At 37.2% G+C, this 57,671-nt stretch carries 54 protein-coding genes and 1 pseudogene (1 of these 55 running past the window's edge); 42 read left to right on the forward strand and 13 right to left on the reverse strand.

Annotated features, from left to right (window positions below; translation table 11 throughout):
- Positions 1 to 380: 380 nt before the first annotated feature.
- Positions 381 to 692: pseudogene (locus AC5KOD_RS10630) on the forward strand (recombinase family protein); the annotation flags it as partial.
- A 56-nt stretch (positions 693 to 748) separates the two neighbouring features.
- On the opposite strand, the gene AC5KOD_RS10635 reads toward AC5KOD_RS10630, so the two are convergent.
- Both AC5KOD_RS10635 and AC5KOD_RS10640 read right to left on the reverse strand, forming a co-directional pair.
- Positions 749 to 1,312, reverse strand: a complete 564-nt coding sequence (locus tag AC5KOD_RS10635) for a YdeI/OmpD-associated family protein (RefSeq protein ID WP_496914536.1) — start codon at positions 1,310 to 1,312, stop codon at positions 749 to 751.
- A gap of 230 nt (positions 1,313 to 1,542) precedes the next feature.
- Positions 1,543 to 1,794: a DUF3781 domain-containing protein gene (locus AC5KOD_RS10640; RefSeq protein WP_496914537.1), complete on the reverse strand. Its 252-nt coding sequence runs from the start codon at positions 1,792 to 1,794 to the stop codon at positions 1,543 to 1,545.
- Positions 1,795 to 1,892: 98 nt separating this feature from the next.
- Between AC5KOD_RS10640 and AC5KOD_RS10645 the strand changes: the two genes are divergently transcribed.
- Both AC5KOD_RS10645 and AC5KOD_RS10650 read left to right on the forward strand, forming a co-directional pair.
- Entirely contained in the window at positions 1,893 to 2,558 is a 666-nt protein-coding gene (locus AC5KOD_RS10645) for a recombinase family protein (RefSeq protein ID WP_496914538.1), read from the forward strand.
- A gap of 253 nt (positions 2,559 to 2,811) precedes the next feature.
- On the forward strand, positions 2,812 to 4,491 hold the full coding sequence (locus AC5KOD_RS10650) for an LPXTG cell wall anchor domain-containing protein (protein WP_496914539.1): 1,680 nt from the start codon (positions 2,812 to 2,814) through the stop codon (positions 4,489 to 4,491).
- Between the two features lie 138 nt (positions 4,492 to 4,629).
- Here the strand turns inward: AC5KOD_RS10650 and AC5KOD_RS10655 are convergent, their stop codons facing one another.
- Both AC5KOD_RS10655 and AC5KOD_RS10660 read right to left on the reverse strand, forming a co-directional pair.
- Complete coding sequence (locus AC5KOD_RS10655; protein ID WP_496914540.1) at positions 4,630 to 4,884, reverse strand: hypothetical protein; 255 nt, start codon at positions 4,882 to 4,884, stop codon at positions 4,630 to 4,632.
- A 147-nt stretch (positions 4,885 to 5,031) separates the two neighbouring features.
- Positions 5,032 to 6,294, reverse strand: coding sequence for an Abi-alpha family protein (locus AC5KOD_RS10660; protein ID WP_496914541.1), 1,263 nt, complete (start codon positions 6,292 to 6,294; stop codon positions 5,032 to 5,034).
- 92 nt (positions 6,295 to 6,386) lie between these two features.
- Between AC5KOD_RS10660 and AC5KOD_RS10665 the strand changes: the two genes are divergently transcribed.
- The 6 genes from AC5KOD_RS10665 to AC5KOD_RS10690 all read left to right on the forward strand — a co-directional run bounded on the left by AC5KOD_RS10665 (position 6,387) and on the right by AC5KOD_RS10690 (position 12,565).
- Positions 6,387 to 6,686, forward strand: coding sequence for a hypothetical protein (locus tag AC5KOD_RS10665; protein ID WP_496914542.1), 300 nt, complete (start codon positions 6,387 to 6,389; stop codon positions 6,684 to 6,686).
- Between the two features lie 13 nt (positions 6,687 to 6,699).
- Positions 6,700 to 6,936 (forward strand): hypothetical protein, encoded by a 237-nt coding sequence (locus AC5KOD_RS10670; protein ID WP_496914543.1) that lies wholly within the window; start codon positions 6,700 to 6,702, stop codon positions 6,934 to 6,936.
- Between the two features lie 70 nt (positions 6,937 to 7,006).
- The gene (locus tag AC5KOD_RS10675; protein ID WP_496914544.1) at positions 7,007 to 7,177 is read left to right on the forward strand and encodes a hypothetical protein; all 171 of its coding nucleotides are present in this window, start codon (positions 7,007 to 7,009) and stop codon (positions 7,175 to 7,177) included.
- 365 nt (positions 7,178 to 7,542) lie between these two features.
- Positions 7,543 to 9,726 (forward strand): type IV secretory system conjugative DNA transfer family protein, encoded by a 2,184-nt coding sequence (locus tag AC5KOD_RS10680; RefSeq protein WP_496914545.1) that lies wholly within the window; start codon positions 7,543 to 7,545, stop codon positions 9,724 to 9,726.
- A gap of 135 nt (positions 9,727 to 9,861) precedes the next feature.
- Complete coding sequence (locus AC5KOD_RS10685; protein ID WP_496914546.1) at positions 9,862 to 10,674, forward strand: replication-relaxation family protein; 813 nt, start codon at positions 9,862 to 9,864, stop codon at positions 10,672 to 10,674.
- 241 nt (positions 10,675 to 10,915) lie between these two features.
- Complete coding sequence (locus AC5KOD_RS10690) at positions 10,916 to 12,565, forward strand: DUF4368 domain-containing protein (protein ID WP_496914547.1); 1,650 nt, start codon at positions 10,916 to 10,918, stop codon at positions 12,563 to 12,565.
- A 122-nt stretch (positions 12,566 to 12,687) separates the two neighbouring features.
- Here AC5KOD_RS10690 and AC5KOD_RS10695 read toward each other — a convergent pair whose 3' ends face one another.
- A complete protein-coding gene (locus AC5KOD_RS10695; RefSeq protein ID WP_496914548.1) occupies positions 12,688 to 13,323 on the reverse strand; it encodes a CPBP family intramembrane glutamic endopeptidase in 636 nt (211 codons plus the stop codon).
- A gap of 202 nt (positions 13,324 to 13,525) precedes the next feature.
- Here AC5KOD_RS10695 and groES point away from each other — a divergent pair, with 202 nt between their 5' ends.
- The 10 genes from groES to AC5KOD_RS10745 all read left to right on the forward strand — a co-directional run bounded on the left by groES (position 13,526) and on the right by AC5KOD_RS10745 (position 20,740).
- Positions 13,526 to 13,810 carry a co-chaperone GroES gene (gene groES / locus AC5KOD_RS10700; protein WP_496914549.1) on the forward strand — a complete coding sequence of 95 codons (285 nt, stop codon included), beginning with the start codon at positions 13,526 to 13,528 and terminating at the stop codon, positions 13,808 to 13,810.
- Positions 13,811 to 13,863: 53 nt separating this feature from the next.
- Positions 13,864 to 15,495, forward strand: coding sequence for a chaperonin GroEL (gene groL / locus AC5KOD_RS10705; RefSeq protein ID WP_496914550.1), 1,632 nt, complete (start codon positions 13,864 to 13,866; stop codon positions 15,493 to 15,495).
- 127 nt (positions 15,496 to 15,622) lie between these two features.
- Complete coding sequence (locus AC5KOD_RS10710; protein ID WP_496914551.1) at positions 15,623 to 16,372, forward strand: CPBP family intramembrane glutamic endopeptidase; 750 nt, start codon at positions 15,623 to 15,625, stop codon at positions 16,370 to 16,372.
- Between the two features lie 198 nt (positions 16,373 to 16,570).
- Positions 16,571 to 17,386 (forward strand): helix-turn-helix domain-containing protein, encoded by an 816-nt coding sequence (locus AC5KOD_RS10715; protein WP_496914552.1) that lies wholly within the window; start codon positions 16,571 to 16,573, stop codon positions 17,384 to 17,386.
- A gap of 31 nt (positions 17,387 to 17,417) precedes the next feature.
- The gene (locus AC5KOD_RS10720) at positions 17,418 to 17,801 is read left to right on the forward strand and encodes a VOC family protein (protein ID WP_496914589.1); all 384 of its coding nucleotides are present in this window, start codon (positions 17,418 to 17,420) and stop codon (positions 17,799 to 17,801) included.
- Complete coding sequence (locus AC5KOD_RS10725) at positions 17,801 to 18,166, forward strand: MmcQ/YjbR family DNA-binding protein (RefSeq protein ID WP_496914553.1); 366 nt, start codon at positions 17,801 to 17,803, stop codon at positions 18,164 to 18,166. The genes AC5KOD_RS10720 and AC5KOD_RS10725 overlap by 1 nt, the downstream gene beginning before the upstream one ends.
- Before the next feature lie 55 nt (positions 18,167 to 18,221).
- Positions 18,222 to 18,581 carry a helix-turn-helix transcriptional regulator gene (locus AC5KOD_RS10730; protein ID WP_496914554.1) on the forward strand — a complete coding sequence of 120 codons (360 nt, stop codon included), beginning with the start codon at positions 18,222 to 18,224 and terminating at the stop codon, positions 18,579 to 18,581.
- Positions 18,582 to 18,590: 9 nt separating this feature from the next.
- Positions 18,591 to 19,139 carry a helix-turn-helix transcriptional regulator gene (locus AC5KOD_RS10735; protein ID WP_496914555.1) on the forward strand — a complete coding sequence of 183 codons (549 nt, stop codon included), beginning with the start codon at positions 18,591 to 18,593 and terminating at the stop codon, positions 19,137 to 19,139.
- Positions 19,140 to 19,202: 63 nt separating this feature from the next.
- Positions 19,203 to 19,601, forward strand: a complete 399-nt coding sequence (locus tag AC5KOD_RS10740) for a hypothetical protein (protein ID WP_496914556.1) — start codon at positions 19,203 to 19,205, stop codon at positions 19,599 to 19,601.
- A gap of 299 nt (positions 19,602 to 19,900) precedes the next feature.
- Positions 19,901 to 20,740, forward strand: coding sequence for a helix-turn-helix domain-containing protein (locus tag AC5KOD_RS10745; protein ID WP_496914557.1), 840 nt, complete (start codon positions 19,901 to 19,903; stop codon positions 20,738 to 20,740).
- A 165-nt stretch (positions 20,741 to 20,905) separates the two neighbouring features.
- Here AC5KOD_RS10745 and AC5KOD_RS10750 read toward each other — a convergent pair whose 3' ends face one another.
- Together AC5KOD_RS10750 and AC5KOD_RS10755 are read right to left on the reverse strand one after the other, a co-directional pair.
- Positions 20,906 to 21,607 carry a beta/alpha barrel domain-containing protein gene (locus AC5KOD_RS10750; RefSeq protein ID WP_496914558.1) on the reverse strand — a complete coding sequence of 234 codons (702 nt, stop codon included), beginning with the start codon at positions 21,605 to 21,607 and terminating at the stop codon, positions 20,906 to 20,908.
- An 88-nt stretch (positions 21,608 to 21,695) separates the two neighbouring features.
- Positions 21,696 to 22,583, reverse strand: coding sequence for a LysR family transcriptional regulator (locus AC5KOD_RS10755; protein WP_496914559.1), 888 nt, complete (start codon positions 22,581 to 22,583; stop codon positions 21,696 to 21,698).
- Positions 22,584 to 22,704: 121 nt separating this feature from the next.
- On the opposite strand from AC5KOD_RS10755, the gene AC5KOD_RS10760 reads away from it, so the two are divergent.
- From AC5KOD_RS10760 to pepF, 4 genes are all read left to right on the forward strand, one after another.
- Positions 22,705 to 23,721, forward strand: a complete 1,017-nt coding sequence (locus tag AC5KOD_RS10760; RefSeq protein WP_496914560.1) for a YeiH family protein — start codon at positions 22,705 to 22,707, stop codon at positions 23,719 to 23,721.
- A gap of 207 nt (positions 23,722 to 23,928) precedes the next feature.
- The gene (locus AC5KOD_RS10765; RefSeq protein WP_496914561.1) at positions 23,929 to 25,194 is read left to right on the forward strand and encodes an NCS2 family permease; all 1,266 of its coding nucleotides are present in this window, start codon (positions 23,929 to 23,931) and stop codon (positions 25,192 to 25,194) included.
- Between the two features lie 141 nt (positions 25,195 to 25,335).
- The gene (locus AC5KOD_RS10770; protein ID WP_496914562.1) at positions 25,336 to 26,529 is read left to right on the forward strand and encodes a competence protein CoiA; all 1,194 of its coding nucleotides are present in this window, start codon (positions 25,336 to 25,338) and stop codon (positions 26,527 to 26,529) included.
- A 50-nt stretch (positions 26,530 to 26,579) separates the two neighbouring features.
- A complete protein-coding gene (gene pepF, locus AC5KOD_RS10775; protein ID WP_496914563.1) occupies positions 26,580 to 28,388 on the forward strand; it encodes an oligoendopeptidase F in 1,809 nt (602 codons plus the stop codon).
- 34 nt (positions 28,389 to 28,422) lie between these two features.
- Here pepF and AC5KOD_RS10780 read toward each other — a convergent pair whose 3' ends face one another.
- Positions 28,423 to 29,076: a DsbA family protein gene (locus AC5KOD_RS10780; protein ID WP_496914564.1), complete on the reverse strand. Its 654-nt coding sequence runs from the start codon at positions 29,074 to 29,076 to the stop codon at positions 28,423 to 28,425.
- A 79-nt stretch (positions 29,077 to 29,155) separates the two neighbouring features.
- On the reverse strand, positions 29,156 to 29,746 hold the full coding sequence (locus tag AC5KOD_RS10785) for a CYTH domain-containing protein (RefSeq protein WP_496914565.1): 591 nt from the start codon (positions 29,744 to 29,746) through the stop codon (positions 29,156 to 29,158).
- 280 nt (positions 29,747 to 30,026) lie between these two features.
- Between AC5KOD_RS10785 and yjbM the strand changes: the two genes are divergently transcribed.
- The 4 genes from yjbM to mgtE are packed head-to-tail and all read left to right on the forward strand — an operon-like array spanning position 30,027 to position 33,874.
- Positions 30,027 to 30,743: a GTP diphosphokinase gene (gene yjbM, locus AC5KOD_RS10790; protein WP_496914566.1), complete on the forward strand. Its 717-nt coding sequence runs from the start codon at positions 30,027 to 30,029 to the stop codon at positions 30,741 to 30,743.
- A 28-nt stretch (positions 30,744 to 30,771) separates the two neighbouring features.
- Positions 30,772 to 31,590, forward strand: a complete 819-nt coding sequence (locus AC5KOD_RS10795; RefSeq protein ID WP_496914567.1) for an NAD kinase — start codon at positions 30,772 to 30,774, stop codon at positions 31,588 to 31,590.
- A gap of 1 nt (position 31,591) precedes the next feature.
- Positions 31,592 to 32,494, forward strand: coding sequence for an RluA family pseudouridine synthase (locus AC5KOD_RS10800; protein ID WP_496914568.1), 903 nt, complete (start codon positions 31,592 to 31,594; stop codon positions 32,492 to 32,494).
- A 15-nt stretch (positions 32,495 to 32,509) separates the two neighbouring features.
- Positions 32,510 to 33,874 (forward strand): magnesium transporter, encoded by a 1,365-nt coding sequence (mgtE, locus tag AC5KOD_RS10805; protein ID WP_496914569.1) that lies wholly within the window; start codon positions 32,510 to 32,512, stop codon positions 33,872 to 33,874.
- Positions 33,875 to 33,908: 34 nt separating this feature from the next.
- Here the strand turns inward: mgtE and AC5KOD_RS10810 are convergent, their stop codons facing one another.
- Positions 33,909 to 34,547 carry a copper homeostasis protein CutC gene (locus AC5KOD_RS10810; protein WP_496914570.1) on the reverse strand — a complete coding sequence of 213 codons (639 nt, stop codon included), beginning with the start codon at positions 34,545 to 34,547 and terminating at the stop codon, positions 33,909 to 33,911.
- A gap of 112 nt (positions 34,548 to 34,659) precedes the next feature.
- Between AC5KOD_RS10810 and AC5KOD_RS10815 the strand changes: the two genes are divergently transcribed.
- The 4 genes from AC5KOD_RS10815 to recD2 all read left to right on the forward strand — a co-directional run bounded on the left by AC5KOD_RS10815 (position 34,660) and on the right by recD2 (position 39,646).
- Positions 34,660 to 35,511, forward strand: a complete 852-nt coding sequence (locus AC5KOD_RS10815) for a methyltransferase domain-containing protein (RefSeq protein ID WP_496914590.1) — start codon at positions 34,660 to 34,662, stop codon at positions 35,509 to 35,511.
- A gap of 249 nt (positions 35,512 to 35,760) precedes the next feature.
- Positions 35,761 to 36,267, forward strand: a complete 507-nt coding sequence (gene trmL, locus AC5KOD_RS10820; protein WP_496914571.1) for a tRNA (uridine(34)/cytosine(34)/5-carboxymethylaminomethyluridine(34)-2'-O)-methyltransferase TrmL — start codon at positions 35,761 to 35,763, stop codon at positions 36,265 to 36,267.
- 37 nt (positions 36,268 to 36,304) lie between these two features.
- Positions 36,305 to 36,931, forward strand: coding sequence for a histidine phosphatase family protein (locus tag AC5KOD_RS10825; RefSeq protein WP_496914572.1), 627 nt, complete (start codon positions 36,305 to 36,307; stop codon positions 36,929 to 36,931).
- A 129-nt stretch (positions 36,932 to 37,060) separates the two neighbouring features.
- Positions 37,061 to 39,646 carry an SF1B family DNA helicase RecD2 gene (gene recD2, locus AC5KOD_RS10830; protein WP_496914573.1) on the forward strand — a complete coding sequence of 862 codons (2,586 nt, stop codon included), beginning with the start codon at positions 37,061 to 37,063 and terminating at the stop codon, positions 39,644 to 39,646.
- A gap of 79 nt (positions 39,647 to 39,725) precedes the next feature.
- Here the strand turns inward: recD2 and AC5KOD_RS10835 are convergent, their stop codons facing one another.
- On the reverse strand, positions 39,726 to 40,685 hold the full coding sequence (locus tag AC5KOD_RS10835) for a diacylglycerol/lipid kinase family protein (protein ID WP_496914574.1): 960 nt from the start codon (positions 40,683 to 40,685) through the stop codon (positions 39,726 to 39,728).
- A gap of 571 nt (positions 40,686 to 41,256) precedes the next feature.
- Between AC5KOD_RS10835 and AC5KOD_RS10840 the strand changes: the two genes are divergently transcribed.
- The 3 genes from AC5KOD_RS10840 to AC5KOD_RS10850 all read left to right on the forward strand — a co-directional run bounded on the left by AC5KOD_RS10840 (position 41,257) and on the right by AC5KOD_RS10850 (position 44,225).
- Positions 41,257 to 41,529: an aldo/keto reductase gene (locus AC5KOD_RS10840; protein WP_496914575.1), complete on the forward strand. Its 273-nt coding sequence runs from the start codon at positions 41,257 to 41,259 to the stop codon at positions 41,527 to 41,529.
- A gap of 1,701 nt (positions 41,530 to 43,230) precedes the next feature.
- Positions 43,231 to 43,560 carry a YrdB family protein gene (locus tag AC5KOD_RS10845; protein WP_496914576.1) on the forward strand — a complete coding sequence of 110 codons (330 nt, stop codon included), beginning with the start codon at positions 43,231 to 43,233 and terminating at the stop codon, positions 43,558 to 43,560.
- A 173-nt stretch (positions 43,561 to 43,733) separates the two neighbouring features.
- Positions 43,734 to 44,225, forward strand: coding sequence for a QueT transporter family protein (locus tag AC5KOD_RS10850; protein WP_496914577.1), 492 nt, complete (start codon positions 43,734 to 43,736; stop codon positions 44,223 to 44,225).
- A gap of 119 nt (positions 44,226 to 44,344) precedes the next feature.
- Here AC5KOD_RS10850 and argS read toward each other — a convergent pair whose 3' ends face one another.
- The gene (gene argS, locus AC5KOD_RS10855; protein ID WP_496914578.1) at positions 44,345 to 46,036 is read right to left on the reverse strand and encodes an arginine--tRNA ligase; all 1,692 of its coding nucleotides are present in this window, start codon (positions 46,034 to 46,036) and stop codon (positions 44,345 to 44,347) included.
- A 505-nt stretch (positions 46,037 to 46,541) separates the two neighbouring features.
- On the opposite strand from argS, the gene AC5KOD_RS10860 reads away from it, so the two are divergent.
- The 3 genes from AC5KOD_RS10860 to AC5KOD_RS10870 all read left to right on the forward strand — a co-directional run bounded on the left by AC5KOD_RS10860 (position 46,542) and on the right by AC5KOD_RS10870 (position 49,352).
- On the forward strand, positions 46,542 to 47,216 hold the full coding sequence (locus tag AC5KOD_RS10860) for a hypothetical protein (RefSeq protein WP_496914579.1): 675 nt from the start codon (positions 46,542 to 46,544) through the stop codon (positions 47,214 to 47,216).
- A gap of 140 nt (positions 47,217 to 47,356) precedes the next feature.
- Positions 47,357 to 47,812 carry an arginine repressor gene (gene argR / locus AC5KOD_RS10865; protein ID WP_496914580.1) on the forward strand — a complete coding sequence of 152 codons (456 nt, stop codon included), beginning with the start codon at positions 47,357 to 47,359 and terminating at the stop codon, positions 47,810 to 47,812.
- A 10-nt stretch (positions 47,813 to 47,822) separates the two neighbouring features.
- Positions 47,823 to 49,352 carry a phosphohexomutase domain-containing protein gene (locus AC5KOD_RS10870; protein ID WP_496914581.1) on the forward strand — a complete coding sequence of 510 codons (1,530 nt, stop codon included), beginning with the start codon at positions 47,823 to 47,825 and terminating at the stop codon, positions 49,350 to 49,352.
- A gap of 36 nt (positions 49,353 to 49,388) precedes the next feature.
- Here AC5KOD_RS10870 and AC5KOD_RS10875 read toward each other — a convergent pair whose 3' ends face one another.
- A complete protein-coding gene (locus AC5KOD_RS10875; RefSeq protein ID WP_496914582.1) occupies positions 49,389 to 50,252 on the reverse strand; it encodes an RluA family pseudouridine synthase in 864 nt (287 codons plus the stop codon).
- Between the two features lie 229 nt (positions 50,253 to 50,481).
- Between AC5KOD_RS10875 and AC5KOD_RS10880 the strand changes: the two genes are divergently transcribed.
- The 5 genes from AC5KOD_RS10880 to AC5KOD_RS10900 all read left to right on the forward strand — a co-directional run.
- The gene (locus AC5KOD_RS10880) at positions 50,482 to 52,593 is read left to right on the forward strand and encodes a PBP1A family penicillin-binding protein (protein WP_496914583.1); all 2,112 of its coding nucleotides are present in this window, start codon (positions 50,482 to 50,484) and stop codon (positions 52,591 to 52,593) included.
- Positions 52,594 to 52,728: 135 nt separating this feature from the next.
- Positions 52,729 to 53,430 (forward strand): DUF2087 domain-containing protein, encoded by a 702-nt coding sequence (locus AC5KOD_RS10885; protein ID WP_496914584.1) that lies wholly within the window; start codon positions 52,729 to 52,731, stop codon positions 53,428 to 53,430.
- 91 nt (positions 53,431 to 53,521) lie between these two features.
- Complete coding sequence (locus AC5KOD_RS10890) at positions 53,522 to 53,866, forward strand: YlbF/YmcA family competence regulator (protein ID WP_496914585.1); 345 nt, start codon at positions 53,522 to 53,524, stop codon at positions 53,864 to 53,866.
- 138 nt (positions 53,867 to 54,004) lie between these two features.
- The gene (locus AC5KOD_RS10895) at positions 54,005 to 55,234 is read left to right on the forward strand and encodes a metallophosphoesterase (protein WP_496914586.1); all 1,230 of its coding nucleotides are present in this window, start codon (positions 54,005 to 54,007) and stop codon (positions 55,232 to 55,234) included.
- Positions 55,224 to 57,671: the 5' portion of an ATP-binding protein gene (locus AC5KOD_RS10900; protein WP_496914587.1), read on the forward strand. It continues 237 nt past the right edge of the window; the window shows 2,448 of its 2,685 coding nt (coding positions 1–2,448); its start codon is at positions 55,224 to 55,226; the stop codon falls past the right edge of the window. Before AC5KOD_RS10895 ends, AC5KOD_RS10900 begins: the two co-directional genes overlap by 11 nt.

A 57,671-nucleotide genomic window follows, 5' to 3' on the forward strand; every position in this document is an offset into this window, starting at 1 on the left:
AAGATTTGCGGTAGAAAGATTATCTCTCAAACTGAAATTAGTCGCTTAAAAAAAATCACATAAATAAAATTGGGTAAGCTTATTCTCAAATAAAATATTGATTATGAAATTGATTCAATCAAATAAAACAATAAATTTAATTCGGTGAAAGATGAGTTTTTACACAATAGTTTTATAGCTCAAAAGACTTGTAACCATGCTACGAGTCTTTTGTTAGTTTTTGAAATCAATAATAGTTAAACCAATTAAAAATTCAAGTACAATAGGAAAATAAACGAAAGGATTATTATGCAAAAAATCACCGTCCTTTACAGCCGTTCATCTATAGACAACAAAGAAGCCATCAGCTATCAGATGGCTAAACTGGAAAATATTGTAAAGATAATAATATCAAATCTTTCAAGCACTACACTGACAACAACCAAAGCGGAACGTCACTTAATCGGCCCTCCTTTACTGAGTTAAGAAAAGCTTTAGTTGACGGTAAAATTGATAAAGTTATTATCAAGTCAATCTTCCAATTAAGCCGAAACGTTAACGAAATACCTATGATTGTTATTTCTGAAATTGAGGCTAATCAAGCTAAACTAATTACGCTAGATGAGGGTGATTATCACCCAGATGATGACCCGATGATTATGATTTTTAGGGGGATGTACGAACAACCTAAATGGAAGAATTCGAAAGAGTAGAAAAGGAAACCCTTAGTCAAGTAAACAGGACTTGCAAACACGCAAGTTCTGTTTTATTACATTGGCTTCAAATTTTTCTCTAGACGATCAGCCATCCATGCTAAACGCTTTGTGCGCCCATCATCTGTTTTAGCATCTAAATATGCTCGCGTGTACGTCTTTTGTATAGACGGTGACATGGCCTGAAAATTTTCATGTGCTAGTTTATTTTGTTTGAGTAGTTCACTCACGACTTTAATTTGTTCGTCAGTAATGCCGGACGGCTTACTAGCGTTTTCCCATTGACCATTTTGCTTGGCTTCTTCAATTTTATTTCTACCAAAGTCAGTCATGATACCTTGTTTCTCTAACTCTTTAACCAGTGATTTATTCTTAACAGACCATTTGCTATTTTTCCTACGTTCAGAAAAATATTTGATATATGATTTCTCATCCACTTTTTTCATGACGCCATCAATCCAGCCATAGCAAAGCGCCTCTTCAAGTGCCTCATTAGCTTTCAAAGTTGTTAATTCAGTGTTTTTACCAAATAACAACCAAACACCCTTGTTGGACTGGCAATTTTCTGACAACCACTCCCTAAATTCATTACGTGTCTTAAAATATAATGGGTCGCTCATGGTAGTTCCTCCTTAAGTTGAGTACTGCTTTTATATTGCTCATTATACTACAAGTGAAGTGGAAATGAGACATTTTAAAGTAAATAAAATGCGATAATGGTACTTACAGTTAAAACACTATTTAACAAATTAGAAAACAGTAAGTCAAACTTTGCGGTCATATAGCCTGTAACTCTAAGAAAGTTACAGGATTTTTTACTTTCCCTTACAACACAGGGGTTCTTTGCTGTTTACATTTCATCAGCAGTAATAACTCTATAAGTATGGGAATTAACAGTTACTCTAACTTTAGCTTTGGCACCCTCAATATAATAATTCTTTCCTATTTTGCTAATGAGGCTCGTTTCAGATTCAATGATTTTGTAAACTAATTCTTCAATTTCGTCTTTTGACATATTAGTTTTTAGCTTTTTATTTATTCTGCCGTAGACTAAATCAGTATAACAAATTTGACTCAGTATAGTTTTTCGTAAATTATTCATTTTCGCCCTCCAGTTTCAATGCGGTGTTGACATTATTTTACCATACAGCCTTTACAATATAGAAGTAACAACAAAACTAATACATTGGAGGCAACAACATGGTAAAAACAAAGAAGAAACAGCTTAATGAATTGAGAGAACCAGACAAGATCAGTATTGCATATGCACGAGTCTCGTCGCTCGACGACCGCCAAAAACTTGGCTTGTCCGTCCAGACAGAAGCCTTGCAGACTTGCGATGCTCTATTCAAAGAGAAACAGTCAGGAAGCGACGACGAGCGCCCAGAGCTTGCTAAAGCCATTAGTCTAGCTAAACAATTAGCCAGCGATGGCAAGCAAGTAACTTTTCACGTTTACAAGATGGACAGGTTAAGCCGTAAAACTTCAACGCTGCTTAAAATTGTAGAAGAACTAAAAGAAGTTGGTATTGAGTTTGTGAGTGTCAAAGAAAACATTGATACGTCAACGCCCACAGGAGTTTTAATGTATCAGCTACTTGGCATATTTGCTGAGTTTGAACTAAACAATATTAAACAACGAACTCGTGAAGGGTTACAAAAAGCCAGAGAAAATGGTGTTAAATTAGGTAAACCAGCATTAATCGAAAAGAAAAAACAGCAAATTATTAGCCTATACCAATTAAACTCACTTCCAGTTAAAACCATTGCCCAACGCCTCAAGGTCAGTGAGAGTTCTGTCTACAAAACACTGCGAGATAGCCAAGTTAAGAGACGAAAGCCTAAAAACATTTCTTTAAAACCCTAGTTATTTATGTTACACTTTTGATATAGCCATTTGTTTTTATATCGAACGTTAAAAACAGACAACTGATTAAGCAATTATACATATAAATATTTACTTCAAAACGCTGATTTAATAAGGTTTTTACTTTGTTAGGTTGGCGTTTTTTGTTATCTTCTTATTTCGTTCGATATAAACAGTCTAATAACGGAGGTGAAAAGTAGCTTTACTCAATGGGAAAATGGTTTTAAAACACAATAAGGAGATGAAATGAAGAGTGAAACAAAACACACGTATTGCAAGACTTATCCGCAATAAACGAGTTAAAAAACTAGCTAATTTTGCCACAGTAGCAATGTTAGTCTGCCCTTTAGCAATTGGAGCGGTTAAAGCTCTTGCGGAAAATATGGAAGAACCACCAGCAACGGAAGACGTTACCCCAGCGGTAGCTGAGAAAGAACCAACAGAAGATTTAAAACTAGAAGGTACAGAAAACAATGATGCTGTTCAGGAAGAAGACCCCCTCCCTGAAATGGTTCCTAATCTAGCTAAACCAGAGGAAGAAACTGATTTAAAAGAAGTAGCAGAAGCTACTGGACAACAAGACCTAGCTAAAGATGCAGAGATTGCTGACTTGTTCAGTCAGCTATACAATTTACATGGTGATTTAGAATCTAAAGTATCTGGCACTGAGTTTGAAAGTAAGTTACTAGATGTCTACCATGAATTTGACCAAATATCTCAATTCCAAGGTCTGTTTGTTCAAATAAACGGATGGGATGGTTGGTATAACTATGCTCTTTCTAATTTGCCGAGAATTTTAAATGATTTAAAAGCAATAGAATCTCAGCTCAATGAAACTATTCCAGAAAAAATGGGAACATACACGCTAATTTGTTTAGCTTGGCTTCCTGGTGATGATGGACAGTCTCCAATTTATGAAGAAACTAAAACCGTTCCTTATGGCACTTTTGTCAGAGAAGATGCACCAGAGTTTCCTAATTTTAAACTTTGGTTAACTCCCCCGGGCACTGGTTATGAACATCCGTATGTTGAATTTACCATGAATGAAGAAACAGATAAAAGATCTGTAATATTTAACTACACATCTACTGAAACTATTGTGGATAATATTTTCACAACAGATAAAACTAACGTAAAAGTTGGAGAAAAAGTTACGTTTGCATTAACTCGTAATTTTAGTGAAGGTACGTCAAAAGATATGCCACTTGGAGAATCGCCAAATGGTTTAGTCACAGTATATGATGAAGCAACGGGAGAAGTTGTTAACGGTAATAGCTGGACTCCTAATAAAGTTGGAACTTACACCTTTAGATTGAAAGATAATATATCTAAGTTAGATATAGAGGGTGTTTCTGTAGTCATTACTGTTACGGGTGAAAATACAGAAATAGATTTATCTAAATTACAAGCTATCTATAATAGTATTGGTGATAAAAGTCAGTATACCGAAGAATCTTGGACAAAATTTACCGATGATTCTGTATACCTAAAAAATGGCTTTTGGTTAAAAGAAGCTAGAAGACTGTTAGATGGTGAAAATGTTGATTGGGATAATTTAAGCCAAGAATATGTTGATAAAATAGCTGCTGGTTTACAAGAAGCAATCAATACAATATTAGTAAAAACTGAAAACGATGGTACTGGTTCAGGTACTGATACAAGTGGAGACAATAAGGATAAAGGTAACGAAAATAGCACTGCTACCGATAATAATAACTCAAGCAGTGGCAACCAAAACAAAGCTAACCTCCACAACAGTACAGATCAAAAAGCAAATAACACTAAGAAAAATAGCAATTCAAACCAAGAACAAAGCAAAAATCTACCTACTACAGGTGAAAAAGAAACTTATGTCATGTTTTTAAGTGGACTTGTTACACTTGGTGGAATGTTAGTAGCTGTATTAAAGAAAAAACGTAAAGAAGTAGGATAATTAACACGAACTAACAATTATTATTTAGAAATATAGCCTTGTTGAAACGTAGACAAGGCTATTTATTTTTGGGTAAAGAAAATCCCTTATCTATTTAATTCCAGATAAGGGTAAAAGTTAGAATTATATTCCTAACTTTTAAAGTTGCTTGAGTGTTTCTAATTCTATTTCTCGCTCTATTTTTCGCTGCTCTTCAAGAACTTCGATTTTTTGTCCAATAATATAACTCATTCGAGCCCCAGTGACTCTTTGAATAACCTCTAAGTCTACATTCTCTTTGAGGAGCTCTTCTAGCATGCGCTGACGCTCGCTTGATCTAACTTTACTGTCACGCATTTTTAAGCTTGCTTCACTGTGCTTTAGTTTTTCTACGAGTCTATTATTTTGTTGCATAATATAACACCACATCTTTCGTATAAATTTAGTCTACTCTTGCCAGCAGACTATAAAAATCTGCTAATACAGGCAAGTGTATTTGTAAAATACTAAACGTATACATTCATAAAATAACATAAAAATTGTTTTTTGTCAATATGGCAACTATAGCAGCATTCGATGTTGAGTGATTTTATCTTTGGAAACATATTCAAGAAAGTCTCTACCAAACCAAGTTAAACCAAACATTTCCATGTGTAAAAACATCTCTTCGATATGACAATCTCTATTTTTACTTAATAAATAATTTAATTTATTTATATGATTATTCAAGCTTCTTGCGCAAGAAATATCATGCCCAAAGATGAATAGCTGTCGTTTCTCTTTTAAAGTCAGTTTTGTACTCATGCTAAACTTTGGAAACAACCTATTTTTCCTCATAACAACATATCTATCGATCTCTTTATTCTCTACACGTTTGCTCTCTTTCGTTATTATCCCAAGTCTTATTAAATTCTGAAAATTATGTTCCAAACCAGTGATTTTATTTTTCCCTTTTCGCTCAGCGGGACAACTATAGTTTTGGTAATAGTCGGAATAATATTCTGGTTCTTTCGATATGAGTATTTTTTTATCAAACATCGTAACTGTTATTAAACTAAAAATATATGGATTATCTATATAGTAGGATAACATTCTTGCATCTTCTGGTGTCAATTCTTGAAGAATATTAGCATACACGTAAGACAGATCTCCTTGCACTAAATATCCTAAATCTTCAATAGGCGATGACAATAAAGTTGAAAAGCAATTTTGAACCTTAGAACGATTCTTTTTTTGTTCGTTTGATGAATAGACTAAGTCCATATCAAAGCTATCTTGGTTTTCTGGCTTTCCTAAACTATGCATTACAGCATTTATAAATAGTGCTGATAAAAATATACACTTTGTTTTATCTTCGTTATAAATTTTCTTAATTCTTTCTCTCTCATATTTACTATGGATAAATATAGGAAGTTCTATCATATCTTTAAAAATCTCATTTATCAAACCAACTTCTATTTCATCTATTATTTGCGAGAAGTGAAAACTAAAATCTTCAGGCTTGATTTTTTTACATGTATTTCGCCACTTTCGTGGCAATTTTATATCTTGAAGAACGCTATTAAGCATATCAAACGACATCCGATCATTGTTTTTCCGCTCAGTTTTCCAGTCCTTATGAGTATCATATATTTCTTGAGGAACAAAAGTAATTAGTTTTTCAAATAGAGTGTCTAATATTTCAATTGGCAGTGTAGATTCTGGATACCTATAACACTTTCTGAGTAATTTAATAAAATTTACCAACCTATTGTCTTGCATTTTAAGATCACCTTTTCCATATTTATTCCATGAATGTTCTTTCTGTATTCTTAATTTTATCACTAGGCTTTCCTTCACGTAAATAGTAAATAATAATATGATTACATTAAGCAATTCGCGAATGCTAAAAAACTTAAAAGAAAGAGGTTCTCATCATGACAATACCAACAAATAATTTAGCAAGTTTTCTATCAAGTGTAAATGTAAGTAATGAGATAACAGCACCAACCCAGCAGTTAATTCTTAAGACCGATTCTTTAGAGCTGGCTCGTCAAGTGGAAGGTCAATTAAAGAAAAATACCGCTCGTGAGCTAATTCTTTCAGATGGTATGCAGAAAGTTTCTAGCATCTCTTTACAGGCTGTCGAACTGTCCATGCAAAATCCAGAAGCCAGTGGCCGTTTGCAATATCTTGCTGACTATTTTACGTATTTAACTGCTCAAGATTTATTATAAGGAGGAAATCAAAATGAATGAAAATTTACTTTTAATATGTGTGCTAGGTGTTTCCATTATAGCAGTTGTCATTATGGAGTTTATGTTTGATAAATTAGACAGTAAACATAAAGATTCTAAGCCAATTGAAAGCCAGTATACCGATGATGAAATTCGCATGGCTCAATATCTCGAAGCTAAGGCAAGGTCAGATGCACGCTACCAAGTATTTAGGCAAATGATGCATGATACTTCAAGGAAAGATGACTGATGATATAAAAAACTAAAATATGGTGCTGGCTTTATGGCTAGCACCTCCCTTTAAAGGATGTGAGTTAATCATGAATAAGAGTTTCAATTTCAACGATCTATACGAAGAAATAAAACAAGAGCAGTTCTCAGCTCCAACTAGCAAAAATTTAGAAAGTTTTTATATTCACTGGGGTAAGCCTTTCACTCTAATCGCTGGATTAAAAAATGAAGTAGAAAAAGAGCCGGAAATACCACCGTAAGTGAAAACGTGGTATTAAAAACTACACCGGACAAACACGTGCAGTTTATGCCTGTTTTAATCTGTAAACAGCTTTCGCATCGGCTCAAATTCAATTCATCGAAAGTTTGCATTTTCTAAGTATATTCTGTTTAAATACCCAGCATGCAGCTAACAAGAAAGGACAAAGCTATGAAAGGTTGCTGATAAAAATGAAAACAATATTCCGCTACATTCTGCTATTTGTTGTAGCCGCCATTTTAATAAATTGGGGTGCAAGACTAATTGCAGATGTGTCGCATATCCGGATTATCCTAATCGTGCTATATACCGTTGGTGTAATCGTCTATCGGGTAATCAAAGTAAAACAAGATTGGAGGTGAATGTATGAAAAGAAAATATAATAAATTAGTTTGGCGTGAGGTGGTTTTTCAACGACCGTTTGAAGTAGATGAGATTTTTAATCTTCTCACCCATCTATCTGGACTAACTAGAAGAAAACAAATTGTTTGGGAGGTTCGAGGAAATGAAAAAGGTAAAATTAGATATTTATTAGGTTTAGAAGAAGCAGATGAGATAAAAATAAAAAAGATTTTCAACTCCCATGCCGTCAGCCTATCTTTCTCTAATTCAACAATTGCTAAGAGAAAAGATATGACATTGACAAAAGAATTAAGAATTACTTATCGGAATCTAGCGCTTAAAACAACGGACATAACCAGTATGACAAGGGCTTGCTTGTCCGCTATAGCTAGTTTAACTAAGAATGAGGAAATGTGTTTACAAGTTATCGTGGGAGCTTCTAGCCCACCTAAACCAGTAAATACAGACAACTTAGTTGACCCAAGTGCAACCGTTTGGCAAATTATTTGTGGAAATTTACCGCCAATATCACCAGAAAACAAGCAACTACTCAAAGAAAAACAAAAATATAGTCAATTTCAATCGGTTATTAGGCTAGGGATTGCCTCAGGTAGTCCAAAACGAGAGCAAGAACTAATACAGTTAATGCTTAGTAGTCTCAGGATACTAGAAAGTAGTGGTGCTCGTATTTCGTTAAAATCTACAAAAAATTCATTATTAGGGCACGCTCATACTCCTTGGCACTATCCGCTAAGATTATCCGCCCGAGAGCTTGGCTGTTTCTGGCTTACACCATTTGACAGCGAAGAACTTCCAGGAGTATGTAGCGTAACCCCTAAACTTAATTTACCACCTTTATGGCTAAAGTCAAGAGCACCAAGAGCCTTTGGTTGTACAGTGACTGGCGGTAGCCATAACGATATAAAAGAACTAGCAATTTCAGAACAATCTGCTTTACAGCATACCGTATTAACCTCACCAACCGGCTCAGGCAAAAGCAACATCTTATTGACGCTTGCACTTGATGATTGTAAGACAGGACGTAGCATTCTGCTAATTGATCCAAAAACAGACCTCGTGAATGACTTGCTAGAACGTTTACCAGAGCACCGTAAAAATGATGTAGTAGTAATTGACCCTTCCTCTCATTCTCCAGTTGGGTTTAACCCATTCTCGCTTATAGATGCTGGTGTTCCACCTGAACTAGTTGCTGACTCGATTCTTTCAGTGTTTAAGGATATATTCAAAGACAACTGGGGTATTCGGAGTCAAGACGTACTGTCTAATGCGTTACTAACGCTTGCCAAAACAAAGAATGCTAGTTTAGTTATGCTTACACCGCTTTTAACAGATAAAAAGTATCGAGATAAGATTTTAAAAGATATTCAAGACCCCTTAGGAGTTGAGCCATTTTGGCAGTCATTTGAGAACTTGTCGAGTGGCGAAAAATCACAACTTATTGCACCTGTTTTAAATAAAACACGTCAATTTTTATTATTGCCACAACTTAGAAATACGATTTGTCAGCTAAACTCTAAATTCGTGTTAACCGACCTCTTCTGCAAGCGGAGAATTATTTTGGTCAAGTTAAATAAGGGCGTAATAGGCAATGAGACAGCTAAGCTAATAGGCTCGTTGCTAGTTGGTTTGACATGGGTATTCGCTTTAAAAAGAGCTGAGATTAAGCTCGAGAAACGTCACTTTATTTCAATCATAATTGATGAGCTACAAGACTACTTGAGGCTACCAACCGATTTATCAGACGCCTTGAGCCAAAGTCGTGGACTTGGTATTGGACTAACGCTGAGCCACCAATACCGCCACCAATTATCGCCTGAAATTAAAGCTGGAATTGATGCCAACTGCAAGAATAAAATTTGCTTTGGTTTAGAAATGGATGACGCCAAACAAATGGCTAACCTATCTGACGGACTGACCGCTCTCGATTTTTACAAACTACCACGCTACCACTTGTACGCTAACTTGTTAGTAGGTGGAAAAATGACTGGTTGGTTATCTGGAAAATCCTATCCGCCGATAAAACCAATCAGAGAGATGACCGAAATTTACAACCAGAGTATGCAAAATTATGGTCGAGGGTCAAAAGAAATCGAAGCAGAATTTATGGAGCTACTCGGCTTCAATGACCAGAAAAAAGATAGCGAGCCAATCAAGGATATTGGCAGAAAAAAGCGTAAAACAACTTAAATTTTATTAGCGTATCGCTTTGCGGGTCGCGCTGATGAACAATTCCAAGCAAACTACTGTTAAAACTGACTTTTAACGGCCTATTTGCACACGACTTACTACGCTTTTTATTACTAAATTACGGAGGAAACCACCATGAAAAATATAATAAAAAATTTAAACGAATTAGACATTGAAATACTAAAATTACTCTACCTTACTCACTACGCCAGCAACAAACAAATTGCCCGATTGTTCTTTTCAGATAGTCCAACCGAAGCCACTAGTTTACGCCGAGCCAACCGAACCACTAAGAAGCTTGGCGACTTAAAACTCATTCGCCATTTAGATAGAAGAATCGGCGGTTCACGAGCTGGCTCTGGTTCGCATGTCTTCACACTAGCTAATACTGGTGTGAAGCTACTCAAGCAAGTTGACGATACAATTAACGATTCTCGCCGTAATGCATATGAACCAAGTTCAAATCACTTGAAGCACACGTTAGCAATTACAGAAGTATATACCCAGCTAAAAGAATTAGATCGTGAGTTTGAAAATATGAAACTAGAGAAAGTCGAGTTTGAACCACAATGCTGGCGATCGTACCCACAAAATGGTGGCGTGGCACAATACCTAAAACCCGACTTATTCGTCCATTTAATATTAGATGAATACGAAGACCTGTATATGGTTGAGCTAGATTGTAACACAGAGAGTTTAACCCGAATCTTGAACAAAAGTAAACAGTTTGTTGCCTACTATAATTCAGGTATTGAGCAAAATATCCATGGAATTTTTCCACTCGTTATTTGGCTTGTACCAGACGAAAAACGCAAGCTAGCGATTAAGAATAAACTGACCACTGAACTAAATAACTATTGGCAACTGTTTGAAGTCTTAACACTGGATGAATTTAGTGGTTTTGTCTATCGAAATGAAAGCGAGGCTGATGACGAACAAAACATATAAAAAACACTCAACCAAGGTAATTAAAGACGGTAAAAAAACGTATATTATCAATTCGTTTTTAGAAGATAGTTCAAATAGAAATATTGCTAATATTCTCCTTACCTTAATGTTAAGAGAGCTTGAAAAAGATAAATAAATAACACTGAAACATACGGCTACCGCTGTAAATCAGACCCTAAAAATGGTATAATAGTAGGTAGCCGTAGGGTTTTCATGACTTCTTCGAAAGGAGAAAAACATCATGAATTTAGAAACCTTACAACGTACATTGACAATTCAAAATCATAATCTTTCTAGGAGGAATAAAGGCAAACAAGAAATTACTGTGCTTTACGTTCGACTTTCACAAGACGACGGTAGTCAAGGCGATAGTGATTCAATTACCAATCAGAAAGCCATGTTAGAAAAATTTGCTCGTGAGAATAAGCTTTATAACACGCGCTTTTTTGTAGATGATGGCTATTCAGGAACTAACTTTAATCGCCCAGGCTTTCAAGAAGCTTTAGGCCTAATCAATAACGGTGAGGTTAAAACCTTTGTGGTTAAAGATTTATCACGATTCGGAAGAAGCTACGCTGAAGTAGCGCTCTATACAGAAATTCTATTTCCAAAGTTAGATATTCGCTTTATTGCAGTTAATGACGGCGTAGACTCTGAGACTCAAGACGCTAACGAAATTGACTTCGCCCCGTTCAGAAACGTCTTCAATGAGTTCTTCGCTAAGGATACGAGCAAAAAAATTCGAGCCGTAAAACGTGCCAAGGGTTTATCTGGTGCACGGCTTTCCTCTCATGCTCCATTTGGTTACAAAAAAGACCCACAGGACAAAAATCATTTGTTAATAGATGAGCCAACTGCTGAAGTTGTGAGAAAGATTTTTAGCTACTGTGCTAACGGATTTGGACCGCATAAGATTGCTAAAAAGCTTAAAGAGGAACGTATTCCAACCATCAAAGAGTATAAAGCAGAGTCGGCTAGTCCATTATGCAAATGGGGGTGTACGGTTGTAGTAAAAATATTAGAACGCCCTGAGTATTTAGGCCATACCGTAAATTTTAAGACTCATACGAAGTCTTATCGAGATAAAAGGCAAATCTGGAACGACCCGAAAGATTGGGTAATTTTTAAAAATACTCATGAGCCAATTATTGACCAAGCAACTTTTGACCTTGTACAAAAGATGAGACAACAAAGACGTCGGAACACTAAAGCCGACCGTGTGGGGTTATTTTCTGGCTTAGTCTTTTGTGCTGACTGTAAAACTCGTCATTGCTTTTGTACTGGAAAAAGTGTTTCACCAAATCAAGAGCGATATGTATGCAATGGTTATAGTAGACATAATTCTATTTGTGATAACGCTCATTATATCCGTGAAATGAAACTAATTGATATTGTTTTAACTGATGTAAATGAAAAAATTAACTTTTTAAAACGGCATGAAGAACAATTTATTGAAAGCTTATCCAAACAAGCCAAAACTGAACAGAAAAAAGAGTTAAGGAAAGCCGAAAAGCGAATAATAGAAGCAAAGAAACGAGCAAGTGAGCTTGATAACATTATCAAGCGACTATATGAAGATAGTGTTTCGGACAAACTTTCAGATGAGCGCTTTACTATTCTTTCCAAAGATTATGAATTTGAGCAATCCAAATTAAAACAAGAAGTTGATGGACTAGAAACACGACTTTCTAAACAAAAGGAAGACATAGAGAACATCCAGAAATTTCTTGAAATTGTCCGAAAATACACTACGCTTGAAAGCTTAACACCTAGCATTGTGAATGAACTCATTACTCGAATTGAAATTCATAAACCAGACAAAAGTACTGGCAGGCGAACCCAGCAAATTGATATTTACTACCGATTTGTTGGAAAGTTAGATGAGATTTAAAGACAAGAAAAATCCCGACAAGTTTTCACTTGTCGGGTAGTAACTCAATTTAGTAAGTTACATGCACCTAGCTTTAATTGGGTGTCGTTTTTCTCTGTGAACTATGATTAGAACTGAGTCGTTTATGCAAGTGTTAGTTGGATCAACATTACGCAAAAGTTCATCGAGCAATGAGAGATGATGGAAGTCCATATACTGCCGGTTTTTTTGTACAAGAAGTAAAATACCATCCCCATGGAGAAGTAAACAAGGAGATGACCATCCGCGTGTACTAATGCAAAGAGGGTTGAACTGATTAATGCTGCTAATAAAGTCGCCATGTATTGATTTAGAAAACCGATGATGCAGCGACGGAAAATGAACTCTTCCATAATAGGTCCAGCGATTGTGACTGCTAGTAAAAAAAATGGAGAATCACGAATTAATTGAGCAATAACCTGGGTATTTTGTGAGGAACCAGTTTGCCAAATAAGCTGTTCAATTGTTCCAGTGGCAATCTGGGTGATAAAAGCTAAAAATACGCCGTAAAATCCCCAAGTGATGACTGTTGAATGAGGCGCTCTTTTTTCTTCAATTTGAGGAGATTCGTTGAGTGAGTGACTTAAAAAAATCATTGAACCAGCACCGATTAAATAGCTAATGGTTGTAAAAGTAGTGATTAAAGTATTACTAGAATCAAAGGGTCTTAGTAAGCTTGGGCTAAAATAAACGACCAAATAGATTAATATCTGAGTTGTCGTGTACTTCTTTAATGTCATATTTGACCTCCGTTATAAGGCTTTTCTTTAAATTAAAGTATAGCACAATTGAGTCTAAGAACTAATTAAAAACTTTTTTACCATATTTCTTGCAAAAAAACTAAATAATGAGTATTATATAAGAGTGAGTTAGCACTTGGTACAAAAGAGTGCTAAATGCTAATTGAATTAACTATAGACTTATAAAGTGGAGGGATTTACAGTGTTAAAACCATTAAATGATCGTGTTGTTATTGAAGTAGGTCAAGAAGAAGAAGTAACCGCTGGTGGCTTAGTATTGACTTCGGCAGCTAAAGAAAAACCACAAACCGGTGAGGTAATCGCTGTTGGTGATGGCCAAGTGTTAGAAAATGGCACAAGAATGACCTTATCCGTTAAAGTCGGTGACAAAGTGATGTTTGAAAAATACGCTGGGTCAGAAGTTAAATACGAAGGTAAAGACTATTTAATCGTTCACGAAAAAGATATCGTGGCAATTGTTGACTAAACATTAAAAACATTTTTAGGAATTAAAAATATTATGATGAGGTGAAAGAAATAATGGCTAAAGATATTAAATTTTCAGTAGATGCTCGCGCAGCAATGGTTAAAGGTGTAGATACATTGGCTGACGTAGTAAAAGTAACATTAGGACCAAAGGGACGTAACGTTGTATTAGAAAAAGCTTACGGTTCACCACTAATCACTAATGATGGGGTAACGATTGCGAAAGAGATTGAATTAGAAGATCACTTTGAAAACATGGGCGCAAAACTTGTTTCAGAAGTTGCTTCAAAAACTAATGATATCGCTGGTGACGGTACTACAACAGCGACGTTATTAACACAAGCAATTGTGCGTGAAGGAATTAAGAACGTAACTGCGGGCGCTAATCCGATTGGCATTCGCCGAGGGATTGAAAAGGCGACAAAAGCAGCAGTTGAAGAATTGCATGCAATTTCAGTTAAAGTTGATTCAAAAGAATCTATCGCACAAGTAGCGGCTGTTTCTTCTGGTGATGAGCGTGTCGGTGAATTAGTTTCTGCTGCGATGGATAAAGTTGGAAACGACGGCGTTATCACAATAGAAGAATCTAAAGGAATTGAAACTGAATTAGATGTCGTTGAAGGAATGCAATTTGATCGTGGTTATTTATCTCAATATATGGTAACTGATAACGATAAAATGGAAGCAGTCTTAGATAATCCATACATTTTGATTACAGACAAAAAAATCTCTAATATCCAAGATATTTTGCCGTTATTAGAACAAATTTTACAACAAAATAAACCATTGTTGATCATAGCTGATGATATTGATGGGGAAGCTTTACCAACGTTAGTATTAAATAAAATTCGTGGAACCTTTAACGTAGCAGCTGTTAAAGCGCCTGGTTTCGGCGATCGTCGTAAAGCAATGTTAGAAGATATTGCGACTCTAACAGGCGGCACATTGATCACTGAAGATTTAGGATTAGAGTTGAAAGATGCAACAATTGAGGCTCTTGGAACTGCTCGGACTGTAGTTGTTGATAAAGATAATACAACAATTGTTGAGGGCGCTGGAGACAAACAAGCAATCGAAGATCGTGTTGGGTTAATCCGCTCACAAATTGCAGATACAACATCTGACTTTGACCGTGAAAAATTACAAGAACGTCTAGCTAAATTATCAGGCGGCGTTGCTGTAATTAAAGTAGGTGCTGCAACTGAAACGGAATTAAAAGAGCTTAAATTGCGTATTGAAGATGCTTTAAATGCAACACGTGCAGCTGTTGAAGAGGGAATTGTTTCAGGGGGCGGAACTGCCTTAGTAAACGTTTCTCATAAAGTGGCGGAATTAAAAGCAGAAGGTGATGAGCAAACAGGAATCAACATCGTCTTGCGTGCCCTTGAAGAACCAATTCGTCAAATTGCTGATAATGCTGGTCATGAAGGATCAGTTGTAGTTGATAAATTAAAACAAGTAGAAACCGGTGTTGGTTTTAATGCTGCTACGGATGAGTGGGTAAACATGATCGAAGCAGGGATTGTTGACCCAACTAAAGTGACACGTTCTGCTTTACAAAATGCGGCAAGTGTTGCTGCGCTAATATTAACAACTGAAGCAGTGATTGCTGATCAACCAGAACCAGCAGGACCAGCAATGCCAGGTATGGATCCAGGTATGGGTGGCATGGGCGGTATGATGTAGCCATTAATCAATTTAAAAGGAGTGGGACAAATCGTCTCGCTTCTTTTTTTGCCTTTGAAAACGTATTGAGAGACTTGTATCAGTGTTATTATTTGCGTTATAATCGAAAAGAAGGATGGTGAAAGAAATGTTACTACAAGAGTTACCAGAAAATCAACGTAATATGAAGGAAATCCCCATAGGCTATGCAGTAGTGCTGTTAGTTCTTTATTGGTTTCTTAATTTTGTTGGACAAGGGGTTGCGTTACTTCCGCAAATAGCGAAGAAGAGTATTGAAATAAGTAATGAATTGACATCAACGAATGGAGATGCTTGGATAGAAAAGATAATGCATAATCTATATTATCCGTGGTTTATTAATGTGATTCAAGTGGCCATTTTCATTTTTATTCTATGGTTGTTTAAGCGTCAAAATGTGACGTTTTTCACCAGTAAGCCATTTTCCAAAAAAGAGTTAGTTCAGATGGTTGTTTATGGTGTGCTGTTAGTAATTGCCTCAACAATTCTCGAGCAGTTAATTAATTATTTTACACCTAACTTTAACACTGCGAATCAAGAAAGTTTAGAGTGGCTATTCACAAACTCATCTAGGGTAACAATGTTTATCTCGATAGTTATTTTAGCACCTATCACGGAGGAAGTAATGTTTCGTGGCGTCTTTTCTGTGATTTTTAAGAAGTTTGAACGTCTTGGTGTTCTAGTTTGTGCAGTAGTTTTTACTTTATTTCATATGCCGACAGACCTACTAAGTTTCTTAGTTTACTTTATAATGGCTTTGGGATTTGGTGTAATTTATTGGAAAACAAAGCTGATTGAAGCCAGTATCTTTGCACATATGTTAAATAATTTTTTGGGCTTTATTTTGATGATAAGTTGAAACAATATGAAATGAATACTGTAATAGCTAGCTTTTTTGCTCAAAATATAATGTATGGCTAACTATCTGTTAGTCATTTAGAGGGGGAGACAATTGTCTTACTCTCTTTATTTTTTAGAATATAAATAGACTTGTGAGTCTTAATAGGAAATGAGGAGTACTTCGTTTATAATAAGCATTAAAGAAAGGGGGACGGAAATGAGTGGATTTAAACCTATTATTTGGCATGAACTGACTAATCACTATTATGAAGTTAAACCGGCTCAAGCGCTGTGTCCCTATATTGATTGTTATTGGATCAGTATGCCACAGACTTCTATTCAGATGGAGAGAGTCATTCCCGATTTATGTGCTGATTTTATTCTAACGTTCACGCCGGATATGACTTTTAAGGAACTTCGTTATTGTGGTCCTAGTACACGGTACTTTATGTCAACGAGCCAATCAGGTGAAATTTTTCTAGGAATTAGATGTTACTTGAACTCTTTGAGAAAGTGGCTTTCTGGTAATTTGACTCAAACGAAAGATCAATTGTTAAGTGAGTGGGATGGTTTTGCTGAATTTAAAGAATTCCTATCTAAGGAAGTAGAGAAGGGGCCAACGCTTAATCAATTGATGTTAGCATTTAATCAATTTTTTTTGAAGCACTTGTCTCAAACTAAATCATCATCAAGTTTAATAAAAAATGTTATAAATAACTGTATTTTACATGCTGATTACCGGGACATTATTCAACGAGAAGTGATTTCTGAACGGTCAATTCAACGTTTATTTCGTCAGGAGACGGGACTTTCTCCTTTTGAGGTTTATGATATTTTACGTTTCCAAAAAACGTTGAAGAAGCTAATTTTAATTCCTAAGATGAGCCTGACTGAGGTGGCGTTAAGTAATGGTTATTATGACCAAGCTCACTTTACGAGGCGGTTTAAATTGATTAGTGGCTTAACTCCGACAGAAGTTCAGCAGAGTTGTCGTAATTATCCAAGACAATTAGTTCGTGGTCCATTAGACTAATGAGAAGACGAGAAGAGAGAGGGAGAAAATGATGAAATTGGATATGGTGGGAATTATTGTCAGTGATGTGGCAAAAGCAATTGAATTTTATGAGGTTTTTGGTTTTTCAGTAATCGGTGATCCGACACAAAACTATGTCGAATTGGCTAATCAAGGAATAAGAATTTCGTTAAATACGCGTGAGATGATTGCTGGGATATATGGATTTGAACCAAAGAGTCAAGGTGACAAGTTGGAATTAGCTTTTTTATGTGACTCCGTTGAAGAAGTGAATCACTTATCAAAAAAAATGAAAGAGGCTGGCTATGATCTTTTTAAAGAGCCTTGGGATGCTTTCTGGGGACAAAGGTACGCTATTATTAAAGATTTAGATGGTAATTTGCTAAGTATTTTTGCCAGTTTGGAGGCCAAATAATGAAAGAATTAATAGCTTACTTACAATCAGAAAGTCAAAAGTGGGTGGGAGTAAAGACTAGCTATCGTGAGTCTTGGGAATGTGAATACTTCGAAATCATGAGTAAATGTTTTTGCATGATTGGTGAAAATAAAACAGGACAGCTAGTGATGACTGTAAAGGGAGTGCCAGAACGTAATGAGGAGTTACGTGAGCAATATGAATGGATTATTCCAGGCTACTACGCTAACAAAACTCATTGGAATTCAATTATTTTGAATCAATCAACCTTTGAAAAAGCGGAGCTATTAGCCTTTTTGAAAGGTTCATACGATCTTGTTTTTGCTAAACTGCCTAAAAAAATACAGACGGAGTTGTTAAATTAGTCATCCTAATCAAATTAATTATTAAGAAAATTTTTAGTGAGATCAGGAGGAATAAATGAAAATAGAGCGTTTATTAGCTATTATTGTGATGTTGCTAAATCATCCTCTCGTAACGGCTAAAGAAATGGCTGCTCGTTTTGATGTTTCTAAGCGGACTATTTATCGTGATATCGTGTCTTTGGAAACAGCTGGTTTTCCAATTGTTGCTGTACATGGAAACGAGGGTGGCTATCAATTGATGGATACGTTTAAGCTTCGTACTTATACTTTTTCTGAAGAGGAAAAGGTATGGCTTATTAGAGCGTTAGAGTTGCAAAATGAGTTATTGACAGAAAATAGATTAGGTCAAGAGATTACCGAAAAGTTACGCCTATTAATCATGAATGAGCCAGAAGAGTTTCAAGTGAGTTTATGACAGGGAACGTTGCACCGACAAATAATTGAAAATGACACTAAAAGAAAACTCGCTAAATTTCAGCAACTAATGACACAAGGATTAAAAGCGACAATCTCATATGTATCCGCTAATGGACAAAAAACAACTCGAAAAATTAGCCCCCGGCAACTCATCCTAAAGAATGGCAGTTGGTATTTAATTGCTGATTGTGAATTGAGAAGAGATGAGCGAGCGTTCAAGCTGACACGTATTAGAGAGTTACAAGAATCAACTGACAAAATAGCTGAGAGTACGAACCAGAATAGTTTCGATGCGGGTGTTAGTCAAGAGAGACAACAAGTGATTTGTTTGTTTCCTGAGAAGGAATTAGGTAAGTTATATGATTTTTTTACTGAGAAGGAATTAGAGAGATTACCATCAGGAGAAATCCAAGTTAAGTTTGAAGAAGACTTAGACAAGAATTTAATCCCCTTTTTGTTAATGTTTGGAGCGGCAGTGAAGGTTTTGAAACCAAATACTTTGAAATTAGCCCATCTTCAAGCGATAGAGCAGATGGGAAAAATATATACCAACTAAGTTGACAGACTGATGTCAACTTAGTTTTTTTATAATTGAAAGTAGAAAAGGAGTGTGATGAAAATGACGTTATATGCTTTGGCACAGGTAGTAACTAATAATTTTACAGATGGGCAGATGGGTGAAAAGATTCAAAAAGTTTGGCAGGATGCTACTCAGCAATTAGCAGAGTCGACTACCATGTATGGCGTGTATCATAAATTTGAAAGTGACTATAAGGGAGATTATACTCTATCGATTGCGACGGAATCAATTGTAACGACTGAGAAGATAGAGGTTGATAAATTTGCTAATTATCGTACTTTTAAGGTCGATACAACTCAAGAAATGAGCGTCTATCAAGCATGGCAGAAAATTTGGGCGCTAGAGGATGAGGGGCAATTGCACAGAGTTTATCTAGTTGACTATGAAAAGTATAATCCAGATGGTTCAATAGAAATATACATTCAAGTAACTACTTAAATTTGCTTGGAAAAGGAAAAAAGACGGAAAAATACGTCTTTTTTCTTTTTTAGATGAATATTTAGTTTATTTAACGGTTATTTATTATGGAGTTGTTAATTATTTTTAAATAAAGATTTTTAGTATACTTATCTGAATTTAGTTTTTAAAACGTTCTTTTAAAAGGTGGTAGCGTAGGGATTTGTCTCAAAAAATAAGAAGTTTTTCTGAAAAGTTGAGACCATTTTCGTGAAAAAATATCTTATAATATGTAAGTAGTAAAAAATAAAATCCATTGCCCACGAAAAGGAGACCGAACAATGTATAACTCAATCACTTATGGACATGTTATTAAGGAATTACGTAGAGATCGTTTTTTATCACAAGGTGAACTAGCTAAAGATATTTGTTCACAAGGAATGCTAAGTCGTATAGAAAATAATGATGTTGTTCCTAACGTGTTAGTTATGCAAAAGATTTGTGAAAAATTGAACGTCTCCGTTAATTATGTGTTAACACGAGAAGAGGCAGCTAAAATACCTGTAAACAATTGGTTAGAATTGTTAAAACAATATAAACATAGTAAACAAATTAAGGAATTGAGTACGACGATTTCAGAAATTGATAGTCTAGAGACAGAGGTTTTCAAAACTAAATTAGAATTGCAAGAATATGCCTATTATAAAGGATGTAGCTTGAGTTTTAGTCAGCCTGATTCAGCAGAAGCATTAGCAATTTTACAAGAAGGATTAAATCATACCTATAATCGGCAAAAAAAGCATGCAACTGACATGGAGGTTATGTTGCTAAGCGAAATAGGGCTAATTTATTATAATCAAGGAAAATTTGAATTAGGTCTGTCATTTATGAAACGGAGTATCGTTCAATTTTATAATGACATCAATAAGCGTGAAACATTAGAGCTAATTAAAGTATTTCAAAATATTGCTGCTAGTTTTGAGGATTTGAAAACTTACGATGAAGCGATGGAATACATTGAACAAGGTATCTTATGGAGTCAAAAAAAGAAAAGTTATTACCGCTTGAGCGATCTTTATATGCTAAAAGGAATTGTGTTAAAAGAATTAGGACAAATGGATGAAGCTATTGAAGTGGTGGAGATTGCAGAGACGCTTAATAAATTGGCAACAAGAACTTAAAAGATTAGGAACTGGAGTACTGAAGCAATAAAACAGCATGTAGCGTTTTAACGGTTGTTAAGTTTACTTGCTGAGAAGTATAGTGAGCAGACTTTTGCGGCATGTTGATTTTTTAATAGTGGTAAAATAAGTGAGGGTGAGACTTTTTTGTCTCACCCTCTTATTTTAGTCAAGTGAGTTGGCGTTTTGTTTTTCTTGATCGCGATAAACATCCATTTTTTTACTGAAAAGTTGTCCGTTTGATGGAGGAGTATAAGTAATAGCATTAGCACCTGCTTCAATTGTTTCGAGGATAGCTTCTTCAGTTGGACCACCTGTAGCAATAATCGGAATATCTGGATAATCTTCACGAATTTTTCGAACAATACTAGCTGTATCTTTGCCACCACTAACATTGAGAATAGAAATACCGGCATTTAACCGTTCTTCAACATTTGTAAAAAGAGAAGTAATGGTTCCGACTACAGGAATATCAACCACTTCAGCAATTGACTCAATTGTTTCTTTAGGTGTTGGTGCATTGACAACAACACCGATTGCCCCTTGGGATTCTGCAAAAATACTCATTTGAACTGAACGTTTACCTTGGGTTAGTCCACCACCTACTCCAGAAAAAACTGGAATATCAGCTGCTTCAGTAATGCTTTTGGTAATGGTTGGATGAGGTGTGAAAGGATAAACAGCAATTACTGCATCAGCATCGATGTTGCGAATAATGGCAATATCAGTTGAATAGACGATTGATTTGATTCGTCGGCCAAATATTCGAATGCCGCTGCACTTACGAATGACAGCTGGCACTTTAATAATGTCTTTTCTAAGGTCAGTCATAATTTCTGGAATACGTTGTTCCTTATTTTCTGGCATGGTTAGTTATCCTCCTTGAATGAATAGATAAATTGGTGATTATGTTAGTTTATTATAACTCAGAGAGTCTAAATAAAGATAGTTTAAACTAGTTAATAGCCTGAATCATTTGAAAGATCTGAATGAATTCTGCTTCAAATAGACTGTCCCTCAAATAGATGAAATAGAAACTGTGAGAAGGATCTAGTCGATCAATATTAATTTTTTGATAAAGCTGTTCAGCTAGCTCTTTTTTAACCACCTCTTCATAAAGAAAGGCTATTCCTAAATTGTATCTAACCAGCTCTTTAATACTGTTAAGGCTTCCTAGTTCGAATAATCTAGAAAAATCATCTACGCCATAGTTTTGTTCGGATAGCAAGTTATCGAGAATCTTTCTTGAACCAGAGCCTTTTTCACGAGTTATTAGGGTATAAGGAAATAACTCTGCCAGCTGATAAGTTACAGATGAGTCAAGATTGCTATTACTTGAAGCGATTGCAATAAATGGTTGAGACGATAATTCAAAATAGCTGAACTTACTTTTGGGAAAGTTTCCTTCAACTAATGCAAAATCAATCTGACCATCTTGGAGTTGAGCTAATATTTGCTCAGTATTTTCTACTTGACAAGAAATATTTAGTTGTGGGTCTGATTCGGCAAAGGTTCTAATAATCTGGGGTAATAAGTGATCACCAATGGAAAGTGTCGTCGCAAAATTGAGTGTTCTACTAGTAGCATGGTTAGTTAATAAATTACTTTCAATTTTATTTATTTGAGCTTGTAGGTTTCTCAAATAATCGTAAAGTAGCTGTCCAGTAGAGGTCAAGTTAATTTTTCGATGTTGATAGGTCACTAATTTAGTGTGATATTTTTGTTCCAACCATTGGATATGCTGCGTGACAGCGGGTTGAGTAATATATAATTTTTCAGCTGTTTTTGTATAGTTTTGTTCTTTACAAAGAACAAGAAAAGTGTCATAACGATAATCTAACATGGTAGCTCCTTTATAATTATTTTTTATAGTTATATTATAATCTATAATTTCTTTTTATTCTAATTTCATGATACTCTAGCACTATAGTAGTTAGATGAGTAAGAATATAGGAGTGTTGTAGATGCAAAAAATAGTAGGTTGGCTAAAAAAAGTTTGGTTAGGCTTTGGAGCTTGTTTGGCAATTGCAATAGTCGCTCAAGGAATTGGTAAATTGGTTCCTCAGATAGGAGGGGCATTGTTTGCGATTCTTTTAGGGATTTTATTTGGCAATACGTTTTTAAATAGAGAAAGCTTGGCTAATGGAGTAAGATTCTCAGAAAGCAGGTTATTAGAATATTCAATTGCGTTGACAGGTCTGACATTAAATATTACGGATGTAATGGGTGTCGGGATACGAGGAATAAGTTTTATTATTTGCCAAATGGTAGCTACCATGATTATTGCTTATAAATTAGGGCAATGGTTTGGTTTTGGTCGAAAATTTTCTCTTTTGATGTGCGCCGGAAATGCTGTCTGTGGTTCATCGGCCATCGGAACAGTTAGTCCCATACTAGAAGCGGATGATAAGGATAAGGGGATTTCTATTACAATTGTAAATTTGACAGGGACAGTCTTGATGGTTGTTCTACCGTTACTGACCAGTTTTTTATATCAGCACCAAACAATGCCGACGAGTGCGGTGATTGGCGGTGTTTTACAGTCAATTGGTCAGGTTATTGCATCAGGAAAGCTTGTAAATGATGACGTAACCCAGATTGCCACTATTTTTAAAATCGTAAGAATTATTTTACTGGTAGGAGTCGCTTTAAGCTTTTCAAGAATGAATACAACGGATAAAGGACCACTATTTACTAATTCGGTAAGTAAAAAACAAACAAAAGTAGGGATTCCCTGGTTTATCAGTGTTTTCTTCGTATGTTGCTTGTTGATTTCATTTACCCCTATTCCAGAAATTGTTTCACTGACGGCTAAGACAATCAGTGGTCAGTTTGAAATTATTGCATTAGCTGGAATTGGAATGCGTGTTAAGTTTAAGGATTTAATTAAAGAAGGCCCAAAAGCAATGGCACTAGGAGGCGCAATAGGGACGAGTCAGGTATTGGTGGCAATTATTTTAATCTTTTTATTGATAAAATAGCTACTGATATGCTCACTTTAAGAGATTTCAAAATATAAAATCGGCTTTTAAAAAGAAATAGCAGTTAGCGCTTGCTTTCCGAACGATTTGATGTTACATTATATATCGGTTAACAACTTAATACAAAAAATCTTTATGTATAGGTGGGTGGGCAACAAGCCATTCGTCTGTACTTTTTTGTGTTTAAAAATAAAGGAGCAAGTGAGTATGATTGAAAAAAATGTGGATCTAAAAAAAGAAATATTAGCTGGTTTGACCTCTTTCTTTGCGATTTCTTATGTGATTATTGTTAATTCAATGATTTTAGCAGAGGCCGGAATCCCGCCGGAGCTCAGTGTTTTTGGTACTATCTTTATATCAGTTATTGGCTGCTTAGCCATTGGTATTATAGGAAAAGTGCCTATCGTAATTACAACGGGGATGGGAGTCAATTCTTTTTTCACTTACACGCTTGTCTATTCGTTGAAAATGAGTTGGCAAGAAGCGCTAGCTGCTAGTTTTTGCGCCAGTTTGATTTATTTATTAGTAGCATTTACACCACTGACTCAACTTTTGGTAGAAGCAGTGCCTGAAAGTTTAAAACATGGAATCACGGCTGGAATCGGTATCTTTTTAGTGATAGTTGGATTGGAAAATGGTGGAGTAATAGTGCGAGGTGAGCATACTTTTATGACCTTGAATTCATTTCAATCGCCGCTATTGTTGCTGACATTGGCTTCTTTACTGGTGACGTTATTCTTATTGTTGAGAAATGTACAGGGAAGTTTTTTTATTGGGATCATTTTAACCACAGTTGTGGCTAATTTATTTAAACTAGTTCCTAAAGCTGAGAACATGTTTACACTATCTGCTATTAAAAATTATCCATCCATTGTTGGGAAATTAGATTTTTCGTCTATGTTTATGACAGAATTTATTTTGGGAACTTTTTCTTTGGCAATGATTTTAATTTTTGAGTCAATGGGACTTTTTAATGGTATTTTAACGGGTCTAACTTCAAAAGATTTTAAAAGAGTTTTTAGAGTTAATGGAATTATTATGTTGTTATCAAGTGTTTTAGGAACTAGTCCAACTATTCCAGCAGCAGAGAGCTCAACTGGAATTCAACAAGGAGGTAGAACTGGAAAGACTGCAGTAACAGTCGGGCTTTTATTTTTTGTGGCTGTATTTGCTATCCCATTGTTGTCATTTATTCCTAGCTCAGCCTTGTCACCAGTAATTATTATCACTGGTTGCATGATGATGGAGAATATTCGTCACATTGATTTAACGGACCTGACTGAATGGTTTCCAGCATTTTTGATGATTGTATTAATGGCTTTTTCTATGAGTATTTCAGATGGACTGGCCTTTGGTTTTGTCTCGTATCCGCTAGTTAAACTATTTGCAGGCAAACGTCAGACTATATCAGTACCAATGTGGGGAATATCAGGTTTGTTCCTACTGTATTTAGTTGCTAAAGTTTGGATATAGTCATATTCTAGTTTATCAAAAAGTTCTTATGATAAAAGTGATTGAGGTTATCTCGGTCGCTTTTTTTAATGGAATTCATCTAAAATTGCGTAATTTAGTATTAGGAATCTAATCAATTCGTAATATTGAAGGAGCGATTTTATGTTTATTGCAGAAAAGGAGCAGGGTGACTTACTGAATTTGATGCTACATACGAAAGAAGAAATTGCAGAACTACCCAAACAAAATTGGTTGTGTAGAGGTTGTAGGCAACGGCTTATTCTTAAAAATGGGCCACTTAAGTTGGCTCATTTTGCTCATCATCAAAACAGTCAATGCCAAATTTTTTCAGAAGGGGAAACAACGGAGCATTTAGCTGGTAAGCAGTTGTTAGCCAACTGGTGTGAGGCGTATCAGCTAAACTATGAATTAGAGGCATATTTACCAGAATTGAAACAACGACCAGATATTTTGCTTGAGGGTAAAATCGCACTTGAATTTCAATGTAGCTCCTTGTCATTGGCGAGATTAGTTGAAAGAACAGAAAATTATCATCGTCATGGCTACCAGGTTATTTGGTTACTTGGCAAAAATTTTTTTGTTGGTCAAAAATTATCAGCTATACAGAAAGGATGTGTTGGATATCATCAGAAGAGTGGTTTTTACCTTTGGGAATTGGCCATAGAAAAAGAATCGATTAGTTGTCTGATGCACATAGAAGAAATTCAGCTTTCGGGTCGTTGTCTTTACAAACGAAAGCAGTGGCAAGTGGGGAGTTGTTCACCTATGGTGCTTATAAATTTTCCACAACAGAATCGCATTTTTATAAAACGCCAGTACCAAAGCTTGCCACTGCTGGAGACAATGTTTGATTCACTTGATCAGCGACTAATTAGGAAGGACAAACAAACTCTCATTATGCAAGAACAATTGTATCTGCGAGGTCATCATTTAAGAGCTCTTGACCTTGTCTTTTTTTTGCCCGTGACGCAACCTTTGGCTGCTAAAACATCTGTTTTAATGTGGCGCTTATTAGTTTGGCAAGTTCTTTTAAAGCATGAAACTCTTTCTCTGTCTGAGTTCACTCGGTATTTTCAAAGACTTTTTCTAGCCGAGCAATTGACATGTTATTTGATGCCATTAGTTCCTTTAGCAACTATTCTTACTCAATTCTTAGAGGAGTATTTGGAAGTTTTATGTCAGTTGAAATATATTACTATCGTTGAAAATCAGTTAACGGTTCTACGTGGACTTACTTATTTTTCTTCAAGCCAGGAGCGAAAACAATGTGCCACAAGTCAATTAGCTAACCATGAACATATTTCCGCAACTCCTCACAGAAATATGCTATTATAAATAAGTAAGAATAAAAATGTAAAGCACGATGCGAGAGGAGCAGATGATAAATGGAAGCAAAGCAATTACCTAAGCGTTCGGAACTAGAGATCACACAAACGTGGGATTTAACTCCTATTTTTGCAAATGATAGTGAGTGTGAACAAGCAATACAAACAATAACCGCCCAATTGAGCGATGTCTCAACTTATAAAGGAACTTTGGCCGAGGGAGCAGATGCATTGTATAATGCTCTTGAATTTATTGGTGAAGTGACGCGGAAATTTGAAGTTATCTATGTTTATTCGCATTTGAAAAACGATCAAGATACTACTAATACAGCCTATCAGGGATTATATGCTAAAGCTAGTAGTTTAGCAGCGCAAGTTAGTGAAGCTATCTCATGGTTTGAGCCAGAGTTATTACAATTAAGTGATGAGGTTGTTTGGGGATATTTTGAAGAAAAATCAGAATTAGAGTTATATCGCCATTTAGTTGCTAATGTACTAAGTGAGCGCCCGCATATTCTGTCAGAAAAAGAAGAGGGGCTATTAGCTGGCGCAAGTGAAATCTTTAGTGCATCAAGCCAAACCTTCTCGATTTTAAATAATTCCGATTTGTCCTTTCCAACAGTTAAAAATGATCAGGGAGAAACGGTTCAATTGTCTCATGGATTATATGGACAATTATTAGAGAGTACTAATCGTGAGGTTCGTGAAGAGGCCTTTAAAGGGATGTATAGTGTTTATCAACAATTTCAAAATACCTTTGCGACCACACTGTCTAATCATGTAAAAACTCATAATTTTAAGGCAACTATTCGCAAGTATAGCTCAGCAAGGGAAGCAGCCTTAGCAGCTAACCACATTCCAGAGCCAGTTTACGATAGCTTGTTGGACGTTGTTAAGAAAAATCTACCTCTTTTACATCGCTATGTTGCTTTGCGCAAGAAGTTGTTGGGTGTTGATACTTTACATATGTACGATATGTATACGCCTATTTTAGGAGAGGCACCTATTCGTTATTCGTATGAAGAGGCAAAGGAAAAAGCGATGGTAGCTCTACAACCTTTAGGAGCCGAATACATGAAAGTTGTCGAAGAAGCCTTTTCCAACCGTTGGATCGATGTTGTTGAAAATCAAGGGAAACGAAGTGGTGCCTATTCTTCAGGATGCTACGATACTGCTCCTTACATATTGATGAACTGGCATGATAGTTTGGATCAATTGTATACACTTGTACATGAAATGGGCCACAGTGTTCATAGTTACTTTACGCGGAACAATCAACCTTATATCTATGGAGATTATTCGATTTTTCTAGCAGAGATTGCTTCTACGACAAATGAAAATATTTTGACTGAGCATTTATTAGCAACAGAAACTGATCCAAATGTTCGAGCTTATGTTCTAAATCGCTATTTGGATGGTTTTAAGGGGACTATTTTCCGACAAACACAATTCGCTGAATTTGAACATTTTATTCACTCAGAGGATGCTAAAGGTGTACCGTTGACCAGTGAGTATTTGAATGACTATTATGCTAATTTGAATGCAGAATATTATGGTAATGCTGTTGAACGCGATCCTGAAATTGCAACTGAGTGGGCACGTATTCCTCATTTTTACTATAATTATTATGTGTATCAATATTCAACTGGCTTTTCGGCCGCTTCAACATTGGCACATAAAATTAGTCAACAGGTACCTCAGGCTTTAGAAAACTACCTAGCATATTTGAAAGCAGGTAGCAGTGATTTTCCAATTGAAGTTATGAAAAAAGCTGGAGTTGATATGACACAACCGGCTTATCTTGAAGAGGCTATGAAGGTTTTTGAAGAACGTTTGAATGAGTTTGAACAACTAGTTGATAAGTTATAAGCACAAAAAAAACCACGAATTCGTGGTTTTTTTGTTAATTTTCAATGAGGCGTAAACAATAGTCATTAAGTTTTGTTGGTGATTGGTTGGCTAGTTGTTCGACATAGGTGTCGTTACATGCTTGATCATTAGTTTTAAACAGTTCACGCAAAATTTCTGAAGTAGGCGGGGTCTCAACTAAAACCCCGAAATCACGGTCACAGGCGTAGTTAAAGACAACGGCAGAAGTGTTTTTACAAACGTTCATTTCTTTTGCCGTTTCTTGATCGGAAATAAATGAATCACGAACAATAGTTGAAGAACGATCAGTTCGAAACATTGTCAAATCACCATTGATTTGGCTGACAATCTCATTGACTAAATCTTCTGTATAAATTGAATGTTGTAAACAAATTTTTTCTTGAAGAGCTAGTAGAAAGGCTCGTCCCTTTTTTTTGCCTTGAAGTTGCATAGCTTTGTAATCTAAAGCAGCTGAATAAGCAGATTCGAATAATCGATTGCGTTCTTGAATACTGATAGATTCTAAATGATGCTCATGCAAAAATTGTTGAAAACTGCGCAAATTTAATAATGGTAGAAACTTAAATTGAACCTTTTTGTGCTCAGTTTGAATTATTTGCAGAATTCTCTTTTCAGAAGCAAGGCTTTCCGAGCAGAGAGGGTGGATAAACAAATAAATTTCAATCATAGCCATTCCCCCATAATCCCATTTCTTTTTTCGTACTCTTAATGTATCAGAAAATTGACTAAATTTGAAATAAAATGTCTTAAATAGACGTTTTCGCTTCAAATGTACGTACAATTTTATTTTTGGCGAGCTTATATTCAATCGCATTTTCTTTAAGAAAATTCACAAAGAAAGCCTTACCGTCTTGGGCATCTGCCACTTCCATTTCAAGCTCAAAATCGTGTTTTCCATGATACCAACTTTCATCTAATACTAATAAAATGGAGGGGGTTAACTGGCGCTCAAAGCGTTTGGTAGTAAGCTGACCGTGGATGACCATCTCTGAGCAATCTATGCCGGCTGCTTTTATTTTTTTAGCGACATTTTTGTCGCTTAATATAGAACCTTTTTTGATCAGTTTTTCTGCATCTGCAAGACTCAGTTCATCTGTGGTTTCTAGTAAGCCATCACCTATTGGGAGGGGCGATTTTAGGGTTAATTCAGCTCTAGTGGCGAGTTGTCGTATACGTAGTCCCATTCTTAGTTTTTTTAGCTGAAAATCGGGTGTGTCATAGTAGCTGTTGGTTTGAGTAATAGAGGGCGTGGAAGGTGAAAAATAAAGATGGAGTAAGCTTTGGTACTCTTCTGATGTTAGCAGACTTTTAAATTCGATTTCAATAGTTTCACTCATTGTGTAAGCTCCTTTTTTCCTCCACTAGTAACTGATTTATTACTAAAAGGAAGTTATTACGTTTAGTTTGCCTGATAATCGTTTCGTCGTCAACCGATAACCTTTTGAGAGGTATTTGTAAGCGAAAGAAGCGACAGCTCACTAACTTTTTTTGCCATTTTATGCTAAAATAAGGCTTGTGGCATTAACGGGCTAGTTCACTCCTTAAATAGTGATAAATAACGTATTTAGTGAGTGAAAGTAGTGCCGATATAATTAGAATGAAAACGAGGTTGCTAGGATGGAAAATTGGGAATTATTTTTAGCGCCGTACGAACAAGCGGTATCGGAAATGAAAATCAAATTAAAGGGAATCCGCAAGCAATTTAGAGAAAGAAATCAACATGCGCCAATTGAATTTGTTACTGGGCGTGTTAAACCGGCGGATAGTATCATGATAAAATCAAAGCTACGAGGCATTCCAATGGATAAATTGGAAAGTGAGATGCAAGACATTGCTGGCTTGCGCATTATGTGTCAATTTGTCGATGACATCTATGAAGTTGTTCGGTTGATACGTGGGCGTAAAGATATGAGTGTCGTTCAAGAACGGGATTATATTACCAATATGAAGGAAAGTGGTTATCGTTCGTATCATTTGATTATAGAATATCCAGTGCAACTTATTAGCGGTGAAAAAAAGATTTACGCTGAAATACAAATCAGAACCCTAGCAATGAATTTTTGGGCAACGATTGAACATTCATTGAACTATAAGTATCAAGGTGAGTTTCCTCAAGAAATCAATGAGCGCTTACGTAATGCATCAGAAGCCGCTAATTTACTAGATGAGGAAATGTCGAAAATTCGTGAAGAAATACAAGAAGCACAACACTTATTCTCACATGGCCGTGGCAAACAGGATGATTTATACTACCAAGATTTCTTGAAATTGCATGAAAGTAAGTTGTTAGAAGAGCTGACAGAGAAAAAAGGACCCGACGAATTAATAGATTAAGTAATGGTTTAAATAGGAGGTGGAATAGATGAAAGTATCGATTATATCCAATCAGTCAGAAAAATCACAGTTAGCAACAGAAAGGTTAAAAGAATTAATTGCACAAACAGATATTCAATTGGAAGAGAAGAAACCTGATATCGTGATCTCGATTGGCGGTGATGGAACTCTTTTATCAGCTTTTCACCGATACGCGCATATGCTAGATAAGATTCGCTTTATGGGAATCCATACTGGGCATTTGGGTTTTTACACTGACTGGCGAGATTATGAGTTGGAGGAGTTAGTTGAAAGCTTAATGAAGGATGACGGCAGTAGCGTTAGTTATCCTTTATTAGACGTCACAATCTTTTTTGAGGATCAAAAAGAAACACAACATTTTTTAGCGCTAAATGAATGTACCATCAAGCGGATTAATCGAACAATGGTAGCAGACATCTTTATTAAAGAAGAAATTTTTGAGCGGTTTCGAGGAGATGGCTTGTCCGTAGCTACACCAACAGGTTCAACTGGATATAATAAAAGTGTTGGTGGTGCGGTTATTCATCCACGAGTTAATGTCTTGCAGATGACTCAGATTGCTTCTTTGAATAATCGAGTATATCGCTCATTAGGATCGCCGATTATTATTGCCAATAATGAATGGATCCGAATTGATTTACAGCCAGCAGATGACTATTTACTTTCATTAGATCAACTTAATCTGCCGCAATCAAGTATTGCAAGTATTCAGTACCGGATTGCAGATGAGCGGATTCATTTTACGTCTTATCGTCACACCCATTTTTGGCGTCGAGTGAAGGATGCGTTTATCGAGGAAAGTCCAGAAAGGCAAGGAGAAGCTTAGCATGCGATTTTCATGGACTTATGAGTTAGAGGACTCACAGCCAATTAAACAATACATTAAATCTAAGGGCGTCTCTCGCAGTTTACTGGCCAAGATAAAGTTTCAAGGTGGTACAATAATGGTCAATGAAAAGGTCGAAAATGTGCTGTATCAGTTAAAAAGAGCCGATATTTTGACCATTCAAATTCCAGATGAGGGCGAGCATGAAACGTTATTATTAGATGCTACACCGATCGAGGTCGTGTTTGAGGATGATCATTTCTTGGTCGTAAATAAACCGACAAATGTGGCCTCTATTCCTGCACAGTATCATCCCAATGGGACAATGGCTAATCGTGTCAAATTTTATTTAACTGAAAGACAAGCAGTTAATCGTGTGATTCATGTAGTCACACGGCTCGATCGTGATACGACGGGTTTGATGCTTTTTGCCAAACATGGCTTTGCTCATGCAATGTTGGACAAGTTACTTCGAGAGAAACAGGTAGTGAAAAAATATCAAGCTTTAGTTGGCGGTCAGCTCGACAATTTAAGCTCTCACGGACTGATTGAACTTCCAATCGAACGCGACCTCAGCTCAATTTTAAAACGGCAAACAGGCCCATCTGGCTTGGCATCAAAAACAGAGTATTGGTTAGAGAATCGCTCTCAAAAGGTCGGATTGGTGGATATTCAGTTACATACTGGAAGAACGCATCAGATCAGGGTTCATTTTGAGGCAATTGGTTGCCCTCTGTTGGGCGATGAGATGTATCATGGGGAATTAGGCTTAGGAATTACTCGACAGGCCTTACACTGTGCTCAGTTAGCTTTTGAGCATCCTTTTACCCATAAGCAATTAGATTTACGATTGCCATTACCTGATGATATGGGAAGTGTTTATGAGGAACAAATGAGGAGATAGATTGGAGGAGACACATTGAGCGATAATCAAACGACTGTTGAAGAACCTTACGCGCAATTATTAGCACACCTTCAGGCCGATCAATTGAATGAGTTTAGGGAGTTGTTTTTTGATTTACATCTTTATGAGCAAGGACAATTTTACCTGTCCTTAAATGTAGTAGAACGTCAACGGCTATATACATATCTATCTCCGAAAGAGATGGCGGATATGTTTGATGTCATTGAAGAAGACGAGGAAGATGTTGAAGAGTATCTAACTGAAATGAAGCCTAGTTATGTTGCTGACATGCTATCGGAGATGTACACCGATAACGCCGTTGATACCTTAAATCAGCTGGATAAAACAAGCGTTGCGAAGTATCTAAGCTTGATGAATCCGGAGAGTGCAAGAGAAATCAAAGAGCTTTTGCATTATGAAGATGAGACAGCCGGCTCAATTATGACGACTGAGTTTGTCTCCATTGTTGCTAATCAAACTGTTCGTTCCGCGATGTACTTGTTGAAAAATGAAGCCAAGGCGGCTGAAACTATTTACTATGTCTTTGTTGTGGATCAGGATAATGTATTGGTAGGCGTTATTTCGTTGCGTGATTTGATCATTAATGATGATGATGTGATGATTTCTGATTTAATGAGTGAGCGGGTAATTTCGGTAAAAGTTGGTGATGACCAAGAAGATGTTGCGCGAACCATTCGAGATTACGACTTCTTAGCTGTTCCTGTTACAGATTATGATGATCATTTGTTGGGGATTGTCACGGTTGATGATATTATTGATGTTATCGATGAAGAAGCTGCTAGTGACTATTCTGGTTTGGCAGGGGTTGACGTTGAGGAATCAAGTGAAAATCCGTTTAAAGCGGCGTCAAAACGACTACCGTGGCTGATTACCTTACTATTTTTAGGAATGTCAACTGCTACGTTGATTGGACGCTATGAAGACATGGTGAGTGAAGCGAGTATTTTGGCTGTTTTTATCTCTTTGATAACGGGAACAGCAGGGAATGCTGGAACTCAATCATTAGCGGTCGCTGTTAGAAGGTTGGCTGTTAAGGATGATAAAGATAGTGGCTTTTTTAGCTTGATTTTTAGTGAGGTGTTGACTGGTTTAATTACAGGTGCCGTGACGGGAGTAACAATTTTTGTGGTTGTTGGCATCTGGCAACAAAATTTTCCTCTCGGATTTGTTATAGGAATGGCAATGGTTTGTGCAATTACAGTTGCCAATTTAGCAGGCAGTCTGATTCCTATGCTGATGGATAAATTGGGGTTTGATCCTGCAGTTGCAAGTGGTCCATTTATCACGACTCTTAGTGATTTGACGAGTGTTTTGATTTATTTCAACATTGCTAGTTTATTTATGCAGTATTTCATATAAAAATGAGACTTGACGATTAATCGCCAAGCCTTTTTTATAGTTTAACAATTTTTGTTCCGTGTACTTCGCTAATATTAAGGGCGTCTGCTACTGCTGAAAAGTTATCATAATGAAGACCGCCACCAGGTAGTATTGTTAGTTTATTTTGACTATAATCGATTAATGTTTTGAGTGCTGTGAGATTAGCATCAATCGGAGTTCCGGCCGGTCCGCCATGGGTTAAGATACGCGTAACCCCCCGCTCTGTTAACCAATCAATTGCTTTTAATTGGTCGTTTACAGCTAGCTGATCAAAAGCCATATGGAATGTGACTTGGAGTCCGTCTGAGGCCTCAAGAAGAAGTTCCAGCGCTTCTTCATCCAGTTGATTATCGGCAGTTAAGCAGCCAATCACAACACCGTCTGTTCCTAGTTTTTTTGCTTCAATTAAATCAGTGTGCATGATTTTTAATTCGGTGTCATTGTAGACAAAATCACCACCACGAGGACGAATAATTGTCATAACTGCGACATCTCTTTCATGGCAGTAAGCGATAGTTTCTTTCATGACCCCTTGACTTACAGTCGTTCCTCCAACTGCTAGGTTATCACATAACTCAATTCTTTTAGCACCAGCGGTAATAGCAGCCGGTATATCAGTAAAATTCTCTGCGCAAAATTCTTTAATTAACATTGTATGTTCCTTTCTTTAACTAATCTGAGAATCATTAACTATTGTATCATAAGTTAGTGATAAAATTATGATATGATAAGAGGGAACTATCTAGAAAGGAACGAGTAAGATGCTGTTAAAAAAAATCGATCGTGGTCAACTCTTTTTGAAGGAGCAACTAGCGATATTTCGCTGCCCAAAATGTCATGAAAGGATGGTTAGCGCAGAAGCACATCAGCTTAAGTGCCCTAACAATCATCAATACGATCTATCCAAAAAAGGCACGCTAAATTTTTTGACTCACCCAATTAAAACAGATTACGATAGAGAGATGCTAGGCCATCGTCAAAAGATGATTCAAGCGGGTCTGTATCAACCCCTGTTAGAAAAAATCAATGATATTTTGTCTGAGGAAACTCTTACTACTTTAGTTGATATGGGCTGCGGGGAAGGAAGCTTTTTAAATGAGTTGGCGAAATTAGGCGTCGAAGGGACTAAAATTGGTTTTGATATCTCGAAAGATGGTGTGGGATTAGCAACAGAACAAGAAGTATCGGCCTTTTGGTGTATTGCCGATATGACCAATCTTCCGTTTGCTGACCATCAATTGAGTCACTTGTTGAATATTTTTTCACCAAGTCATTATGCAGAGTTCAGACGAGTGCTAAAATCTGGTGGCAAGGTAATTAAGATTGTTCCAGAGGCAAACTACTTAACAGAATTGCGTCAGGTGTTTTATGAAGATGAGCAGGAGAAGCAACATTACTCAAACGAGAAGGTTGTCAGAAAATTTTCAGAAGAGCTAACATTGATTTCAGAAGAACGACTGACCTATCAATTTGATGTGTCAGAAAAATTGCAACAAGATTTATTGAAAATGTCACCACTTCATTGGGGGGCTTCGACTGATTCTTTGGAAAAAGCCGCAAGTAATTTAATTGAAAAAATCACAATCGATCTCTTAATTTTAGTTGGAGAGAAATAAAACGTTTACAAAAGTGGAAATTTCAAATTAAGGTTGCAAAAGGTAAATCCTTTTGTTATAGTAGTTTTAAAGTTATTTTTCGATAGTTTTTATCAGATTCCTGTTCTGATAAAAGTTAGTGAAAAAAGCTTCACTAACGTAGCGACTCGCAGTGAATTGACACCGAGCCGATACGTTCTTTTTTTTGCCTAAAATCGTAAAGACTCTTAAAATAGAAAGAGAATATAGACACTGTAAAAGGAGAACATCATGACAAATCATATTGTTTTATTTGAACCACAAATACCTGCTAATACAGGAAATATTGCTAGAACCTGTGCCGCGACTAACACACCGCTACATTTAATTGAACCCTTAGGATTTTCAACAGATGATAAGCATTTAAAGCGAGCGGGGTTAGATTATTGGCACGATGTTGAAAGCCATTACTATGAAAATTTAATGGATTTTCTTGAAAAAAAAGGTGAGGGAGAATTACACCTTATCACAAAATTTGGCCATCGAACTTATGACGAAGTGTCATATAATGACGGTCGGGATCATTATTTTATGTTTGGAAAAGAGACTACTGGGCTTCCAGAAGAATTTATGCGTACACATGAGGAACAATGTTTAAGAATTCCCATGAATGATGAGCATGTTCGCTCTTTAAATTTATCAAATACTGCTGCTTTAGTCGTTTATGAAGCATTACGCCAGCAAGGGTTTCCGAACTTGGAATTGACCCATCATTATGACAATGACAAATTAGACTAGTTGTTTCCTTATACTAACTAAGAGAAGAGGGTTATTATTGGATTTATATTTTACTCGTCACGGACGAACTGAGTGGAATCAAATTTTGCGTTTTCAAGGAATGGAAGGTGATTCCCCATTGCTACCAGAAAGTTATGCTGAAATTGAGTGTTTGGGTAAATACTTAGCGGACATCCCCTTTTCAAAGATTTACGCCAGTCCACAAAAACGAGCAAAGGAAACGGCTGAAGGAATTCAGCGCCACTTGAAACAACCAGCTGAAATTGTTTATGCTGATGAGTTAAGAGAAATTGGGATGGGTGAGTTGGAGGGAGCTTTTATAGAGGAGGCTCGTGCTCGTTATGGGGCTAATTTAGAAGCATTACGCTACGCTCCTGATTTATATGATCCCTCTGAATTTGGTGGTGAGCCTTATGAAGAGATGTTAGCTCGTGGTCATAAAATTATCCTAGAAGCTGCTGAAAAGGAGTCTGGCCCAGTCTTATTTGTAAGTCACGGAACAACATTAACTGGCTGTATTCAGACCTTAGCTGGCGCTCAGATTAGTGACGTACGTAAAATGGGTGGACTAGGGAATAATACCTTAAGTATTTTACGAATGGGTGGGACTAAATCATCGCCTTTTGAACTTCGATTATGGAATGATAGTAGTTATCTAACTTAATGACTGTTACAAATGTAAAAATAGTTAACCTCGATTGAGTATTCCTGTCGAAGAGGCTATTTTTTCTTGTTTTTCAAAACTCAAACAGCTATCATAGTAAGAGAAGTCAAACTGAAAGTAGGTGATGACATGGCAGAAATGGAAATAGGGAATGATACTTCTCATATAACGGGAAAAGTGGCGGCAATCTTTTTTCAGAATCAGACAAATTTTTATAAAGTAATCCTAGTCAAGGTTATCGAGACAAACACAGCCTACTTGGAAAATGAGATTGTGGTAACGGGAAATTTTGGGCAGATTCAAGAAGAAGAAACCTACCGATTTAGTGGACACTTAGTGGATCATCCCAAATATGGTAAGCAATTTCAAGTTGAAACCTATCAACAGGATAAACCAACCTCTGCTAGTGGATTGGTCGCCTATTTATCGGGAGAAAATTTTCCTGGAATTGGAAAGAAAACTGCGGAAAATATGGTAGCTATCTTAGGAGAAGAAGCAATTGACGTGATTATGGCACAGCCAGATCGACTGTCTGAGGTCAAGGGCCTTACTAAAGCTAAGCAACAGATGATTGCTGACACAATTCGTCTAAATTATGGCATGGAGCAAATCGTGATTGGACTGAACCAATATGGTTTTGGGAGCCAACTAGCCATGGCTATTTACCAATTGTATAAAGAAGAAACTCTTGAAATAATTCAAGAAAATCCCTATCGCTTAACAGAAGACATTGAAGGCATTGGGTTCAAGCGAGCTGATAATTTAGCAGAACAGATGGGCTATGCCGCTGATTCACCTCAACGAATTCGAGCAGCTATCTTACATGAACTTTTAGCCAGCTGCTTAGAAACTGGTAATACATATATTGAAGCAGAAGAGTTATTGAGAAAAGCTATTACAACGCTTGAAAACAGTCGGCCTTTTGAGATTGGACCTGATTTAGCGGCTGATGAAATTATTCGTTTAGTTGAAGAGGGGAAGATTCAGCAGGAGGGGACACGCCTTTACGAGAATTCATTATTTTTTGCTGAGTGGGGAATTGGAACTGCGATTCAACGATTGTTATCCCGAAAAAAAGAAATCAAGTATGTAGATGATGACATCATGACGGCAATTAAACTATTAGAAACTAATTTGGGAATAAGTTATGGTGAGTCTCAGATTGATGCGATGAAGGCTGCAGTAAAGTCGCCAATGTTTATTTTAACGGGAGGTCCCGGAACAGGGAAAACAACAGTTATTAATGGCATTGTCACATTATTTGCTGAATTAAATGGTCTATCATTGGATATTGAGGATTATCATAACGATATCTTTCCAATTTTGTTGGCAGCACCTACAGGTAGAGCTGCAAAACGAATGAATGAGACTACGGGTTTGCCTGCGAGTACGATTCATCGTCTTTTAGGATTAACTGGACGGGAAAAGAACACTAGTGTAACGGCAAAGGAACTTGAGGGTGGCCTGTTGATTGTTGATGAAATGTCAATGGTCGATACCTGGCTAGGAAATACCCTTTTGAAAGCCATTCCGACAAATATGCAAGTGATCTTCGTAGGAGATAAGGATCAGTTACCATCTGTCGGCCCAGGGCAAGTGTTACATGACTTGTTAGGAATTAATGAAATTCCAAGTCGAGAACTCGTCGAGATTTACCGTCAGGAGGATGGGTCAAGCATTATTCCTTTAGCACATAGTATCAAAAATGGCCAGCTTCCTGATGATTTTACGTCGAACCATAAAGATCGCTCGTTCTTTAATGCTAGTGCGTATCAAATTGAACAAACAATTCGTCAAATAGTGACAAAAGCGAAGGCAAAGGGCTTTAGCGCACAGGATATACAAGTCTTGGCACCGATGTATCGGGGTGTTGCTGGGATTGATAATCTGAATCAGATGATGCAGGAAATATTCAATCCTAATGAAAATGGTCAGCGTAAAGAAGTGGCTTGGAATGATAAGGTCTATAGGATTGGTGATAAAGTATTACAACTAGTTAACAGTCCAGAGTTTAATGTTTTCAATGGTGACATGGGAGAAATTGTCGGGATTATCTATGCAAAAGAATCTGAGGATAAGGTTGATGAACTGGTTATTCAGTTTGATAGCACAGAAGTTTCGTATAAACGGAATGAGTGGAATAAAATTACACTGTCTTATTGCTGCTCAATCCATAAATCTCAGGGGAGTGAATTTAAAATGGTGATACTGCCGATGGTTCGTCAGTATCAGCGAATGCTCCAACGCAATTTACTATATACTGCTTTGACGCGGAGTAAGGATCTCTTGATTTTAATAGGCGAGGTTGGTGCTTTTCGCGAGTGTGTTAACAATGAAGGAATTAACCGGAAAACGAGTTTGAAAGAACGAATTACATCAGCTGATGCGATGACACTCACTCTTAAAACTCAACTTGAGGCCTTTGAGGCTAGTTTAGTTCAGGAGGAGCAAAGTAACTATGAGACCGAGTCCGAGGTCAAACAAGTTGATCAAAAGCAAGCAGTCACGATTGAAAAAGCCGTTGATGTTGTAACCCGTTCGGCTAAGCCTGAGGTAGAAGAATTGTCTCTTTTTACAATAGAAGAGACGCTGCCTACTGAAAGCCAAGAAGTTGAAGCTGAAAAAGACTTAGTTTTAAGGTTATCTCAGGTAGTTGGACAAGAGATAGATCCAATGATTGGCATGGCTCAAGTGACACCTTATGATTTTATGTAAGCCAAAACCAAATAAAAATGATACTAAAAGCTTCTTCAAGATGAACATACTGACTTATTGTTCATCTTGAAGAAGCTTTTTAGAGCCAAAAGGCGCGTTCAACAGTGCTAAATGTAATATCAAATGGACGAGCCCCTAGCTCTTCACCATCAGCTTGTCCATATTGCGAGGTTGTTGAAATAATCTGAATGGACTGACTTTTGACATGATGAACGTAGGGAGAAGTCATGTGTTTTTTTCGCAGTAGCAGACCGATTAGATGGAGTATCTTCAGAAGGTGAATACGTTCTATCAGAATCAAGTCGATCATTGCTGATTTGGAATCAGCAGCTGGTGCGATTGCTATGCCTCCGCCAAAATATGGATGTTTGGTAGTCGTGCAAAGAAAGGCTTTATCAAAACGGAAGGTCTGTCCGTTGGCTTGAATCATCAAAGGAAAGCCTTTTTGCTTTGTTAGGACATTGATCGCCTCGAAAAGATAGGCCAATGAGCCAAGTTTGACTTTGTTAAGCGTTCGTTTTGATGTAGACGAGTTAGAACGCGCCACAATTGCTGCATCGATGCCAATGCCTACATTATTAGTTGCCAAGCCTTCCTCTTCTTGAATTAGTTCATTGTAGTGGAGAAGGTAATAGTTTTGAGGCTCAGGTGTCGCTAAAAGTCGTTCTAAGGCAACTAAAGGCTCACGACTAAGTCCAATCCCTCTTGCAAAATCATTACCGGATCCGCAAGGAATATAGGCAATAGGAATGGTCAAATGGGTGCTAAGCGCATTGATGACTTCGTGAAGTGTACCGTCACCTCCTACAACCACCAATAGAGGAAAGGGAGTGTCTTGCTCATGCTCAGACCAAGGCTTCAAAACAGTTGCCAAAAGTTCTTTTGCTAATTCAATAGCGTGTCCTTGATAGTTGGTTATATAAGCCGTATGAGCGATTTTTTTATGAGTTAATGTCGCTAGTAGTTGGTCGGCTGCTTTAGCTGCATTTCCGCTAGCGGCATTTAGATTCATGATTAAATGTAAATCGAGTTGTGTCATGTTGATCTCCTTTCACAGACTTTTATTATACCAAATTCATTTGATTAAGACTAAGCATATTTACTTAAGAACGAGACAGTTAGAAGTATAATCCTATATTTTGAAAAACTTAAGTATTTACCATAGTGTAAAATCTTTGTTTTAAAAATATAATGTTGACAAACAACATTATTGATCGTGTTATGTGAGCGAATCGTTTGTTTTGATTGTGATGAATGTGGTTCAGTACACACTGAGAAACTGGCTACCCACAATTTTTCTTAGTCAGGGGATCAATCTAAAAGATTCGATAGTGCTGAATACAATGAGTATGTTTGGGGCGCCGATTTAGATTTTTATCGCAACCCTTATCATCGATAAGATTCCTAGAAAAGTTATGGGATTGGGCTAGTTGATTATCATCGCTAGCCTTGGTTATGCCTATTTACTGTAAAGCTCGATTATAGTTATTTCAATTCTTAGTTTCTCTTTGATCTCCTTTGTCTATATATATATATTTGCTATGCTTCAGCTGTGCATGTGCCAGAAATATGGCCGACAGCAGCCAAATTGAGAGGGTCAGGACTAGCCAATGCAGTGGGACAAGTATGTGGAATTGCCGCACCAAACACCGTCGTTTGCTTTTAAATACAACTGGAGTTTTACTGTTAAGTGGTGTGTCACTCGTGACTGCAGTATAGCCAACTTGGCAATTGCTTGGATTCTATCACAGGGCGACAATGTTAATGTTTTGAGTGGTTCAACGATGACTGCCGAGTTAGATGAAAATAGTAAAGCAGCTTCGATTGTATTGTCTGAAGAAGATGTGGCATGTATGAGAGAGCTGGTTGAAAAAATATCATAAGAGTTAAGAATAGCGTAATAAGAGGTTTGTTTATATAAATCTTATGATAGAGATAGACGTTATATCAGTTGATAGTTTGCTAGTTTGGAAAGAAAAAATGATGTGATAGGATTTAGGTGTTATTAGTATTAAATAATCGGGATTAATAGTTGTTTTAATCGAGCTGTTTGAGTGGTTAAAAATAGAACGTGTTATATTAGAGAATTTAGCGAAATTGTTGCCTGAATAGGGTTGACAGTCTTCTGTTATTGATGTATGAATAAGGTGAGAAGGTTTTTAGATCCCCTATTTTTATAAGTGAATACAGAATATAGAATCCTATTGTTCAATGGTTTTAGATTGTTTAAGGAAGTGTCTGGGGGATGGTTAAACGAGAATTAACATAAATTGGTTGTTATTTTAAGTAAGAAAGTGATTTTTATTAGAATAAAAGGCTGGTTAGCAGAAAAAAAGATGTTCTTTTTTTAAAATGATAATTCTGGTTAAAGAGACTGTGTAGCTATATTTTGTCCGAAAGGTTTGAGCTCTTTTTAAAGGATAAAAGAGTATTGTGCAAGTAGGGGGGGTTGTTTGTAGAATTGAGAGAATCCGGATATAGGTAGAAAAATGGCGTTGTGTCACATGTGGCGTGACAAAAATCTAGAACAAGAATTAAATTAGTGAACTGAAGGTTAATGATAAGAGTGATTTAAAATCATAAAAGTAAAAGAAAAATATCGAGTGATGTCACAAGCCGCGTGACAAAAAAAGAGGAAAGATAGAGAGCTAACTAAAGAATGAGCGTGAAAAAAATGGCGTTGTGTCACGTGTGGCGTGACAAAAAATTAGAACAAGAATTAGATTAGTGAACTGAAGGTTAATGATAAGAATGATTTTAAATTATAAAAGTAATAAGAAAAATATTGAGGGGTGTCACGAGCCATGTGACACAAAAATTGAAACTAGATTTAATTTTGCGAACTGAAAGCCCATAATAAGAGAGGGTGAAAGGTTTAAAAGTAGTAAGAAAAATATTGAGTGATGTCATAAACCGCGTGACAAAAAATTGGAACAAGAATTAGATTAGTGAACTGAAGGTTAATGATAAGAATGATTTTAAATTATAAAAGTAATAAGAAAAATATCGAGTGATGTCACGAGCCGCGTGACAAAAAACTAGAACAAGAATTAGATTAGTGAACTGAAGGTTAATGATAAGAATGATTTTAAATTATAAAAGTAGTAAGAAAAATATCGAGTGATGTCACGAGCCGCGTGACACCAAAATTGGATCTAGATTCAAATCTGAGAGTTAAAACCCAGTGATAGAAGAGGTTGCAAGGGGTAAAAGTAGTAAAAAAATATTGAGCAGTGTAACGAGACATGTGACATTAAAAAGAATAGCTTAAAAATAGGTAAGCAAATTAGTTTTTTGTAACTGATTTGTTTACTTATTTTTGATGTAACAATTTACTGAGTGAAGTATAGTGAGACACTTTTCTCCAAATACATTGAGAATAAAATAGATGTGCATGCACCTTAAAGTCAAAAAAACTGATAGATAGAAGTGATCCAGTTCAGCAGTAAAAAGGGGCCCGGTGCTATAAAAAATGAGTGAAAAGTTAGGTATAAGCAATCAGTCTTGATCTGCAATTTTTTATATATTGACTAAACTAATATAGTTAGTTTTTAGTGACTTAATAAATTAGGAGATCAAGTAAGATGAAAGTAGTCAGTGATAGTTTAAGATTTTTACTCGAAGTAACATCGTTATTTTTTTTAGTAAGAAACGGATTTAAGTATTATACCGGTGGTTATAAGCTAGCACTGGGAGTGTTGTTGCCGATAGCAATTATTATTTTCTGGTCGATCTTTATGGCACCAAAATCAGGCTATAGATTTGATGAGATAGGTCGTTTATTTGTTGAAGTAGCTCTTTTTGGTGGAATTGCTTTGCAATTGTATCTTCTAGGCGAAACAGACTATCTGAAATTTTACGGAATTTTTGCAAGTGTGAGTACATTGTGCGAGCATGTATTATTGCGTTGGTAAAATTGAGTGTTACTAAAGATTTTTTAGTGTTTTTTCAGAATTAGTTGCACATTTCGTCAAGCTACGCTATAATCCAAGAGCACTTGTTTTTGAGTTAGCAGTGTGTGAAGTTGTCAAACTCAATGCGGTTCATCAACCATCCCGCATCATCAAAACTTGGAGGAGGTAGAAAAATGACAAGTAGTAAAAAGACTAAAATTCTGGTTCTCAATGGGGTTATAGCGGCCATGTACTTAGCACTTTCAATGCTAACACCTTTTGCTTTTGCACAAGGGGCGATCCAATTTAGGATATCAGAAAGTTTGAATCATCTGGTAGTTTTTAACAAAAAGCTTATGTGGGGTGTTTTAGGAGGCGTTGTCCTTTATAACATGCTCTTTTCAGAGTTTGGCTGGCTAGATGTAGTATTTGGTGGGGGTCAAAGTTTTATTGCGTTAGGGCTAACGGCTATTATTAGCAAATACGTTACTGACATAAAAAAACGGATGATCTTCAATACGATTTTCTTTACTATTAGCATGTTCATGATTGCTTTGATGCTTCATATTGCGATTGAACTTCCATTTTGGCTGACGTTTGGTACGACGGCTTTAAGTGAGTTAATCATTATGAGTGTTTCAGCGCCAATTATGTACTTGATCGGTCAAAACGTCGATCTAACATAGATGCTATAGGGCTATCAATCGGAGAGTTAGACTGTTTGTCTGACTCTTTTTTTTATACTCCAAGGAAATATTATAAAAAATCCCCCGTCTGACTTTTTTCAGACGGGGGATTTTAGTGATTACATTTCCTCTGGCGCTTTTAGGCCAAGTAATCTTAGGCCTTCTTTTAGAACAGTCTTGACTGCGAAAACAAGAGCTAAACGCGCATCTTGTTGCTCATCATCATGAACAATTTTTACATGAGCGTAGTATTTATTAAATGCTTGAGCTAACTGGATAGCATGCTTTGCAATAACTGATGGCTCGTATTTAGTTGCTGCACGTTGAACGATTTGCGGGAAAGCTTGCAAGAGTTTGATTACTTCCCAGCTTTCAACATCGTTTAGTGAGTAATCAGTCTCCGCCTTTGCTGTCCAATCTGTCTTCCGTAGAATTGAGGCACAGCGAGCGTGAGTGTATTGAACATAAGGACCTGTTTCACCTTCAAACCGAACGACTTCCTCTAAAGCAAAATCGAAGTTGTTTAAGCGATCATTTTTCAGATCATGGAAGATGACAGCGCCAACGCCTACTTGACTAGCAATCTCATCTTTATTAGCTAGAGTTGGATTTTTCTCTTCAATCTGTGACTTGGCCAAACTGATTGCTTCACCTAGTACCTCTTCTAATAGAACAATCTTTCCTTTACGCGTGGATAGTTTTTTACCATCTTTGGTGATTAAACCAAAAGGAACATGGTGAATATCATCTGACCAGCCAAAACCCATTTCAGTTAGAACGGCCTTTAATTGCTTAAAGTGAATGGATTGTTCATTACCTACGACATAGAGTGCTTGGGCAAAATCATACTCTTTCTTTCGGTAAAGAGCAGAGGCTAAATCACGAGTGATATAAAGCGTTGCGCCATCTGATTTGCGAATTAAAGCAGGGTTAAGATTGTATTTCTCAAGGTCAACAATTTCAGCACCTTCATTGGTTTCTAGTAGGTTTTTTTCTTCTAGTAATGCAACGGCTTGATCCATCTTATCATTATAGAAGGATTCGCCATTGTAAGAATCAAATTCGATATCTAAAATGTCATAAATCCGTTGAAATTCCTTCAAGGACTCTTCCCTAAACCACTTCCAAAGTTTTGTCGCCTCAGCGTCACCGTCTTCTAATTTTTTAAACCATAAACGGCCTTCATCTTCTAGTTCAGGATGCTTTTCAGCTTCTTCATGGAAATCAACATAAAGTCGCAATAATTCTTTGATAGGAGCATTTCTAACGGCTTCTTCACTGCCCCATTTTTTATAGGCAACAATTAATTTCCCAAATTGCGTGCCCCAATCACCAATATAGTTGATTCGAATCGGAGAATAGTCGATTTTAGTTAAGATATTAGCAAGTGAATTTCCGATAACTGTTGAGCGTAAGTGACCCATTGACATCGGTTTAGCAATGTTTGGTGAAGACATATCAATCGGAATCGTACGACCTTCCCCGATCTCTGCATCGCCATAATGCTCTTTTTCGTTTAAAATTTGTTTAATCACAGCTTGACTAACTTGGCCTTTATCTAAAAAGAAGTTGATATACGGGCCAACAACTTCAACCTTTTCAAAGGCCTCGGTTGGCATTTTTGCAACTAAATCAGCTGCAATTGCTTGCGGTGCTTTGCACAGAACCTTTGCAAGCGTAAAGACAGGAAACGCCACATCCCCGTGTTGACTAGATTTAGGCTTTTCTAAAAGCGCTAAGATTTCTTCAATTGTTAAATAATCAGCAAGGACCTGATGCAGGGCAGCTGCTACTACGTTTCTTTCATTCATAATTAACCTCCAAATAGTTGTGCTTTTCATGACATTCATTTAACCACTCTAAGTTGCAAGAGGGATGAATACTTTCAATAAGTTTCAGAAACTTTTATATTAGACATTGACATTATAACAAAATAATCGTAAAAATACTATCTCTTCGTAGTTGGCATTAGATTAACTGAACTGACAACTGTGAGCAATTGGCAATTATTATAAAGCTCAAAAACGACTGCTTTTTGTGATTAGTTGGTAGTGAGTTGAACGCGTCAAGGGGGCGAGATTTGTTTGAGAGAGAAGTAAATAATAACTGTGCCATTAGAATAGTAAGAGAGCAAGCTTAACTTGTGGACTTACTGTAAAAAATGGAGAAGAAGTTTGTTGAAAAACTGTTAAATAAGTAGTAAGATAGGTAACAGGAATAAATGGTTTTTTTGTCCTTTTTTCAAAAAAGGGGTATTTAAAATGATAAATGAGAGTATGAACTCTTTGTTGCGAAATAGGGTTCAGGAGGTTGGGTATGAAAGTTAGACTTATTTTTTCAAAAAGTAAAAAACAGCATAGTTCAAAAAAGGAAGTCATTCTCATTAAGGTAATCTCGAGAGTTAATCTGGATAAAGAACTTTTCGAAGCAACTATGGCAAAGTATAGTCAGACAGTGAAAGCAAAATATATGTTCGAAAAAGTAACTATAAAAAGAGAGTCGGCAAATGAATACCTATTAATTTGTTACTTGAATCCAAAAACGCTTCAGTCAGCTTCTGAGTCAGCTTTCATAAATTATTTAACATTTATCGGCTTCGTTGGGATTAATGATAAAGAAGAGTTTGAAATGATGGAAACTAATCGATTGGCGCATATTTATAATAGCTGTTTTTTTGAGATGACGAAAGAACAATCATTTGCAAAATATACATCTAGGAAATCCGTCATGACTAAAAGAGAGTTTTTTAGATTGTATCAAAAATTATTTGTTATTCGTGATATGATTGAGCAATTAAGTTATCAAGAGGAACAACCTATTGATTGGACAACGAAAATGGCGGATTGTGACACTATTTTAGATAATATTAACGAGTTTCACTGGAATATGGGGCTGTTCATAATGATCGATGTTAAGGTGAAAAAAGAGTTACGTTATTTTTCTGAATTTTATGATAATACGAAAGAGGCTTTGGCTTTGAGGCAGAGGTAATGGTTGAAAAAATTTGTAAAGAGGAGGAGCAAAATGCCTTCCTCTTTTTTATGTTCAATCAAATATAAATTGAGTAAATAGGGGCGCAATGAAGATAAGTTTGCTATAATTAACTTGATAAATTATAGATGAGGTGAACTATGAAGAAAAGTAGTCGACAAGCAATCATCAAAAAACTCATTCAATCTCATGATATTGAAACCCAAGAAGAATTGATCGCGCGACTTAGTGAAGAGGGCATTCAAGCGACTCAAGCGACTATTTCTAGAGATATTCGTGAACTCGGTATTGTTAAGGGGCATGGAAATCGCGGGGAAGTTAAATACGTTATTATTGAACAGGGACAGCCGGTTAATCGTAACCGCTTAAAGGAAACTGTGGCGGAATCTGTTGAGCGTGTCACACTGGCCCAATTTATTGTTGTCATTCAAACCAGCTTAGGCTCGGCCAATATGTTGGCTGCGATTATTGATGAGCTACAGTTAACTGGTGTTGCAGGGACGATTGCGGGAGCGGATACAATTGCAATTATCACACAAAGTAATCAAGCAGCAAGTGAGTTACATGACTTGATTGTGTCATATACAGAAGACTAGGAGGGGTAAAATGAGTCATTTACAAACGTTAAAAAATGGATCAGATATTCGAGGGATTGCTATTTCAACGGCTGAGGAACAGGCTAATTTAACATCAACGGAAGCGAAAAAAATTGCGTTAGGGATGGTCAAATGGTTAGCTACAGATAAAGGTCTAGAGGAGGATTTGGTAAAAGGTGAGCTGAAAGTCGCGATTGGTCACGATAGTCGTTTGTCAGCAGAGGATCTTAAGCAAGCGATGATTGAAGGGTTTACCAGTGTTGGCGTTCAAGTGATTGATGTGGCGCTTTCGACAACACCGGCAATGTTTATGGCCACTCAGTTTGCTGACTATGAGTGTCACGCAGCAGTGATGATTACTGCAAGTCATTTGCCATACTATTTTAACGGTATTAAAATCTTCACTCGTGAGGGTGGGGCTGAGCATGAGGATATCGATGCGATTGTTACTTATGCGGAGTCCGAAGAAAGCTTACCCTTAGTAAAAGGGGCTGTGGAAAAGCGTGAGTTGATTCCACTTTATGCGGCTGATTTAGTGGCAAAAATTCGTAAAGGAATTCCTGGAGAACTTGAAAAACCGCTTGGAGGGTTCCATATCATTGTTGATGCGGGGAACGGAGCGGGTGGTTATTTTGCGAAGCAAGTTCTAGAAGTTTTAGGAGCGGATACAACGGGAAGTCAATTTTTGGAGCCAGATGGTCATTTTCCTAATCATATGCCAAACCCTGATAACAAGGAAGCGATGGCAAGTATTCAAGAGGCTGTTTTAGCTGTTAAGGCGGATTTAGGGGTTATTTTTGATACGGATGTGGATCGGGCAGCTGTGGTTGATCAAGCAGGAAATGTTTTAAACCGGAATAATTTGATTGCTGTTTTAGCTAAGATTGTGTTCGATGATTATCCTGGGACAACAATCGTGACTAACTCTCCAACTTCAAGTCATTTGAAAGCGTTCATTGAAGGGCTAGGGGGGAAACAATACCGTTATATTAGTGGATACCGTAATGTCATCAATCAAGCGATTAAGTTGAATCAAGAAGGGGTTCAAACAGAGCTGGCGATTGAAACAAGTGGTCACGCAGCATTTAAAGAAAATTATTTCTTGGATGATGGCGCTTATGTGATTGCCAAAATTTTAATGCTTTTACCAAAATTACAAGCATCAGGGGAAACTTTAGGTGAATTAATCGGTAGTTTGAAGCAGCCAGCTGAAGCACAAGAAGTTCGCTTTAAAATTTCTGGTGAGGATTATAGAGTATACGGTGAGCAAGTGATTGCAGATATGGCGGCATTTATTAATGAGACAGAGGGGTTGAGTATTGACCCTGAAAATGAAGAAGGAATTCGCTGTAATGTTCAAGGTGAGTATGATTCTGGCTGGTATTTATTACGGATGAGTCTTCATGAGCCTCTATTGGTGTTACAGGTTGAAAATGATCAATTAGGTAAGAATCAGTTGGTATTTGAAATTGTCAGTCACTTTTTTGCAAGATACGATCGCTTAGATCGACGTGCTCTTGATAAAATTTTAGCTGATTAAAAAAAATCTTAAGGAGAAATCCTTAAGATTTTTTTATTACCAAAGCCCTGGCTCAGCGTTAACGTCAATTTGGGTTTTAGTAAAGGGATGAAGTAGCGCAAGGCTTCTTGCATGAAGCATCAAGCGACTTGCTTCTTGCGGGCGAGGATTGTACAGAGGATCGCCAACTAATGGATGTCCGATACTCTGCAGATGAACTCTGATTTGATGGGTTCGTCCTGTTTCTAACACACAGCTAACAAAGCTTTGGTTATTTGCTGTTTCTTCAACTGTTACGTGAGTGATAGCAATTTGACCTTGATGGTCACTAACAAGCCGTTTACGCTTATCATGACGATCTCGTCCGATTTTCTTATTAATCGTTAAATAGGTTTGTTTAATCGTGCCGCTAGCAATCCCTTGATAGGTGCGCTTGATTTCTCTCGCTTCAAGCATGCGACCAAGTATCGGCAAAACAAATGGATTTTTAGCAATTAATATCGCCCCACTGGTTTCTTTATCTAGGCGGTGAACGACATAGGGTGACAGTTCTTGTGGAGCTAAGTAAGCCGTAACATGATTGAGTAACGTGTCTGATTCTGTCGGGTGATTGGGATGAGTTTTCATGCCGTAGGGTTTGTTGACAATCAGTAAGTGCTCATCTTCATACAAGACAGTTACGAGGTCTGCATTACCAAGTTGTAGCTCTGGCTTACCGTAATCACTGTCTTCAAAGCGCAGAGTGATAGTGTCACCTGCTTTGACAGTTAAGTGAAATTGAGCCGTTTCGCCATTGATTGCGACGTTTTTTCGAGTTCGTAGTAAGTGGCGAACTTTACGAGGAACTAACCACGTTTCTTCTAATAATTCTCGTAGTTCTGTCGTTTCAGTCGTGTCAGGTAAAATTAAGTTTACTTCCATGTTTGTCCCCATTCTATTATCATAATCACTAAATTTACATAATTCTTATGAATTGTACCATAAAAAGTTAATAAATACATGCTATGCTAGTGATCGGACTGAGAATACTTTCGGTCTTGGGTCTTATAACAGCTACCTCAATCTGTGTTAGAATAGGTAGTATCAAAGAGTTAAACGTCCTCTGATAATAATAGAGAGACCAGAAAGATTGAGTAAAAGAGGGGATTCAATGGATTTCAAAAAAATAGCAACGACGGTTGGCGACTTTTTCAAAAAAGTTTGGATTTGGTTAAAACCGTATTTAATCGACTTCCACCATTGGCGTAAGCGAATTTGGAAAAAATATCAAGTCAATAAGATTATTTTGTTACTAGGGCTAGTTGTGGTACTTGTTACCAGCATTTATTTATTTTATTTGGCTAAGAGTGCCAATGTGGAAACCTTGAAGACAGGGTTATCTCAAGTGACAACTATCTATGATAAGGATGGAGATAAGGCCGGCACTTTAAGTGGACAAAAGGGCACATCGGTTCCATTAGATCAAATCTCACCTAATGTAATTAATGCCTTGATTTCAACTGAAGACAAACGTTTCTATGAACATGGCGGTTTTGACATTCGGGGGATTGGTCGGGCAGCAGTCGGAATTTTAACTAAAGGTAAAATTACGGGTGGGGGAAGTACGATTACTCAGCAATTGGCAAAAAATGCTTATTTGACCTTAGATCAGACCTTAAATCGTAAGGCGAAGGAGCTCTTTTTAGCGATTGAAATTGAGAAAAAGTATTCGAAGGATGAAATTTTGGAGATGTACTTGAATAGCGTCTATTTTGCTAATGGGGTCTGGGGAGTAGAGGATGCTTCTCACAAGTATTTTGCCAAAAGTGCCAAGGATTTAACGGTTGATGAGGCAGCGGTAATGGTCGGGATGCTGAAAGGTCCGGGAATCTACAACCCAATTGATAATTATGATAAGGCGATTAATCGCCGGGACACTGTTTTACAGCTAATGGTTGATAATGGAAAGTTGGAGCAGGCAACTGCTGATCAATTGATGAAGGATACGTTAGTTGTAACAGATAATTATGTGGATTCGCGCAAGGATAATCCCTATCCCTATTATTTTGATGAAGTTATTAGAGAAGCAGAAAGTCGTGCAAAAATTAAGGATGGCGATTTGTTGAATAAGGGGTATGAAATCTATACGACTTTGGATCAAAATTATCAGCAGGACATGAATACAACCTTTACCTTAGACGGCTTGTTTCCGCCAAATGCGTCTGATGGCGAGATGGTTCAAGGGGCTTCAGTGGCAATAGATCCTAAAACTGGTGGTGTACAAGCGATCGTTGGTGGTCGGGGAGAGCATACCTATCTTGGCTTTAACAGAGCGACTCAATCCCAATTATCACCTGGTTCAACTATGAAACCGTTAGTCTATACAGCAGCATTAGAAGCTGGATATAAGTCAGATTCATTATTAAAAGATGAGCCTGTTTCTTATTATAATGTGGAAAACTACGATAAAGTTTACCGCGGCGAGGTTCCGATGTATCAAGCCTTAGCGGAAAGCTTAAATGCTGCCTCTGTTTGGCTTTTAGATGAAATAGGGCTGGAAAAAGGGATGAAAAAGATTGAAAAATTTGGTATTACCCTGGATGAAAAAGACCACTATCCAGGAATTGTCCTAGGTGGGATGACTAAAGGAACATCGCCGCTAAAAATGGGCAGTGCCTACACGGTGTTTGCTAATCAAGGAAAACAAAAGGACCCGCATTTCATTCGTAAAATCGTTGATTCGACAGGAGTCGTGGTTTATGAAAATGAAGATGCCAAGGATCAACAAATTACTACTCCACAGATTGCAGAAGAAATGACCAGCATGCTACAAGGCGTTTTTAGTTCAGGAACAGGTTATAATGCTCAACCTTATGGCTACACGATTGCTGGAAAAACCGGGACAACTGAAAGTGTCAATGTTGACTCTCAATCTAAGGATCAATGGATTATTGGTTATACGCCTGATGTTGTGGTAGCCACTTGGATTGGATTTGATGAGAGTAGTGAGATTCATTTCTTGCAAAGTGGTGGTGGCCAAGGGATTTCCCCTATCTTTAAAGATCAAACCCAACGAATTCTCTCTCATTCGGCCGGCACGCCATTTAGTGTTGAGGATGCGAGTGTTCAAGCAAAAGAAGAGAAAGCAGATGCTAAAGGCGGTCTGGATGAGTTTGGTCAGAAGGTTAAAGAAGGGGCTGAGTACTGGGGCGGTCAGATTAAGGAAGGCGCTGGTAAGGTTAAGAATGGGATTAAGGATTTATGGCGCAATATTACAGAGTAGGTTAGCTAACGAGGTATGATAAGTCAGAGAGAACGAGTTTGAACATTTTTGTTCTAAGCTCGTTCTTTCTTTTTTTGTTTTACAAACAATTATAAAAATGTTAGTATATATGCAAACAGTTAGGAGGTGGGTGATATGGAAGTGACTCAATTGAAAGAGTTGAAGCAGGGATACAAACTGGCGAATGAGTTTTATGAGTGTTTACACTGTTCTGAGCGCTATGAAGAAGGGCTAATTTATCCTGTCGGTGATTTATATGAAACAGCTGAGCATCGAATGAAGGCTCATATAAAAGCAGAGCATGGTACGGCTTTACAACCGTTATTACAGTTGGGTCGTAAAGAAACAGGTCTGTCTGATAGTCAACGAGAGATTTTTAAGCTGTTTGCATTAGGGTTATCTGATAAAGAAGTTTCTGAGAGACTGGATGTTATTCCAGCAACTGTCCGTAATCATCGCTTCAAATTACGGGAAAAGTGTCGCCAGGGCTTGGTGCTGAATGCGATGATGAGTTTACTTGAAGAAGAGAGGGGGCATTGGTCAATGACAGAAAGAGATCAGCGATTTGAGATCAGTGAGGAATTTCGATTGGCAACTCTTAGTAATCATCTAGATGCTGAGGGACGTGCGAGAGTTATTCCTAGTAAGGAGAAAAAGAAAATTGTGTTACTACAGGAAGTAATGAAAAATTTTCAGGCTGATCGCAATTATACGGAGCAGGAGGTCAATGTGGTTGTCAGCCAGATGTTTGACGACCATGTGAGCATTAGGCGCTATTTGATCGAGTATGGCTTTTTAGGGCGGACTAACGATGGTAAAACTTACTGGGTTATCTAAATAAATCCTGAGAATAACCAGTAATTAGTTGAAATGAGCTGAAAGAATGTTACAATTAAGAAGATAAATTCAAGAGAAAAGGATGACTGTTATGACCGTTAATATTTATGATAGTGCCAATCAAATCGAGCGTGAAATTCGCCAAATGCCAGAATTTTTAGCATTGGAAGAGGCTTTTAGCTTGGTAAAAGCTGATGAAGTTGCTTATGCGTTATTCAAAGAATTTCAAAACTTGCAAGTAGAGTTACAACAAAAACAAATGCAAGGTGAAGAGTTTTCTGATGAGGATGCTGCTAAAGCGCAAGAGTTAGCTGGAAAAGTTCAAGAATCAAGCTTGATTAATGATTTGATGAATAAGGAGCAAACCTTTAGCATGATCGTCAATGATTTAAATCGGATTATCATGAAACCTATTCAAGAATTATACGCTGACTAGTCATTGGTTAGCCGCCCTTTAGTCGAGTCTGACGAGGGCTTTTTTTATGCCACTGGTTTTTCTGATTATTTCGACGTTAGCTACTAGTAATTTTGCGCAAAAATCAGTATGATTGAAAGAGTGAAAGGAGTTTTTTTGATGAAAGTTATTCATTTAGCAGATATGCATTTAGATCAACCTTTTGAAGGCCTAGGAAAGCTCCCAGCTCATTTATTAGCTGAATTGGTCCAGCAACATGAAAAGATGATGAATCAAGTGGTTGAAACGGCAATTTCTGAAAGTGTGGATGTTGTGTTGATTGTTGGAGATACGTTTCATCAGTCTGTTGTGACGATTCAAACTCAGCGCTTATTAATTAATGCGATGCTGCGTTTACGAGAATATCAGATACCTGTTGTGATGAGTTTTGGTAATCATGATTATTATACACCAGATACTTACTGGTTTGAATTTCCTGATAATGTGATCTTATTGACTGAACAAGCTGTTTCTACACACTTTTTAACAACGAAACAACAAGAGAAGGTGGCAATTTCTGGTTTTTCTTACAGTGAGCGCTGGATTAACGAGAGTCTGGTACCAGATTTCCCAGTTAAGGCTGATCAAGTTGCTTTTCACTTAGGTATGTATCATGGTCAACAAGGACAGTCTCAGTCAACTCAACAGTATGCTCCATTTGGTTTAGCTCAAATGAAAGAAAAAGGGTACGATTATTGGGCGCTAGGGCATATCCATCAGCCGACAGTGGTGAGCACTGAGCCGTTAATGATTTATCCGGGAAGTCCTTTGGGACATACTAAAAAAGAAAGCCAAAGCAAGGGATTTTTACTATTGGAGTCTGGTGAAAATGGCTGGAAGTATCAGTGGCAAGAGCTGAATCAAGTAGCGTGGCTAAGTCTTTCTGTGGAGCTGAGTCAGGTTACATCGACGAAGGAGTTAATGCAATTGCTACTGGCTGAGCTAAAAGCGAGTCATGGCGCACAAATTAAGTTTGTTAGCCTTCACTTATTAGGCCTTAATCCGGATTTGGAGCAGTCCTTGGAGTTAGAACTGCGGAATGGTGGCCTCTTAAGTTATTTACAATCAGAGATTGGCATGACTGAGCCTTTGACTTGGCCATATGAAATTAAACGTCAGCTTGAAACAGCATCTGTGGAGTTACCTTTAGGTGTGACGCGAGAATTATTGACGCAGCTTAGTCAAAATTATTTAAAAGAAGAGCCGTTCAGTGACTTGATGAAGGAGCTGTATCGTCAAGCTGATCTTAGCCGATTGGTTGAGACTGATGCAGAAGTGAGACATGAGTTGGTGGCAGAGGCTGAGGATTTGTTAGTTCGTGAGTTAGGTGGTGGTAAAAATGATCATTAAGCGATTAGAAATTGTTGGGTTTGGTAAGTGGCAGGATAAAGTTGTATCACTTGATTCGCAATTTCAATTGATATATGGAGACAATGAAGCGGGAAAATCAACGATTTATCAGTTTATACGAGAAATTTTATTTGGATTTCCGCATAAGCGACAAAATTTTAAGGATTATACCCCAAAAAGTAATAGTTTATATGGTGGACGCTTGATTTTTGAGCATCCGATTCACGGAGAGGTCATGGTAGAACGGATTAAATCAACTAATCGTGGACGAGCTCATGTTTATTTTAATGAGGGACAAGTTGGCGATGAAGCTACTCTAAGAGAGCTCATTGCGCCATTGACTTTAGAGGTGTTTGATGAGGCCTTTAGTTTGCAACAGGAGCAGTTAGCTGATATTAAGCACTTGAGTGAGGAACGTTTACAAAATTTATTATTGGCTGTAGGATTGTCTGGAAGTAAACGACTATTAGCAACGAAAGAAACGTTGCAACAACGCCAGCAAGAATTGTATAAGCCAACAGGTCGTTTACCTGAACTGAATCAAAAATTGGCTGATTATCAAGAGTTGAAGCAACAGGTCAGTCAAAAGAAACAAAGTGAAGCTGAGTATCGTAAACAGCTACAAGCGGCTAATTATTTTGAAGAACAATTAGCAAATGGACAGAAAGAGCTAGCAGAGGTGGAACAAGATCTGCAACGCTTGAAGAAACAGCAGCAATTATTTCCTTTGTATGAAGAGCGTAAACAGCTGATCAATGTGACTAATTATCGGCAAGAAGATCAAGTGGAAGCTGAAAAGATGGCTGAGGCAGCTAAGGCTTACGAAAATTATCTATTTCTTATTAGTCAAGAAAAGCATTATCAAGAGTTAAAAACAGAACAACTTTTAGCAACTCAAGAAAGTCCAGCTTCTCTGTTCTATTTGAAGCATGAGTCAGAGATTCAGGCTTTAGCGGCGAAGCAGTCGACTGTTGAAAGTGATTTGAATCGTTTGCGGTGGTTAACTGAAATTTTGACTAAGAGGGAGGCTGAATGCTACCAGCTTGAAAGTCAGTTAAGCTTGCCAGAGGATGAGGCTAACTGGGCTCCTGATGAGTCATCAAAAATTAATATCACCGCATTAGCAGCGAAGGAAAAGGAACTAGAGGATCTTTTACAAACCCAAGAAGCGGCTTTTGATGAGAAAATGAAAGCCTTGGATCAGCTTAAAAATCCAGATATGACAGAAATTGGGAGCCGTGCTCGTCCTGAGGCCGAACCGTCTCTGATTGAACGATATGGCCTTGCGTTAGTCGTAGCTATTGTTGGCTTGGTACTATTAGTGATGAAGCAGTTTCCTCTCGGGGCACTGGTCTGTCTAATCGCTGGAGTTATCGCAGTATTAATTGGCTGGCGTGCCTCTCAAAAAGAGTTGCAACCAGTAATGACAGAATTGCCTGCTAGATTGGATAATGATATTGAAAAACTAGCGGCTGAGTTGGAAGTAACCCAAAAATTACTGGTCCATGTGACGTATCAAAAAGTTGCACTTGCTGAAACGTATCAGTTCAAAGAAACTGAACCTATGGCTAGTTGGTTGTTTGAATTTCCGCTAAGAGAGCGGTTGGTTGAGGTCAAAAAGGAGCGATCTGAGGCTCAGTTAGAATTAGGGGAAGTTAGAGAAGCGTTGGCTAAAAATCGTCAAGAGCTAAAATTTATGTCAGAATGGTTACCTGTTGAGTCTGAGGAGTTAGACTCTGTTTACCGAAAGTTAGTGGCCTTTAACAAAGAGATGCAAGACAAGCAATTATTAGTAGCTGAGCAAAATCAAGGGATTCATCGTTGGCGCGAACCACTGAATGATGTGAGAACACGAAAAGTTGAGGTACTGGCTAAGATTAACCAATTGCTGCCAGCAATGACGGCTGATAAAATTGAAGAGCTACCAGTTGTTTTGGCTAGTCAAGAAGAGCGAAACAATCAGGTAATTGAAATTGGTCATTTAACGAGACAAATTCAAGATGTATTTGATCTGGAAGTGGACTATCGCTTGCCTGATGTGGTAGCGAAAGCTCACAGACAAGAGGTCAAGGCAAGTGAATTGCGTCTGGCAAATGATGATACTGTTCAGCATTTGCAGGAAGTTAAGTTTTCGATTCGCCAGCAGGAAGCTGATGGTACTTTAAGTGATTTGTATCAGCAGCAAAAAAATGCCGAATCTGATTTACGTGAGTTGGCTGAAAACTGGATGACTTATCGAGTTAGTGAAGCTGTCATGCAGGATATTCTTGACTTTTTGGCAACACAGCAATTGCCGGTTTTATTAGCGACAACTAGTTCGTATTTTAAGCTGTTGACTTTGGGTAGATACCATAAGTGTTTAATGGTAGATAAAAAATTGGTCGTTGCAACTAAAGAAGGTGAGCAGCTGAATTTAGGTGAATTATCAACAGGGACA

The organism is Vagococcus sp. WN80Y (genome assembly GCF_059621045.1).

What these genes read in the sequence shown, in the direction of transcription:
- AC5KOD_RS10635 (WP_496914536.1), bottom strand. Translation starts at nt 1,312, where the DNA reads ATGAGCGACCCATTATATTTTAAGACACGTAATGAATTTAGGGAGTGG.
- AC5KOD_RS10640 (WP_496914537.1), bottom strand. Translation starts at nt 1,794, where the DNA reads ATGAATAATTTACGAAAAACTATACTGAGTCAAATTTGTTATACTGAT.
- AC5KOD_RS10645 (WP_496914538.1), top strand. Translation starts at nt 1,893, where the DNA reads ATGGTAAAAACAAAGAAGAAACAGCTTAATGAATTGAGAGAACCAGAC.
- AC5KOD_RS10655 (WP_496914540.1), bottom strand. Translation starts at nt 4,884, where the DNA reads ATGCAACAAAATAATAGACTCGTAGAAAAACTAAAGCACAGTGAAGCA.
- AC5KOD_RS10665 (WP_496914542.1), top strand. Translation starts at nt 6,387, where the DNA reads ATGACAATACCAACAAATAATTTAGCAAGTTTTCTATCAAGTGTAAAT.
- AC5KOD_RS10670 (WP_496914543.1), top strand. Translation starts at nt 6,700, where the DNA reads ATGAATGAAAATTTACTTTTAATATGTGTGCTAGGTGTTTCCATTATA.
- AC5KOD_RS10675 (WP_496914544.1), top strand. Translation starts at nt 7,007, where the DNA reads ATGAATAAGAGTTTCAATTTCAACGATCTATACGAAGAAATAAAACAA.
- AC5KOD_RS10680 (WP_496914545.1), top strand. Translation starts at nt 7,543, where the DNA reads ATGAAAAGAAAATATAATAAATTAGTTTGGCGTGAGGTGGTTTTTCAA.
- AC5KOD_RS10685 (WP_496914546.1), top strand. Translation starts at nt 9,862, where the DNA reads ATGAAAAATATAATAAAAAATTTAAACGAATTAGACATTGAAATACTA.
- AC5KOD_RS10690 (WP_496914547.1), top strand. Translation starts at nt 10,916, where the DNA reads ATGAATTTAGAAACCTTACAACGTACATTGACAATTCAAAATCATAAT.
- AC5KOD_RS10695 (WP_496914548.1), bottom strand. Translation starts at nt 13,323, where the DNA reads ATGACATTAAAGAAGTACACGACAACTCAGATATTAATCTATTTGGTC.
- groL (WP_496914550.1), top strand. Translation starts at nt 13,864, where the DNA reads ATGGCTAAAGATATTAAATTTTCAGTAGATGCTCGCGCAGCAATGGTT.
- AC5KOD_RS10710 (WP_496914551.1), top strand. Translation starts at nt 15,623, where the DNA reads ATGTTACTACAAGAGTTACCAGAAAATCAACGTAATATGAAGGAAATC.
- AC5KOD_RS10715 (WP_496914552.1), top strand. Translation starts at nt 16,571, where the DNA reads ATGAGTGGATTTAAACCTATTATTTGGCATGAACTGACTAATCACTAT.
- AC5KOD_RS10720 (WP_496914589.1), top strand. Translation starts at nt 17,418, where the DNA reads ATGAAATTGGATATGGTGGGAATTATTGTCAGTGATGTGGCAAAAGCA.
- AC5KOD_RS10725 (WP_496914553.1), top strand. Translation starts at nt 17,801, where the DNA reads ATGAAAGAATTAATAGCTTACTTACAATCAGAAAGTCAAAAGTGGGTG.
- AC5KOD_RS10730 (WP_496914554.1), top strand. Translation starts at nt 18,222, where the DNA reads ATGAAAATAGAGCGTTTATTAGCTATTATTGTGATGTTGCTAAATCAT.
- AC5KOD_RS10740 (WP_496914556.1), top strand. Translation starts at nt 19,203, where the DNA reads ATGACGTTATATGCTTTGGCACAGGTAGTAACTAATAATTTTACAGAT.
- AC5KOD_RS10745 (WP_496914557.1), top strand. Translation starts at nt 19,901, where the DNA reads ATGTATAACTCAATCACTTATGGACATGTTATTAAGGAATTACGTAGA.
- AC5KOD_RS10750 (WP_496914558.1), bottom strand. Translation starts at nt 21,607, where the DNA reads ATGCCAGAAAATAAGGAACAACGTATTCCAGAAATTATGACTGACCTT.
- AC5KOD_RS10755 (WP_496914559.1), bottom strand. Translation starts at nt 22,583, where the DNA reads ATGTTAGATTATCGTTATGACACTTTTCTTGTTCTTTGTAAAGAACAA.
- AC5KOD_RS10760 (WP_496914560.1), top strand. Translation starts at nt 22,705, where the DNA reads ATGCAAAAAATAGTAGGTTGGCTAAAAAAAGTTTGGTTAGGCTTTGGA.
- AC5KOD_RS10765 (WP_496914561.1), top strand. Translation starts at nt 23,929, where the DNA reads ATGATTGAAAAAAATGTGGATCTAAAAAAAGAAATATTAGCTGGTTTG.
- AC5KOD_RS10770 (WP_496914562.1), top strand. Translation starts at nt 25,336, where the DNA reads ATGTTTATTGCAGAAAAGGAGCAGGGTGACTTACTGAATTTGATGCTA.
- pepF (WP_496914563.1), top strand. Translation starts at nt 26,580, where the DNA reads ATGGAAGCAAAGCAATTACCTAAGCGTTCGGAACTAGAGATCACACAA.
- AC5KOD_RS10780 (WP_496914564.1), bottom strand. Translation starts at nt 29,076, where the DNA reads ATGATTGAAATTTATTTGTTTATCCACCCTCTCTGCTCGGAAAGCCTT.
- AC5KOD_RS10785 (WP_496914565.1), bottom strand. Translation starts at nt 29,746, where the DNA reads ATGAGTGAAACTATTGAAATCGAATTTAAAAGTCTGCTAACATCAGAA.
- yjbM (WP_496914566.1), top strand. Translation starts at nt 30,027, where the DNA reads ATGGAAAATTGGGAATTATTTTTAGCGCCGTACGAACAAGCGGTATCG.
- AC5KOD_RS10795 (WP_496914567.1), top strand. Translation starts at nt 30,772, where the DNA reads ATGAAAGTATCGATTATATCCAATCAGTCAGAAAAATCACAGTTAGCA.
- AC5KOD_RS10800 (WP_496914568.1), top strand. Translation starts at nt 31,592, where the DNA reads ATGCGATTTTCATGGACTTATGAGTTAGAGGACTCACAGCCAATTAAA.
- AC5KOD_RS10810 (WP_496914570.1), bottom strand. Translation starts at nt 34,547, where the DNA reads ATGTTAATTAAAGAATTTTGCGCAGAGAATTTTACTGATATACCGGCT.
- trmL (WP_496914571.1), top strand. Translation starts at nt 35,761, where the DNA reads ATGACAAATCATATTGTTTTATTTGAACCACAAATACCTGCTAATACA.
- recD2 (WP_496914573.1), top strand. Translation starts at nt 37,061, where the DNA reads ATGGCAGAAATGGAAATAGGGAATGATACTTCTCATATAACGGGAAAA.
- AC5KOD_RS10835 (WP_496914574.1), bottom strand. Translation starts at nt 40,685, where the DNA reads ATGACACAACTCGATTTACATTTAATCATGAATCTAAATGCCGCTAGC.
- AC5KOD_RS10840 (WP_496914575.1), top strand. Translation starts at nt 41,257, where the DNA reads ATGCAGTGGGACAAGTATGTGGAATTGCCGCACCAAACACCGTCGTTT.
- AC5KOD_RS10845 (WP_496914576.1), top strand. Translation starts at nt 43,231, where the DNA reads ATGAAAGTAGTCAGTGATAGTTTAAGATTTTTACTCGAAGTAACATCG.
- AC5KOD_RS10850 (WP_496914577.1), top strand. Translation starts at nt 43,734, where the DNA reads ATGACAAGTAGTAAAAAGACTAAAATTCTGGTTCTCAATGGGGTTATA.
- argS (WP_496914578.1), bottom strand. Translation starts at nt 46,036, where the DNA reads ATGAATGAAAGAAACGTAGTAGCAGCTGCCCTGCATCAGGTCCTTGCT.
- AC5KOD_RS10860 (WP_496914579.1), top strand. Translation starts at nt 46,542, where the DNA reads ATGAAAGTTAGACTTATTTTTTCAAAAAGTAAAAAACAGCATAGTTCA.
- argR (WP_496914580.1), top strand. Translation starts at nt 47,357, where the DNA reads ATGAAGAAAAGTAGTCGACAAGCAATCATCAAAAAACTCATTCAATCT.
- AC5KOD_RS10870 (WP_496914581.1), top strand. Translation starts at nt 47,823, where the DNA reads ATGAGTCATTTACAAACGTTAAAAAATGGATCAGATATTCGAGGGATT.
- AC5KOD_RS10875 (WP_496914582.1), bottom strand. Translation starts at nt 50,252, where the DNA reads ATGGAAGTAAACTTAATTTTACCTGACACGACTGAAACGACAGAACTA.
- AC5KOD_RS10880 (WP_496914583.1), top strand. Translation starts at nt 50,482, where the DNA reads ATGGATTTCAAAAAAATAGCAACGACGGTTGGCGACTTTTTCAAAAAA.
- AC5KOD_RS10885 (WP_496914584.1), top strand. Translation starts at nt 52,729, where the DNA reads ATGGAAGTGACTCAATTGAAAGAGTTGAAGCAGGGATACAAACTGGCG.
- AC5KOD_RS10890 (WP_496914585.1), top strand. Translation starts at nt 53,522, where the DNA reads ATGACCGTTAATATTTATGATAGTGCCAATCAAATCGAGCGTGAAATT.
- AC5KOD_RS10895 (WP_496914586.1), top strand. Translation starts at nt 54,005, where the DNA reads ATGAAAGTTATTCATTTAGCAGATATGCATTTAGATCAACCTTTTGAA.